Below are 57,671 nucleotides of genomic sequence, written 5' to 3' on the forward strand. Positions count from 1 at the left end.
CGCACCCTGCTCTTCGTGCCGTTCGTGGTCTCGGCCGCCGCCCAGGGCGTTCTGTTCTCCTTCATCCTCGACCCGGAGTTCGGCGCGGCCAACGCGCTGCTGCACCGGCTCGGGCTCTCCCCACAGGGGTTTCTGTCCGATCCGGCCCAGGCCCTGCTGGTCCTGGTGGCCATCTCCCTGTGGAGCGGCACCGGCTTCTGCGTCGTGATCTACCTCGCCGCCCTCCAGGACGTACCCCGGGAACTGACCGAGGCCGCCACCCTGGACGGCGCGGAACGCCGCCATGTGCTGCGGCACGTCACCCTGCCCACCATCGCACCGGTCAGCGTGTTCCTGCTGGTGTGGCAGACGATCAGCGCCCTGCAGGTCTTCGACCTGGTGTACGTGACGACGAAGGGCGGTCCGCTCGGATCCACCACCGTGATCGTCTACTTCGTCTGGGAGCAGGCGTTCCGGAACTTCACCGCCGGATACGGGGCCGCGGCGGCCTACGTCCTCGGCGTCGCCCTGCTGGTGGTCGCCGCCGGGCTGCGGCTGGTCCGGCGCCGCGACGACCACCGCCTCAAGGGAGCCACGTCATGACGGACCTGTCCCACCTTCCCGGGAGAGCCACCGACCGGCTCCGGCCGGTCGGCCGGACCACCGGGGAGCCCGTGGCCCGCCCACGGCGCCGGTTCCGGCTGCCGTTCAGCCCGTGGCATCTGCTGCTCGCGCCACTGGCGCTGCTCTTCGCCGTACCGCTGATCTGGCTGGGGCTCAGCTCCGTGATGAGCGACGCGGAGATCAACCGGTTCCCGCCGGCGCTCTGGCCCTCCGGGATCCACCTGGGCGGCTACCGGTTCGTCCTCGGCAACGCGATGTTCCCGCGCTGGTTCGCCAACTCCCTGATCGTCTCGGCCGTCGCGGTCTTCTCGAACCTGCTGCTGGGGACGCTGGGCGGATACGCCTTCGCCCGGATGCGGTTCGGCGGGTCCCGGGTGCTGCTGGTCCTGATGCTGGCGACCATGGCCATCCCGTTCCAGCTGACGATGATCCCGACCTTCCTGGTCATGCGGAAGCTGGGGCTCGTCGACACCCTCGGGGCGCTGATCGTGCCGTCGCTGGTGACGCCGTTCGCGGTCTTCCTGCTGCGGCAGTTCTTCCTCTCCCTGCCCAGGGAACTGGAGGAGGCCGCCTGGATCGACGGGTGTTCGCGGCTGCGGGTGCTGTTCCAGATCGTGGTCCCGCTGTCCCGCCCCGCGCTGAGCACCGTCGCCGTCCTCACCTTCCTCACCACCTGGAACGACCTGTCGTGGCCGCTCATCGCCCTGAACCACGACGCCAACTACACCCTCCAACTGGGCCTGACCACCTTCCGGGGACAGCACCACACCCAGTGGTCGGCCGTGATGGCGGGAAACGTCATCACCGTCCTGCCGGTGCTGCTCGCCTTCCTCGCGGCCCAGAAGACCTTCGTCCGGTCCATCACCTCCACCGGTCTCAAGGGCTGACCACGGCCCCGCACCGCCCCTCCCTCACCACTCGTCAGGAAGCCGTATGCCGCCCACCTTCGACCTGCTCGTCATCGGGGACGCCAACCCGGATGTCATCGTCGGACCGCTCGCCACCCCACTCGCCTTCGGCCAGCGCGAACAACTCATCGACAGCGGCGCGCTCACCCTCGGCGGCTCCGCCGCGATCACCGCGTGCGGCGCCGCCCGGCTGGGGCTGCGCGTGGCCTTCGCCGGACGTGTCGGGGACGACGGCGCCGGACACTACCAGCGCGACCAACTCGCGGCACAGGGCGTCGACGTCAGCGGGCTGCACCTGGACCCGAGCCTGCCGACACCGCTCACGGTCATCGTGACCCGCGGCGACGACCGGGCCATCCTCACCGCGCCGGCCACCCTCGCCGCGACCTCGGGGCGCGATGTGCCCGAGCACCTGCTGACCTCGGCCCGGCACGTCCACGCCGCGTCCTACTTCCTGATGCCGGGGCTCGCCGCCGATCTGCCGGGCCTTTTCGACACCGCCCGCGCGGCGGGCGCCACCACCTCGCTCGACACCAACGACGACCCCTCGGGCCGATGGGACCGCGCGGCGCTGGCGCCCGTCCTCGCCCGGACCGACATCCTGCTGCCCAACGCCGCCGAGGCGCACCGGCTGGCCGGCACCGACGGCACATCCGTCGCGGCCGCCGCCGAACTCCTCGCGCACCAGGTGCCGCTGGTGGCCGTCAAGAACGGGGCGGACGGCGCCCTGTGCCACGACGGCCGGGCCCTGCTCACCACCGTCGGCATCCGCGTGACACCCCAGGACGCCGTCGGCGCGGGCGACAGTTTCAACGCGGGCTTCCTCGCCGGACGGCTCGCGGGCCGGCCCATCGCCGAGGCGCTCGACCTCGCCGCCGCCTGCGGTGCGCTGTCGACCCGCGCCGCGGGCGGCACCACCGCCCAGCCCACCTGGGAAGAAGCCCTCACCCACCTCACCGTCAACGGAGACAGCCCGTCATGACCAACCCCAAGATCGTGCTGATCGGCGCCGGAAGCGTCGTCTTCACCCAGGGCCTGCTGGCGGACCTCTTCGCCTTCCCGGAGCTGAAGACCGCGCGGATCGCCCTGCACGACATCGATACGGAACGCCTGGCCACCGCCGAGGCCGCCGCCCGGTACATCGCCGAGCGGCGCGGCGCCGACGCGCACATCACCGCACACGCCGACCGGCGCGAGGCACTCGACGGCGCCGACTTCGTCATCAACCTCGTCCAGATCGGCATGGGCGAGGCCACCCGCACCGACTTCGAGATCCCCGCGCGCCACGGTGTGCGGCAGACCATCGGCGACACCCTCGGCGTCGGCGGCATCTTCCGCGCCCTGCGTACCTTCCCGTTCCTCAAGGCACTGGGCGAGGACATCGCCGCCGTAAGCCCGGGGGCATGGCTGCTGAACTACACCAACCCGATGGCGATGAACGTGCAGTACCTCACCGCCGCGACCGGCCTGACCCGCGTGGTCGGTCTGTGCCACTCGGTGTACTGGACCATGCACGACCTGTGCGCCCTGCTCAAGGTCCCCTTCGACGAGATCACCTACCGCGCCGCCGGGGTCAACCACCAGGCGTGGGTGCTGCGTTTCGAGCACGACGGCACCGACCTGTACCCCCGGCTGGACGCGCTGATCGCCGAGAACGAGCAGCTGCGGCGCCGGGTCCGCGTCGACATGTACCGGCGGCTCGGCCACTACCCGACCGAGACCAGCGAGCACTCCTCCGAGTACGTGCCCTGGTATCTGCACCACGACAGCGAGATCGAGCGGCTGCGGCTGCCCATCGGCGCCTACCTCGGCATCGTGGACGAGAACGTCGCCGCCTATGAGCGGACCCGCGACGACCTCGCGGCCGGTGCCTGCATCGACGTCGAGGGGACCATGGAGTACGCCCCGCAGATCATCCACTCGATGGTGACCGGCACCCCCAGGACCGTCTACGGCAATGTGCCCAACCACGGCCTCATCGAGAACCTTCCGGCCCACGGCGTGGTCGAAGTGCCGTGTCTGGTCGACCGGTCCGGTGTCCAGCCGACCCGCGCCGGTGCGCTGCCCCCGCAGCTCGCCGCGCTCAACCGCACCTACCTCAGCATGAACGACCTCGTGGTGCGCGCCGCCCTGGAGGACGAGCCGCGCCACATCCGGCACGCGGCCATGACCGATCCGGCGACCGCCGCCGCCCTGCGCGTCGAGCAGATCTGGGAGCTGTGCGACGACATGGTGCGCGCACACGCCGAACGGCTGCAGCCCGGGCTGCGCGCCACTCTCGGCAGCTGAAGGCCCCTGGCCGCCACCGGCGGAAAGGACGGTGCGCACGCACCGGGTGCCCGGACCGACCGGCGGCTGACGGCCCGCGATCAGGCGGCGACCGCGTCGGCGGGTTCCGGGCCGCTCAGGGTCGCTGAGAACTGGTCGACGAGCCGTTCGAGCGCTTCCCGCGTGGCGGGGTCCACCACGACCCGCCCGTCCTCCCGTACCTCGATGTGCTTGTCCAGCACGAACCACCCCGGGGTGATGTGCGAGGGGCCCATGGAGGCGAGCACGGGCCGCAGCCCGTAGTCGATGGCCGGCACATGCGCGGTGCTGCCGCCGGTCGCCGGCGGCAGCACGGTCTTGCCCTCCAGCGCGTACTGCGGCAGCAGATCGAGCAACGACTTCAGCAGCCCCGAGTACGCCGCCTTGTAGACCGGGGTGCCGATGACGATGCCGTCGGCGCGGGCGACGAGTTCCGTGGCGCGGACGATCTCCGGATGCCCCAAGTCCGCGTGCAGCAGGGCCTCGGACGGAAGCGTGCGGACGTCCAGCGGGACCACCTGGTGCCCCTGCGCGGTGAGCCGGGAGTCCAGGCCGCGCAGGAGCCGAGTGGTGCGGGAGGTGGGGGAGGGGCTGCCCGAGATGGAGAGGATGGTGGACATGGCGGGGGTTCACCTCGTGATCGTCGTGCGGAAGGAGTGGGCACACGGGTTCGTACGGCCGGCCGCCGCGGCGGCCCCGGCTCCGGTCCCGGCGGACTTCACGGCGCCTTGCCCGGGTTGAGGATGCCGTGTGGATCGAAGGCCGTCTTGAGCCGGCGCTGGAGTGCGTGCTGGTCCGGGCCGAGCTCGTCGCCGAGCCAGCGCCGCTTGAGGGTGCCCACGCCGTGTTCGCCGGTGAGCGTGCCGCCACCACATATCCGCCACCGTGGTTGCCGAGGCCGGATACCTCGCCGGAGTCCTGGACGCGGCCCGCGCCGGACTCGGCGCCACCCTGCTGGCCATCCCCGGCAGCCCGTACCCCGACGGACTCACTCCCCGTCACGACCTCCCCGCCGTCCCCCCGGTGCGCATCAGCGGCCTGGCCCGCAGTGGCTGCGACCCCTCCCTGGCCGGAGCCACCATCGAGGCGGTGCGCGCTCTGCTCACCTATGGCGAGGCGGGCATCGCGGTGTGAGCCGGCGCGGAGCGCCTGGGCGCGGCTAGGCGGATTCGCGTGGGCCACCGGGCCCGGTCGCGGGGCGGCCCTCCGCGGTGCCGCCGGTCGCCTCGCGGAGCACGTCCCGCACCTGGTCGCGCAGCCACGCGTGCGCGGGATCGGTGTCGTGCCGGTGATGCCAGGTGACGACCACCCGGGTCGGTGGCAGCTCCAGCGGGAGCCGCCGGGTGACCAGGCCGAGTCGCGCCGAGGCGGGGCGGCACATCCGCTCGGCGACGACGGCCACGGCGTCCGAACGGGAGACCACGTCCAGCGCCGCGGCGCTCGTCGGCAGGGACGCGATCACCCGCCTCCGCAGGCCGCGTTCGGCGAGGGCGTCGTCGACGGCGTCGTGCAGACGGCCCCGGCGCGAGACGGTCACGAAGGCCATGCGGAGGAGCTTGTCGACACCGACCCTTCCCTTGGCGAGGGGATGTTCCCGTCGCAGGGCCAGGACCATCCGGTCGCGGCCCACCACCTCGGAGGAGATCTCCGGGCGCCCCGGCTCGTTCGCGCCGATCTCCAGGTCGACCTGGCCCCGGGTGAGGTCGGGCTGGTCGGCGGACGACTCGGCCAGCAGGCTCAGGTGGATGTTCGGGGCCGTGGCGCCGATCCTGGCGATCAGCGGGGCGGCGAGGGCCGCCAGCAGCGCGTCATGACCTCGCACCGTGAAGTGCCGGTTCAGGCGGGCCAGGTCGAGTCGGTGTACGGGAGTGAGCACGGCGGTGGCCCGCCGGACCAGTTCGCGGGTCTCCTCGCGCAGTTCGAGGGCGCGCGGGGTCGGGACCATGGTGCGGCCGGCGCGCACCAGGATGTCGTCGCCGGTCGCGCGGCGGATCCGGGACAGCGTCCGGCTCATCGCCGGTGGCGTGAGGTGCAGCCGGTCCGCCGCGGCGGTCACGCTGTTCTCCTCCAGCAGCGCGTCGAGCGCCACGAGCAAGTTGAGATCCACATGCGCCACGGTAAGGGATGCCCCGGATGGATTGCGCCGGGCGTCAAGTCTGTCCGGCTCCGGTGGCTACCCCTGGCGACCGCCCACGGGGTCGGGCCACGGGTTCAGGCCAGCGGGGAGATGGGGGTGGGCAGGGCGATCGTGGAGGTGGCGTGGGCGATGTTCTCCGGGCCGTTCTCGGGGGGCCAGATGCCGCGTTCGTAGGACTCGCGGCGGATGTCCAGCCGGGCGTTGAGGTCGGGGAAGGGCCAGATGTGGGTGATCCGGGGGACGCCGTCCAGGCCGTACATGGCGGTCGTCAGCGGGTGGAGCCGGGTGCGCTCCGGCACCGCGGCCTCCCAGCCGGCCATCGTGGGCACCAGGCCGCCGACCTTGAGCTGGTATGTGCGGAACTCGTACACGGAGCCGTAGTGGCCCGGCTCGAGCGGTGGCAGGAAGGGGAACGGGGCGTAGCTCTCCACCTGGAAGCCGGTCAGCTGCTCCCCGATGCCGAACGGGTCGGAGCTGGTGAGCACACGCATGCGCTCCTCGGTGAGTTCCTCGGCGTTGTCGAAGCCGCGCAACAGAAGCAACTCCCCGACGATGACGCCGTGTTCGGGCTCCCAGCAGCCGAGCAGCCGGCCGCCGGTGGCGTCGCTCGTGGTGTAGGCCTCCAGCGCGGACAGTGCCTTCGGGACCATGCGCAGCTTGAGGGAAAGGGTGGCGAGTTCATAGAGCATGGTCGGTGTCCTGACCGTTCGTCTGCGGCGGTTCGCGCGGGATGCCGGTGGTCGGGATTGCGCCACCGGTCACTACAAACTAAAGTGAAGCATCACTTCACTTCAAAGGGCAAGTGAGCCAGCGCAGAGGAAGGCCACCCGTGGACACCCCCGCCGACGTACCCGGTGCGCCCCGCACGCAGGACCGTCCCCGGCGCCCGCGCAGCATCCGGGCGCATGACGCGGTGCTGACCGCCACCAGCGCGCTCATGCGCGAGGTGGGCACGGCCGGGGTCACCATCGACCGCATCGCCGGCCGGTCGGGTGTGAGCACGGCGACCATCTACAAGCACTGGCCCTGCAAGGCGGCGATCATGGCGGAGGCGTTCGGCCGTGATGCGGCGGAGGCGGTGGTGTTCCCGGACACCGGCCGCCCCGTCGAGGACCTGGTCACCTTCGCGACCGACCTGCTGACCTACTACACCAGTCCGGAAGGTGGCGTCTTCGGGCAGTTGCTGGCCGCCTGCGCGACCGATCCGCAGGCGGCGCCGTACTTCCATGAGTTCTTCCTGGCGCCCCGCAGGGCGGCACTGGAGCCGTACTGGGACCGGGCCGCCGAGGCGGGGCTGACCAGGCGAGGGGTGGACGCCGCGACGGCCACGGACGTGCTGCTGGGCGCGCTGGCGTTCCGCCTGATGGCCGGGCATGAATCGCTGGCCCCCGAGGAGGTGCGCAAGCTGGTGGAGTACGCCCTGCACGGTCTGCTCGTCCCGGCGGCCGACGCGGCAAAGACGCCCTAGCCGGGGCTAGCGGGTGTACACCTCCGCACGGTCCACGCTCACGAACGAGGCCCCCGACTGGGCGTTGTGCTCGCCGGTCACGCGGATGCGCAGGGTGTGCCGGCCGTAGGGGAGCCGGGGGCTGAGGTATTGGAGGGCCTCGCCGGTGCGGATCGCGCCGTAGAAGTCCCGGCGTTGCTCGGGGCCGCCGTCGACGCTGAGGGCGGCGATGCCGTTGCCGGTGTCGCGGACCGAGAGCAGGGCGATCCGGGTGCCGGTGAAGGAGAAGGTGGCGGTGTTGCCCGCCTGGTCGCTCCAGTGGTCGTCGCCCCAGAAGCACTGGGCGGCGCAGCCGGTCCCCGAGTTCCAGCTGCCGGTGAACGTGGCGCTTCCGTCGCCGCTGGACCGGCCGTCGTCATTGATCCAGTACGTGCCCGCTCCCGGGTCGCCGGACGGCAGGTCCTGGGTGGCGCCCGCGGCGAGCGGGCGGCCCAGGTTGGGGCTGCCGTCGGCGTTCCAGGTGATCTTCTGGGCGCGTGTGGTGCGGTCGGTGTAGGTGTTCACCGACGTGGACTTGGCGTGGTAGACGATCCAGTCCTCCGTGCCGTCGGGGGAGCGGAAGAAGCCGTGGTGGCCGGGGCCGTAGACGCCGTGGTCGTCGGCGCGGGAGAACCGCGCACCGGTGTGCTGGGTCCAGTTGCCGGGCACCAGCGGGTCGGCACCGGACGGCAGGGACATCATCCACACCTGGTAGTCCGGTTTGCCGGTGTCGCAGGTGGAGTACGTCATCCAGGTGCGGCCGTTGCGGTAGAGGAACTCGGCGCCCTCGCGCACCTCGGGGCAGCCACCGGCCGCGTTCAGGGCGACGGCGTTGCCGGAGACGGTGTAGGGGTTGGACATGGGGGCGATGTTGATGCCGTTGTGCTGGTACTGGTTGATGCCGGAGTAGGCGAGGTAGAGGCGTCCGTTGTGCTGGAGGATGCCGGGGTCGATGGCGAAGTCGGACGCGTGGTTGGGCGGCGTCAGACGGGACTTGAAGTGGTAGGGGCCGGCCGGGTCGTCGCGGTCCGACTCCAGCACATAGAGCCTGTGGTGGTCGTCGACCCCGTCGTCGGCGGTGTAGTAGAGGTACCAGCGGTCGCCGAAGCGGTAGAACTCCGGTGCCCAGATGTGCTGGTTGCGGGAGGGATCGGTGTCCGTCCACACGGTGATGGGGTCGGCGTCGAGCAGGGTACCCAGGGAGGAGGAGCGCCACATCCGGATGCTGTCGCCCTGCGTGGTGGTCAGGTAGTAGTTCCCGTTCCAGACGGTCAGATACGGGTCGGGGCCCGTGTTGAGGGGGTTGCGGAAGGTGCCCGCGGCGGCGGTGTGGGGCGCCGCGGTGGTGGTGTGCGGGGCCGCGGTGGTGGTGTGCGGGGCCGCCGTGGCGGTGCGGGGTGCCGCGGTGGCGGCGGGTGGGGCGGCGATCAGGCCCCACAGGATGGCCAGCAGGGCGGTGAGCAGTGCCGCGTGGCGACGGGTCGTGCGCGGGTGCATGGGCGCCTCCTTGCGTCGATGTGCGTACCACTGGCGGGGCCCGGACCGAGTGGCCGTCCCCGTGTCGGCGCGGCGGGTCACAGGCCGTCCGCGGCCGTCAGCGCGCCCAGTGCGCTGGCCTGGGTGCGCCAGTCCACCTGGTTCGGGGTGGTGCCCGCCCAGCGCTGGCCGAGCCGGTTGAGGGGGTCGCGGTCGGTGGTCCAGATCGAGTCGGCCTGCTTGGTGATGTACGCCCGGTAGGTGGCGGATCCGGTGGCGTCCGCCAGGTCGGCGAGGTGGCGCATGAAGATGCCCTTGAACTGCTTCTGGTTGTCATCGCACGAGCCCGTGCCGGTGTCGCAGGACTCGGTGAGCACGCCGTCGCGGGTCAGCGCCGTCGAGGTGATCGCTGCATCGGCCAGGCGGCGGGCGGTGTCCAGGTAGCGGCCGTTGCCGGTGGACCGCCACAGCTGGGTGAAGGCGCCGATGGCCAGGCCCTGGTTGTAACTCCACACGGTCTGGTTGTTGTTGCGGCAGTCGCCGGTCAGCCCGTCGTTGACCAGGCCCGCGCCGTTGATCATCCCGCTGTTCTGGTACCAGGTCGCTGCCGTGGCCGCCCGGTCGCCCCATACGGTGTCGCCGGAGACCCGCTGGTGCAGTGATGTGGTGAGCCACAGGTACAGCCCGTTGGTCACCGCGTTCTTGTAGGTGCGCTCCCGGTCCCACCACACACCGCCGCCGCAGCTGCCGGTGTCCCAGTACTGGTGGACGTAAGTGGCGATGGTGATCGCCTCGTCCAGGTAGCGCCGCTCATGGGTGTGGTCGTACGCGGCCAGCCAGGCCACTCCCCACCAGGCCGCGTCGTCGATGGCGCGGCTGATGAAGTGGCCCTCCACCGCGTCGGAGCTGCGCACCCCGGCCGGGAAGGTGCCGCGGTTCTGCTCGAAGGTGCGGGCGATGACCCAGTCGTAGTCGTGCCGCCCGGTGCGCTGGGCGAAGTCGATGAGCGAGGTGACCGCGACGGCCGAGTTCCACCAACTGCTGCGCCACCAGCCCTCGTACGTCTGGTACGACGCCATCAGCGCGTCCGCCGCGGCGCGCGCCCGGCTCGGCGCGGGCCGCACCCAGGCCGTGCAACCGCCCTCCTGGTGGGCGGCCTCCCGGCCGCACGCCCGGACCGCGCCGCCGAACATCAGCCCGCGCGGATCCCGGGTGGCGAACATGGCCGTGCGCGTCGAGGTCTTGCCCGAGGCCACGCTCGTACGGCCGAGGGAGGAGCCCTCGGGCCAGGTGGCGCCGTTGTCCCAGGAGCGGTCGAGCCAGATCTCGTCGCCCGCGCCGCCGCTTTCGATGACGCCCCACGCCATCCCGTTTCGCTGGTCGACATGGAGGCTGATGGTGCGCCCGAAGAGAGTGGTGGACGGCACCGGGCGGTCGTCGCCCGCCGCGGTGGCGGGGTCGGCACCGTCGCAGGACGTACCGTCGCACACCGTCGGGTAGGCCCAGTCGGTGCAGGTGACACCGGCGGCGTCAGCGCAGGCGCGGATCCAGCCGCGCCGGTGTCCCACCGGGTCGGTGAGGTTGTACATCAGGGTGCGGGTGCCGGTCCAGGTGCCGGGGATGCTCGCCTTGCCGAGCAGGCCCTCCCAGGAGGCGCCCCGGTCCCAGGAGCGGTCGAGCCAGACCGAGTCGCCGCTCACGCCGTTGTCGATGCCGGCCCAGGCCATGCTGTCGGGGTCGGACATATGCAGCTTCAGGATCCGGCCGTTCAGGTTCACCTGTGGTACGGGGAAGGTGTCGCGCTGCGCCTTCGAGGGGTCGAGGGTGTCGCACGCCAGTGCGCAGACCGGGGTCGCGGCACGGGACGGCGTGGGGAGGAGGACCAGGCCGGCCAGGGCGATGGCCAGGGTCAGGAGTCCGCGAAGGACACGGTGGAGCCGCGCTGACATGACGTACCCGCCTTTCCGTAGGGGGCCGTGCGCATGAGCGTGGGGGAGGAGAGAAACGGCGGCCGCCCGTGCGAAGCGGCGGCCGCCGGAGGGTGCGGGCCCGTCGGCGCGGGCCCGCGCGGTCGATCAGGGAGCCCAGGGTGGCTCGATCGCCCAGGTGGTGTCCTCGGTGAAGCCGGCCGGGTTGTCCCAGGTGTGTGTGCCGCCCGACTGGGCCAGCCACAGCTCGGCGTTGATATGCCGCAGATACTGCCCGGGGAAGCCCGCGGCCGACATCCGGACGCCCCCGCTGCCCTGGACCGGGCACCAGGTCGCGTCCTCCTTGGACACGGTGGAGCCGTCGCTCGCCTCGCGCCGGACGCGGAATTCGCGGTGGCGCAGGTATTCGCCCGGGTAGTTGCGGGACTCGAAGGAGTAGCAGAGCTTGTTCGCAAGACCCTGCCTGACCGTCCAGGTGGCATCCTGTTTCAGCAGGTCGCCGCTGGCGGCGTTCACCACTTCTGTGAAGCCCAGCCCGTCGTAGTGGCGGATGTAGCGGTCGGTGTAGCCGGGTGTGGTGACCCGGATCGACACGTTCTGCCCGACCGGCAGTTTCACCGTCGCGCCGAGTGACCGGGACGCCGCGATGAGGGCCTGGTTGGCCGCCCGGACCCGGGCCTGGTCGACCTTGACCACTTGGCGGTCGTAGGACATGAGCCCGTTGGCTTCGTTCTCGACGTCGGTGATCTGGGTGTAGACGGAGGCCGACAGGCCGCCCGCGGGCATGCTGTTCTCCCGCATCCCGTCGAGCAGGCCGACGAGCCGGTTGTTGAGCGCGGACGTGGTGGGCTGGTCCTCGTAGCTGAACCCGCCGCCCGGATACCACTCATGGCCGGGCACCCGGTAGCCGAGGCCGCCGTACTCCCCGAGCACCGAGGCGCGCACCGGCTCCGTCGGAGTGTTGCCGGGCCCGACGTAGTTGTGGTTGTCGATGACGTCGCCGTTGCCGCCGTCCTTGGCGGCGCAGCAGTTGACGCCGCTCATGTTGTCGACCAGGCGGGAGGGGTCGTACGCCTTGACCATGTCCGCGATGCGGGCCTGGTCGTACTGGCCCCAGCCCTCGTTCTGGTCCACCCACTGGATGAGCGAGGGTGAGCTGCGGTGCTGGTCGATGATGGCGCGGTATTCGCTCTCCCACTGGGTGCGGGCGGCTGTGTCCGGGGTCTTGCCGCTGTCCATCGAGGGCATGTCCTGCCACACCAGCAGCCCGAGCCGGTCCGCCCAGTAGAACCACCGCTGCGGCTCGACCTTGATGTGCTTGCGGACCATGTTGAAGCCCAGGTCCTTGTGTTTCTGCAGGTCGTACTTGAGGGCCTCGTCAGTGGGCGCGGTGTAGATGCCGTCCGGCCAGTAGCCCTGGTCCAGGGTGCCGGTCTGGAAGACGAACCGGCCGTTGAGCACCGGCCGCCGGACCCCGCCCACGTCCTTCACCGCGATCGACCGCATGCCGGTGTAGGAGCCGACCTTGTCGGCCGCGGTGCCGGTCAGCTCGGCCGTGACGTCGTACAGGAACGGATCCTCCGGCGTCCACAGGTGGGTGTTCGGCACCGGCACGGAGAGCTCGGTGCCCACCGTGCCGGTGGCGCTGCCGACGGTCGTGCCGCCGCTGGAGACGGTGACCTTGACGGTCGTACCGTCGGCTCCTCCGGCGCCGCGCACCGTGACCCGCAGGGTGTTGTCCTCCAGGCGCGGGACCATGTCGAGACGGGTGATGTGCGCGGTGGCGGTGGGCTCCAGCCAGACGGTCTGCCAGATCCCGGACGAGGCGGTGTAGACGATGCTCTTGCCGGGGTGCGGGGTGACGTCCTGGATGCGCTGCTTGCCGATGGCCTGGCCGCCGGTCTCCGTAGGGTCGTACACGGAGATGACGATGGTGTTGGTGCCGCCGTTCAGCAGGGGCGTGATGTCGTACGAGAAGGCGTCGTAGCCGCCGCGGTGGGCCCCGCCGGCCTGCCGGCCGTTGACCCAGACCGTGGTTTCCCAGTCGGACGCGCCGAAGTTGAGCTGGATGTGGCGGCCGCTCCAGCCGGAGGGCACCGTGAAGGTGCGCTTGTACCAGAGCTTGTCATTCTGGGTGATCTTGCGCTGGACGCCGGAGAGCGCGGACTCGGGCACGAACGGCACCCGGATCTGCTCGCCGAATGTCGTCGGCTGTCCGGCGTCGCGGGAGGTGACCGCGAAGTCCCAGATGCCATTGAGATCCGCCCAGTCGGGCCGGGTGAGCTGCGGGCGCGGATATTCCGGCAGGGGGTGGTCGACCGGGACCTGGTTCGTCCACGGGGTCGTCATCGGGGAGGGCTTGGGGTCCCAGGCCGGGGCGGCGTGGGAGGGGCCGGCACCGGAGACGAGCAGGGCGGTGGCGGCCAGCGCGGGGACCACGGCGGCGGCCACGCGCCGCCGCCAGGTCCGTCTTGGACGGAGAAGAGAGGGGAAGCGGAGGAACAGGTGTTTCAGCACGCTGCTGCTCCATGGTCCGGTTGGCGCCGCCGCCCGGTGGGCGGCGGAACTCTTCCACAGGGAACACTTGCTGCACGAATACCAGAGCATTCACAACCGGTGTTTGTCCATAGCTGGGACAACGTTGTCGGCCTTGCTGGGCCTCGTGCGGAACGTCAGCGTGCGGGAGGCGGTACGGTCCGGCTCACACCGCTTGGGAGGGCCCGATGGCGTCCCCCGGTGACCAGTGGGGCCGGATGCCGGCGATATGGCAGGTCATGAAGTACAGCGGAATCGGCGGTGTGTACGGCGAGTCGTCCTGGGGGTGATGGATCAGGCGCGGGAGGCGGGAGCGGGCGCTCAGGTCGGTCATATGGGCCCCGACCGCATAGCTGGTGAACGACGGCCAGGCGACGTCGATATGCGATCCGGACGGCACGATCCACCACCACCGCTGATCGTCGGCGAAGACACAGCCGATGCGGGGCAGGCACTTCATGACCCGCCGGCCGATGTCCGCGGGCATCCCCACCGCGTCGTATCCCAGCCTGGCGGGCAGTCCGTCCGGTAGGCGCAGCCGGCCGCTGTGGCCTCGCCAGCGGTTCGGCGCGCCGAGTGACGGCGCCTCGGGGGCGACAAACTGTCGGTCCATCGGTCAGTGACACTCTTCCGTGCGCGCCGGCAGCTCGGCCCAGATGATCCGCCCCGGTCCGTGCGGGGCGTCCCTGACACCCCAGGCGCTGCTCACCGCGCCGACCAGCAGCAGCCCTCGTCCCCCGTGCTCATCGGGGTTGGGGGTGCGCGGCGCGGGGAGGGTGTGGGCCCGGATCTCTTCCTCGACCTCGAGGTGCAGATGTCCCGCGCCGATGCTCAGCCTGCACTCCAGATGATCGCTGAGCGTATGTGTGATCACGTTGGTGACCAGCTCGGAGACCACGAGAAGCGCGTCGTCGCGCACGTGGGCGCTCATGCCCCAGGCGAGCAGCCGCTCGCGCACGGTCGTGCGTACCGTGCACACCGAGGAGGCGATGGCCGGCAGCCGTAAGGCGACTGCAGGATGCGTGTCCCGCTCCCGGGACGTCCGAAGGGGAGTCAGGGGAAGGGCGAGGGGAGCCACGAGCGGCCGCCTTTCGTCTGCCTGCGCGTCATGGACCGTGCCGTTCCCGCACTGCGCAGTGCCTACGGACGTACCCACGCAAGCGTTCCCACCGTGATCGGACGGTGTGACCACTGTGACAGCTGCAACGAGCGAGTTGCAAGCGGTAAATTGAAAATTGCAAGTTGCCATCGGAGGTTCCGCTTGCCCGGTCCGGCGACCGTGACAGACTGCAGCCGTAAAGCCCGGTGTGGGGAGGTAGAGCGTTGGCCGCGGAAACCGCATGGGGCGGTGCACCCTCTGTCCTCCGCATGATCCTCGGCAGGCAGCTGGAGGAGCTGCGGACACGCGCCGGCCTGACATACGACGAGGCGGGCGCGGCGATCGGGGTCAGCCACTCGACGATCCGCCGGATGGAAGCGGCCAAGGTGGCCCGGCTCAGGCTCGCGGACGTGGAGAAGCTGCTCCAGACGTACGGCGTCAGCGACCGGCATGAGATCGACACCTTCTTGAAGTCGGTCCGCGAGGCCAACAAGCGCGGCTGGTGGCACACCTACCGCGATGTGATGCCGGACTGGTTCGCCGCGTATCTGAACCTGGAGCAGGCGGCGCTTCAGATCCGTGCCTACGAGGCGCAGTTCGTCCACGGGCTGCTGCAGACCGAGGACTACGCCCGTGCGCTGCTCAGCGCCGGTAACCCGCATGCTCCGGCGGAGGCCACCGAGCGCCGGGTCGCCCTGCGCATGCAGCGCCAGGAACTGCTGTCCCGGGAGTCCCCTCCCCGGCTGTGGGTCGTGATGGACGAGACCGTGCTGAGGTGGCCGGTCGGCGGCGCGGCCGTGATGCGCGCCCAGATCGACCACCTGATCGAGATCAGCGCCCTGCCTCATGTGACCGTGCAGATCATGCCGTTCGGAAGCGGTCCGCATCCGGCCATGCGGGCCGGTGCGTTCCATGTCTTCCGGTTCAGGGCCGCGGAGTTGCCCGACATCGTCTACCTCAGCGGCCTGGTCGGCGCGGTGTATCTGGACAAAGAGGAAGACGTGGTGGTGTATCGCGAGGTCCTGGACCGGATGGGCGCCCAGTCGGTGCCCGCCAGGAAAACCGAGGCCGTCCTCGGCGCCATTCGCAAGGAGCTCTGAAGTGCACCACCGCATACGCAGCGACATGCCCTCCCATGATCTCGGCACCAGGGGCTGGTCCAAGCCGTGGAGCGATGACGCCGGGGGCGCCTGCGTCGAAGCCAAGAAGCTGCACGACGGGCGGGTGGCGCTGCGTCAGTCGACCGACCCCGACGGCCCCGCGCTGGTTTTCACCACGAACGAGATGACCCGGTTTCTGGCAGGTGTGAAGGCGGGCGACGCCGACTTCCTCTGCTAGCGCCACGGCACCGCAACCTTCCCTGTCCGTGCGAGGCCGGCCCGGCCCCGCACGGACAGGGGGCCACACCGACAGCGAACTGACGATCCACTGGGAGGGGACGCCTTGAGCGACAACGGATGGTCGGCCGACCGCATCGACACCGAGAGCGCGCATTCGGCACGTATCTACGACTACATCCTCGGCGGTAAGGACTACTACCCGGCCGACAAGGAAGCGGGCATCGCCATGTCCCGGGAGTGGCCCGCCCTCCCGATCCATATGCGGGCCAACCGCGACTTCATGAACCGGGCCGTGCGCTATCTGGCCGAAGAGGCGGGGATCCGGCAGTTCCTCGACATCGGGACCGGCATCCCGACCTCGCCCAACCTCCATGAGATCGCCCAGGCGGTCGCCCCGGACTCCCGGGTCGTCTACGTGGACAACGACCCCATCGTCCTCACCCTCTCCCAGGGGCTGCTCGCCAGCACGCCCGAGGGCAGGACCGCCTACGTCGAGGCGGACATGTGCGAGCCCGCCTCCATCCTGGACGCCCCCGAGCTTCGCGAGACCCTCGACCTCGGCCGCCCGGTCGCCCTGACGGTCATCGCCATCGTGCACTTCGTCCTGGACAAGGACGACGCGTATGGAATCGTCAACCGCCTGCTGGAGCCGCTGCCCCCCGGAAGCTATCTGGCGATGTCCATCGGCACCGCCGACTTCGCGCCGGACGAGGTGGCCCGGGTCGCCCGCGAGTACGCGGCCCGCGACATGCCCATGCGGCTGCGCACCGAGGCCGAGGCCGAGCGGTTTTTCGACGGCCTCGAGTTGGTCGAGCCCGGCCTCACCCAGGTCCACAAGTGGCGCCCGGACGGCACCTCCACCGAAGCCATCAAGGACGAGGACATCGCCATGTACGGAGCGGTGGCCCGTAAGCCCTGAGGTCGTTCTTTCGGTTTCTTCCACTTCTTCCACGGGCCCGTCGGTGCGGGCGGCCGCGTCAGCGCGGCCCGGCACCGACGGGCCCGGCGCCGTGTCCGGGCCCGGGTGGACGTATCCCGGCTCCGATGTGGCCTGAACCGTACCCCAATCACATTGCCATCCCTTTGCTCTGCCTTTACCCGCCTGTTAGTCTCGGCGACCGGACAAGATCGGAGAACCGCCGACCGACCACCGTTCCCGAACCATCCGACGACCGACGCGATCGCCCTGTGAAGCCACTGCTACGTTGAGGTCGTCGCACGGCGACCGGGCGGGAAACACGATGGCCCTGGACGAAACCGGCACCGAACTCCCCGTTTCCGAGGCCCAGTCGGGCGTATGGCTGGCCGAGCGGTCCCGGCCCGACCTGTCCTCGCCCTATCTCTGGGGTGAGTACACCGACATCACCGGAGCGCTGGACACCGACGTCCTCGTGGCCGCCGTACGGCAGGCCGTGCGCGAGACCGAAGCGCTGCACGTCCGCTTCGTCGAGGCGCCGGACGGCCGGCCGGTCCAGCGCGTGACGAGCCCGCGCTCCATGTCCTTACCCGTGCGCGACCTGCGGCAGGAGGCCGATCCGCACGCGACGGCCCTCGGCTGGATGCGCAAGGAGCTGTCCCGGCCCATCGACCTGGCCGAAGGCGAGCTGTTCGACGGCGCCGTCCTGCGGATCGGCGACCAGCGGCATCTGCTGTTCCACCGGGTGCACCACATCGCCCTCGACGGCTTCGGCATGACCCTCTTCTCGCGGCGCGTCGCCGAGCTCTACGACAGCCTCCTGCGCGGCGGCCCGATACCCGGAAACGGCTGGAGCCCGCTGCGCGCCGCTCTCGAGGAGGACCGCGCCTACCACGCCTCGCCGCGGTGGGAAGCCGACCGGCGGTGGTGGCTCGGCCGTATGGAAGGGCGTCCGGAGTTCCTGAGCCTGGCCGAGCGCCCGGCCCCGGTGCCCGCGGGCTCGCTGCGGCGGACCAGCACCCTGCCCGAAGCGGAGTTCGCCCAACTGCGTTCGGCAGCACGGGAGATGGGGCAGCGCTGGTCGCGGCTGGTCGTCGCCGCGACCGCCGTCTTCGCCCACGCGATGACCGGCAGCCGTGATGTCGTGCTCAGCCTGCCGGTCACCGGACGGGTCAGCGAGCAGAGCCGTCGCGTGCCCGGCATGGCGGCGAATGTGCTGCCCCTGCGCCTGCGGGTCGACCCCGCGGCCCCCTTCGCGGACCTGGCGGCCCGGGCCGACGAGGAGATCGCCCTCGTCCAGCGGCACCAGCGCTACCGGGGTGAGCGACTGCGCCGCGATCTGGGCTACCCCGAGGACGGCCGCCGCTTCTTCGGGCCGGTGCTGAACATCCAGCGCTTCGCCTACGGCCTGCGATTCGGATCCGCCACCGCCACCGTGCACAACGTCCAGGCGCCGCCCTCGGAGGACCTGTCCCTGGTGGCGTACGACCGCGGCGACGGACCGCTCACCATCGACGCCGACGCCAACCCGGCCAACCACTCCCCGGAGCTGCTGCGCGAGGCAGGTGAAAGGTTCCTGCGGGTGCTGCGCCAGGCCGCCGCCCGCCCGGGCCGGACCCGCGTGGCGCGCTATGCCGTCACCTCGGCCGCCGAACGCGACCGGCTCCGCACCGCGGGCACCGGGCCGCGGCAGCGGACCACCGGCCCGGCGCGGACGGCCCTCGCGTGCTTCCAGGCCCATGTGGCCCGCGCCCCTGGGGCGTTCGCCGTGCGTTCCGCCGCGACCGGCGAGCGGCTCACCTACCGGGAGTTGGACGCCCGGGCGAACGCCGTCGCGGCCCTGCTGACCGCGGCGGGCGTCACCGCCGAGACACCGGTGGGCCTTCTCGTCGAGCGTTCGCCGGATCTCGTGGCCGCGGTGCTGGGCGTCGTCAAGGCGGGGGCCGCGTATCTGCCGCTGCACCGCGAGGACGGACGGGGCCGCCTGACCGCGATCGCCGCCGGTGCGGGGGCGCGGTTCCTGATCACCGACGCCACGACCCGGGACGACGACATCGCCGTATGGTTCCGCGCCAGGGGGCATCGCATCTTCGTCCTCGGCGATGAGCGACCCGCCCCGGAGCATGGCGCGGGGGGCGTGGCCCCGTGTCACAACCCGGGGACTGTGGCCCCGGATCACGGTGCGGGGGCTGTGCCCTGGGATCACCACCCGGCGGCCGTGCACCCGGAGCACCTCGCATGCGTGATGTTCACCTCGGGCTCGACCGGCGCCCCGAAGGGCGTCGCGATCACCCATGACAACCTCGTACGGCTCGCCGCCGACCGCTGGTGGACCGAGGGCGGCGCGGAGCGGGTGCTGCTGCACTCCCCGCACGCCTTCGACGCGCTCACCCTGGAACTGTGGGTGCCGTTGCTCACCGGTGGCGAGATCGTCATCGCGCCACCGGGCCGCTGGGACATCGGTGTCCTGCGTGACGTCATCGCCGCGCACCGCGTCACCGGCCTGTGGCTGACGGCGGGCCTGTTCGCGGCGGTCGCCGAGGAGGACCCCGGTTGCCTCGCCGGCGTCCGCCAGGTGTGGACCGGCGGCGACGTGGTCGCCCCCGAGGCCGTACGGCGCGTCCGCACCGCGCGTCCCGCCCCCGCCGTCATCAACGGCTACGGACCCACCGAGACCACCGTCTTCGCCACCCGGCATCCGGCGGACCACCTCCCGGCCGAGGCCACGTCGGTGCCGGTGGGAACCGCGCTCGACGGCACCCGGGTGCACCTCCTCGACGACGCGCTGCGCCCCGTCCCGCCCGGCGTCACCGGCGAGGTCCACCTCTCCGGGGCCGGGCTGGCGCGCGGTTACCTCGGCGCGCCGGCCCGCACCGCGGAGCGCTTCGTGGCCTGCCCGTCCGGCCCTCCCGGCACGCGTATGTACCGCACGGGAGACCTCGCCCGCTGGAACCCGGACGGAACCCTGGACTTCGTCGGCCGTGCCGACAGCCAGGTCAAACTGCGCGGCTATCGCGTCGAACCCGGCGAGATCGACGACGCGTTGTGCCGCCACCCTGCCGTGACGCGCGCCGCCACCGTGCTCCGCGAGGACCGGCCGGGCGAGCGCAGGCTGGTGTCGTACGTCGTCACCGGCCAGCGGGAAACCGTGCGGTCGGGAACCACGCGGTCGGGAACCGCGCACCCGCAAACCGTGCCCCCGGGCGTGGGTGTGGACGTTGATGCGGGCGTGGATGTGGAGGCAGATGCGGACGCGGACGCCGATGTGGACGTCGACGCCGACGTCGAAGCGCTGAAGCGCCACGCCGCCGACCACCTGCCCGCGTTCATGGTGCCCTCGGTGATCGTCCCGGTTGAACGGCTACCGCTCACCCGCAACGGCAAGCTGGACCGCGCCGCCCTGCCTGCCCCGCCCGCCCCACCGGCGGACCACGCGGCCACGGGCGGGCCCCGGACGCCCGCCGAGGAGATGCTCGCCGCGCTGTTCCGCGAGGTGCTGGGCGAGCCGGACATTCCGCCGGACAAGGGCTTCTTCGCACTGGGCGGCGACAGCATCCAGGCGATCCACCTGGTCAGCCGGGCCAGGCGGGCCGGTCTCCCGCTTACCTCCCAGGACGTCTTCCGCCACTCCACGGTCGCCGAACTGGCCGCGGCACTGACCGACCGGGCCCTGCCGCCCATCGTCCCGAGCGAGGGCGGCGCGGACCCGACGGTGGAGCCGACGCCGGTGATGCACTGGCTGCGTGAACGTGGCGGCCGTGTCACCGGGTTCGCGCAGTCGATGGCGCTGCGCACCCCCGCCGGGCTCGATGCGGCCAGGCTGCTCACCCTCCTCGAAGCGCTGCTCGACCGGCACGACATGCTGCGCCTCCGGCTGGTGGCGCGGGACTCCTCCTGGGAGCTGCGGACCGAGCCCCGTGGCCGGATCGCGCTGGTCCGGCACGACGTGGCCGGTGTGGACCGGCAGGCGCTGGAGGGCGCCGTACGGGAGCACGCCGCGCGGGCCGGAGAGCGGCTGGACCCCGTGGAGGGGCGCGTCGTGCACGCGGAGTGGTTCGATGCCGGAGCCGATCGGCCCGGCACTCTCGTTCTCACCGTGCACCACCTCGCTGTCGACGGGGTGTCGTGGCGGATCATGCTCGACGACCTGCGCGACGGCTGGCGCGCGCTGGCCGCCGGCCGGACCCCGGCACCGCAGGCGGTCGGCACGGCGTTCGGGAGGTGGAGCACGGCGCTGGCGGCGCATGCCCGGGACGGGTCGGTCCTGGCTGAACTCCCGTACTGGACCCAGGTCGCCAACGCGGTGAGCCACCTCCGGGCCGAGCCGCTGCCGGACCCGGCGCGGGACACCGAAGCCACGCGACGCCACCACATCCGCACCCTTCCGGCCGCGCTGACCGCGGCCCTGGCGGAGCGCGCCACCGCCGCGTTCGGCGCCTCGCTGAACGACCTGCTGCTGACCGCGTTCGTCCGGGCCGTCGCCGACTGGCGGGGCGCGGGGCAGACGGCCGTCGGCCTGGACCTGGAAGGCCACGGTCGGGAGGAGTTCGCCGCCGGTCTCGAGCTGTCGCGTACGGTCGGCTGGTTCACCACCATTCACCCGTTGCTGCTCGACGCGGGGGACGGGGACACGCCCTGGGACGTTGCCGTGGCCCGGGTCCGCGCGGCACTGCGCGACGTACCGGCCCATGGCCTCGGCTACGGCCTGCTGCGCCACCTCAATCCGGAAACCGCCACCCGGCTGGCCGCACCGGCGCCGCCCCCGATCGCCTTCAACTACCTCGGCCGCTTCGAGGCGGACGGCGAGCGGGACTGGAGCCCGGACGGGAGCGTCCTCGCGTCCAGCGCGTCGCCGGATCTGCCGCTGGCGCACGCCGTCGAACTCGACTCCGTCATCGTTGACCACCCCGAAGGCCCCCGGCTCACCGCCATGTGGTCCTGGGCCGGTCGCCTGCTGGACGACGCGCACATGGCGGACCTGGCGGGGCGCTGGTTCGACCACCTCGCGGCTCTGGCCACCGATGCGGACGAGCGAACCGCTGCGCCTGCGGTGGCCGAGCGAACCACGGTGGGCGAGCGAACCACGGTGGGCGAGCGCCTCGTGGCGTCCGCGGTAGACCGTGAGGGCGAGGCGTTGCCGCTGGCGCCCCTCGCCGAAGGGCTGCTGTTCCACTCCCTCTACGATCGCGACGAGGGGGACGAAAGCGTCGCCGACGGCGGCGCCGACCCCTATCTCGTCCAGTTCGTCTTCGAGCTGACCGGCGAACTCGACGCCACAGCGCTGCGCGAGGCCCTGCGTGCGCTGCTGCACCGGCATCCGAACCTGGCCGCCGGGTTCCGGCCGGACGCCGTCGGCAGGCCCGTGCAGGTGGTGCCGGAGCGGATCGACGTTCCGTGGCGGGAGGAGCGGGTGACATCTCCCGCGGAGGAGGCCGCCTTCCTCGACCGGGACCGGCGTCTGCGGTTCGACCTCGCCGACCCGCCCGCGCTGCGCGCCACTTACCTGCGGACCGCCGGGCGGCGGCACGTCTTCGTACTGACGGCCCATCACATCCTGCTGGACGGCTGGTCCTGGCCGATAGCGGTCCGGGAGCTCTTCACCCTCTACGCGGGCGGAACACCCCCGGCCGCCACGCCGTACCGCGCCTATCTGGACTGGCTCGCCACGCGCGATGCCGAGGCCGACGAGGGCGCGTGGCGCGGCGTCCTGTCCGGGCTGGACGGCCCCACCCTGGTCGGTGGGGAACGGGGCCGGGGCAGCGCCGACCACGGCCAGGCCGACGCCGAGCTGGATGCCGGAGTGACGGACGAGCTGCGGCGGGCGGCCCGTGCGCAGGGGCTGACCGTCAACACACTCGTACGGCTCGGCTGGGCGATGCTGCTGGGCGCCCACACCGGCCGTGACGACGTCGTCTTCGGCGCCACGGTCTCCGGCCGCCCGCCCGAGCTGCCCGGTGTGGAGAACATCGTCGGCCTGCTGATCAACACCATCCCGGTCCGGGTCCGCCTCGATCCTTCCCGAACCGTCGAGGAGACGCTGCGTGCGCTGCGGGATCAGCAGCTCGCCGTCGTCGAGCACCAGCACGCCGATCTCACCCGGCTCCAGCGCCTGGCCGGACACGGCGAACTCTTCGACAGCCTGGTTGTGTTCGAGAACTACCCCCTCGACGCCGATGTCCTGCGGGACGTGGCGCCCGGCATCGAGATCACCGGGCTGCGGGTGATGGACGGTACGCACTACCCGCTGTCGCTCATCGTCCTGCCCGGCGACGGAACGCGACTGGGCCTGCGGCTCGACCACCACACCGGGGTCCTCGACGCGGACGCCGCCCGGCGCCTGCTCGACCGGCTCGGCGCGCTGCTTCACCGTATCGCCGCCGCGCCCGGCGCCCGGCTCGCCGACATCGACCTCCTGCTGCCGCACGAGCGGCCGCCCCGGGCCCCGGCCGCCGAGCGGGCACCGGGCCCGACCCTGCCCGGGCTGTTCGAGGCGCGGGCCTCGCTACGTCCCGACGCTCCCGCACTGAGCGACGGCGACCGCACCCTCACCTACCGGCAGGTGAACGAACGGGCCAACCGCCTCGCGCGGGTGCTCGTGGCCCGCGGCGCGGGCCCGGACCGGCTCGTCGCCCTCGCCGTGCCACGCGGCGCCGACCTGGTGACCGCCGTCCTCGCCGTGCTCAAGTCCGGAGCGGGCTATCTGCCGCTGGACCCGGCCACCCCGCCCGAGCGCGTGCGACACGTACTGGGCGAGGCCCGCCCGCTCCTGGCCGTGACGACGGCCGAATCCGCCGCCGTACTGCCGCCCGGCCAGGACCGATTGCTGCTGGACGACCCGGAGACGGCCGCCGCCCTGACCACGGGCCCGGCCGGTGACCCCGGCCGGTGCACCGACCCGCACACCACCGCCTACGTCATCCACACCTCCGGCTCGACCGGCACGCCCAAGGGCGTCGTGGTCACGCACGACAACGTCGTACGGCTGCTGGAGACCACCGATGAGCGGTTCGGCTTCGGGCCGGACGATGTGCACGCCCTGTTCCACTCGTACGCCTTCGACGTGTCCGTGTGGGAGCTGTGGGCGGCCCTCGGCCGTGGCGGGCGGCTCGTCATCGTGCCGTACACGGTCAGCCGGTCGCCGCGCGAGATGTGGCGGCTGCTCGTCCGCGAACGGGTCACCGCTCTGTGTCAGACGCCGTCGGCCTTCTACCAACTCGCCCAGGCGGCAGCCGACATGGCGCGGGAGGCCGACGGCCCGCCCCGGCACGCGCTGCGCGTCGTGGTCTTCGCCGGAGAGGCGCTGGACCCACGCCGGATCCGCGACTGGTATCCCGGTGGCCCCCGCCCGCACGGCCGCCCCCGGCTGGTGAACATGTACGGCATCACCGAGACCACCGTGCACTCCACGTACGCCGAGCTGACCGACCCGGCCGACACCCGCAGCGCCATCGGCGAACCGCTCGCCGACCTGCGTCTGCACCTGCTCGACCATGCGCTACGGCCCGTGCCGCCCGGCTGCCCTGGCGAGATCTACCTCTCCGGCCCCGGTGTGACCCGAGGCTACCTGGGACGGCCGGCCCTGACCGCGACCCGTTTCGTGGCCGACCCCTTCGGCCCGCCCGGCGCCCGGATGTACCGCTCGGGAGACCTGGCGCGCCGGTGGCAGGACGGCACCCTGGAGTACCTTGGCCGCACCGACCAGCAGGTGAAGGTGCGCGGTTTCCGGATCGAACCGGGCGAGATCGAGGCCGTCCTGGAGCGCCACCCCGATGTCGTGCGGGCCGCGGTCATCGCCCAGGACGCCCAGGACGACGGTGGGGGCAACGGCGCGGGTGGCGTACGGCTCGTGGCGTACGCCGTCCCCGCGACGACGGACACCCGCCTCGACCCCGCCGCCCTGCGCCGCCACGCCGCCGACCACCTGCCCGGACACATGGTGCCCGGCTTCGTGGTGCCCATCGCCCGGCTGCCGCTGACCCGCAACGGCAAGCTCGACCGGCGCGCCCTGCCCGCACCCACCGAGGGGCTGCGGACCGGGGCCGGACGGGCGCCCGCCACCGAGCTGGAGCGGTTCCTGTGCCGCGCCTTCGCCGAAACGCTCGGCGTGCCCGAAGCCTGCGTGGACGACGACTTCTTCGACCTCGGCGGCCACTCGCTGCTCGCCACCCAGCTGATCAACAAGATCCGTGCGGGCCTCGGCATCGACCTCGCCATCCGCACGCTGTTCGACGCGCCCACCGTGGCCGCGCTCGCCCCGCGCGTCATCGCGCGGCGCGAGCCCCGCCGGGCGTCGGCCGGACGTCCGGCGGGGCGCCCGCCGTTGCGCCCCGGGCTGCGGCCGGACCGTGTCCCGCTGTCGTTCGCCCAGCGCCGCCTGTGGTTCCTCCACCACTTCGAGGAGGCCGGTCCGACGTACCACATGCCCTTCGCCTTCACGCTCGACGGCCCGCTGGACACCGAGGCGCTGCGCGCCGCGCTCATGGACGTCCTGACGCGCCACGAGATCCTGCGCACCGTGGTGGAGGTCCACGACGGCGAGCCCTGGCAGCGCCTCACCACCCCCGTCGAGCCACCCTTCGTGACGGTGTCGCTGGACGAGGCGGGCGGGTACGGCGCCGATGAAGCGCGCCTCGTCGAGCGGCTTGCCGCCGACGCCGCCCGCCCCTTCGACCTGGCCACGGAACTGCCCCTGCGGGCAACGCTGTACGTGCTGGGCCCCGACCGGCACGCCCTGCTTCTGCTGCCCCACCACATCGCCGCCGACGGCTGGTCGCTGACCCCGCTCACCCGCGACCTGTCGGCCGCCTACCGGGCCAGGGCCACCGGCACCGCGCCCCGGTGGGAGCCGCTGCCCGCGCAGTACACGGACTTCGCCCTCTGGCAGCGGGAGTTGCCCACCGACGCCGCCGCCGCGTACTGGACGCGCGCCCTGAGCGGCATTCCGCAGGTGCTGCCGCTGCCCGCCGACCACCCGCGCCCGCCGACCATCTCGCACCGCGGCGGCACCGTCGAGTTGACTCTGGACGCCGAACTGCACCGTGGGCTCACCGCCCTCGCCCGCGAACACGAGGCGAGCATGTTCATGGTGCTGCACGCCGCGCTCGCCGCCCTGCTGTCCGGGCTCGGCGCGGGCGAGGACATCCCGATCGGCACGGCGGTCGGGGGCCGCCACGACGCGGCACTGCACGACACCATCGGCTGCTTCGTCAACACGCTGGTCCTGCGCACCGACCTGTCGGGGACCCCCTCCTTCGCCGCGTTGCTGCGCCGGGTGCGCGCGGCCGATCTGGACGCTTTCGATCACCAGGAGCTGCCGTTCGAGCGGCTGGTGAAGCTCCTCAATCCGCCGCGGTCCACCGCGCACCACCCCGTCTTCCAGGTGATGCTGGCCTTCCAGGACACCGGGAGCGCCGACATCGACCTGCCGGGGATCACCACGCGACAGGTACCGGTGCACGGCGACCGGGCCCGCCTGGACCTGCTGTGGAGCCTGCGGCAGGAGTACGACGGGACCGGCGCGCCCGCGGGCGTGACCGGGGTGCTGGAGTACAACGCCGACCTGTTCACCCGGGGAACGGCGGACGCGCTGAACGAGCGGCTGGCCCGGCTGCTCCGCGCCGCCGTGGCCGACCCCGGCCGGGCCGTCGCGGACCTGCCCCTGCTCACGGAGGACGAGGAACGACGGACCCTCACCACTTGGAACGACACCACCTGGAGCGACACCACTTGGAACGACACCGCGCACGAGGCGGCCGGGGCGGCGGGCGTGGTCGAGCTGTTCGCGGCCCAGGCCCGCCGCACCCCGAACGCGCCCGCCGTGATCGGGGCCACGGAGACCTTGGACTTCCGGCAGCTCTCCGAACGGGTCGCGGACCTCGCCCGGACGCTTGAGGACCGGGGCGCGGGCCCCGGCCGGTTGGTCGCCGTCGGGCTGCCGCGCGGCACCGGCCTGATCACCGCGTGCCTGGCCGTGCTGGCCTCCGGTGCCGCCTATCTGCCCTTCGACCCCGACCTGCCGCCCGAACGGATCGACGCCCTGCTCGCCGACGCCCGCCCCGCACTCGTTCTGTGCGCGGCGGACAGGGGAGCCGTGGGCACTGGCGTGGCGGCCACCGACACTCCGGACACCGAGGCCCCGGCCACCGGCGGTGCGGGCGTGGGCGCCGTGGACATCGACCCCCCGGGCACCGATGCCGCGGGCGCTGCCCCTGCGGCCAACGGCGTTGCGGCCGCCACCCGCGGCCCGGCCACCACCCGCGCCCCGAAACCCACCGGCGAGCCCTGGGCCCTCACCGCCGGGCCGGTCACGCCATCCGGCCCCGCCCGGCTGCCCGCCGACGCCGCCTACGCGATCCACACCTCCGGCTCCACCGGCCGCCCCAAAGCCGTCGTCGTCCCGCGCCCGGCGCTGACCAACCTGCTGGCCACGATGCGCGAACGACTCGGTGTCCGCGCCGGCGACCGCGTCCTGGCGGCCGCCCCGGCCGGCTTCGACATGTCGGTGCCCGAGCTGTTCCTCGGCCCCGTCACCGGCGCCGCCACGGTGGTCGCCGACGCCGCGACGCTCCGCGACCCGGACGCCCTGCTCGCCTTCCTGGCCCGGCACCGCGTCACGGTCATGCAGGCCACCCCCTCGCGCTGGCAGACCCTGGCGGCCCGGCGGCCCGCCGCGCTGCACGGCATGCGCGCGGTGATCGGCGGCGAGTCCGTCCCCGGCCCGCTCGCCGAGACGCTCACCGGCCTCGGCTGCCGTCTGCTCGCCTGCTACGGTCCCACCGAGACCACCGTCTGGTCCGCCTGCCACCCCGTCACCGGCCCCCAGGAGCCCGGTGTCCCCTTGGGCCGCCCCGTCGCCAACACCCTCGCGTACGTTCTCAACCACCGGCTGCGGCCCGTGCCGCCCGGTGCCATCGGTGAGCTGTACCTGGCCGGGGCGGGCGTCGCCCACGGCTATCTGCACCGTCCGTCGCTCACCGCGTGGCGCTTCGTCGCCGACCCCTTCGGCCCGCCCGGCACCCGTATGTACCGCACCGGCGACCTGGCCTCCTGGCGGGCCGACGGCACCCTGCGCTTCCACGGCCGCGACGACGACCAGATCAAACTGCGCGGCCACCGCATCGAACTCGGTGAGATCGAGGCCGCGTTGACCGCGCACCCCCACGTGCGGGCCGCCACCGCGGCGGTGCGGGACCTGGGACCCGACGACCGCCGACTGGTCGGCTACATCGTGCCCCAATCCGCCGACGCCGGCCTCGCCGGGGCCGATCCCGCCGGGGCCGACCTCGACCTCGACTCCGTACGCGACCACCTGGCCGCGCGGCTGCCCGGCTACATGCTGCCCGCCCGGCTCCACCCCCTCGACCGCCTTCCGCTCACCCGGAACGGCAAGGTGGACCGGCGCGCGCTGCCCGAGCCCGAATGGGGCCGCGGCACCTGCGGCCGGGCGCCGGGCACGCTGCGGGAGGAGGCGCTGTGCCGACTGTTCGCCGAGGTGCTCGGCCTGCCCCGGATCGGGGCCACGGACAGCTTCTTCGAACTGGGCGGGCACTCGCTGAGCGCCACCCGGCTCGCCTCCCGGATCCACGAGGTGCTCGGCCTGCGGCCCACCATCCGTGACCTGTTCGAAGCGACCACCCCGGCCGCTCTTGCCGCACGTCTCGACGACGGCACGCCCACGGCCCGGGGCCACCTCATGGCGTACCGCGCCGGCGGCGAAGCGGCGCCGGTGTTCTGTGTGCACCCCCTGAGCGGCCTCGGCTGGCTGTACGCCGGGCTGCTGCACCACGTCGACCGCGCGCATCCGCTCTACGCCCTCCGGGGCGAGGGCCCCGGCGGCATCCGCCAACTGCCCTCCAGCGTCGCGGAGATGGCCGAGGTCTACGTCAACGAACTGCGGTCGGTGCGCCCGCACGGCCCGTACCACCTGATCGGCTGGTCCTTCGGCGGTCTCGTCGCCCACGCCATGGCAGTACGGCTGCGGGAGCTGGGCGTCGAGCCAGGGCTGGTCTGCGTCGTCGACACCCTGCCGCCGCGCCCCGGCGACGGACCCGGCGAAGCACCCGGCGACGGGCCCGGGGAACGCATCGACGAGGAGCGGATCCACCGCATCCTGCTGACCGCGGCCGGATACGACGACCGGCGATTCCCGCCCGGGGAAACGGACTTCGCCACGGTCAGCGCCGCGCTCCGGGCCGAGGGCAGTGTGCTCGCCACTCTCACCGAGGAGGACATCGGCCGCGTCGTCGCGGTCTCCAAGAACAACGCCCGGCTCCTGCGGGGCTACCGGCCACCCGTCCTGGACGGCGATGCCGTCCACGTGGCGGGCGCCGGAAACCGCCCGTCGCTGCGAAAGGCGTGGCGTCCGCTGGTCACCGGCGCGCTCACCGTCCACGAAGTCGACTGCGACCACGAACGGATCATGCAGCCCCAGCACATCGGCGATTTCGGCCGGATCCTCGCCGACGAACTGCGCCGAGTGGAAGCGCAGCGCCGAGCCGAGGGGCCGCGACCCGTCCAAGAGCCGCGCCGAGCCGAGAGGGCGCGACGATACGGGCCCACCGCCCCAGGGACGGAGAATCCATGACATCTGTGGCGCACCGAGACCCGCTGGACACCACGGAGCTGGCACGGCGTTTCCGAGCACCGCTGCACGGCCTGGAGGAGTTGCCGGCCGGCGCCCGCGTCGTCATCCGGCTCCCGCACGGCGAACCACTGGCCGGGGCCCTCCTCACCTGCTTCGACCTGGGGCTGGTGGCTGTACCGCGCCACCCGCGCAGCTCGGATGCGGAACTGGCCGACACCGTACGGCGCGTGGACGCCTCGGCCGTCATCGACGCACCCCGCGACCGCGCACAGGCGGTCCGCTCGCGGATCCTCCCCGGGGCCCCGGCCGACCCCGGGGGAGCGGGCCTGGCGTTCATCATGTTCACCTCCGGATCCACCGGCACCCCCAAGGGCGTGATGCTCAGCCGCCGCGCCGTCCTCGGCAACGCCACCAAGACGGCGTGGCTGCACCACTTCGCACCCGGCCGTCCGCACGGCACCTGCCTGCCGCTGTACCACTGCAACGCGCTCGTCATGTCGCTCATCGGCGCCCACATCACGCACACCCCGCTGGTCCTGCACACCGCCTTCGATCCGGAAGGCTATCTGCGCGATCTGGCGGCGGGCGGCGCCCGCACCGCCTCGATCGTTCCCGCCCTGCTGACCGAGCTGGTGGAGGCAGGCCCCGCCTGGCCGGAATGCCTGGACTACCTGATCACCGCGGCCGCCCCGCTCACCGGCGACCTCGCCCGGCGCTTCCACCGGCGCTACGGGCCACGGCTCCGCCAGGGATACGGGCTCACCGAAGCGGTCAACTTCAGTTTCACCATGCCCGTGTTGAGCGGGGAGGCCTTCATGGCGCAGTACCTCGACCGCTTCCCGCCGGTCGGACTCCCGCTGCCCGGCACGGAGGTACGGCTCGCCTCCGGCGAGGTGTGGATCAGAACACCGGACATGATGGACGGCTACTGGCGCGACCCGGGCGGCACCGCCGAGACGCTCACCCCCGACGGCTGGTTGCGCACCGGCGACCTCGGAGAGTTCCGCGACGGACTGCTCGTGCTCAGGGGTCGCGCCAAGGAGCGCATCGACCGTGGTGGCGAGAAGCACTATCCGCTGGACGTGGAGCGGATGTGGCACGACGCGGGCCTGCGCGGCCGGTTCGCCGCTGTCCCGGTGGCCGAGACCACGCTCGGTCATGAGGTCGGCCTCGTCACCGACGAGCCTCCCGCCACCACCCTCGACGCGGTGCGGACCGTGTGCGAGCAGGCCGCCGTACGCCCCGCCGCGGTCCGGTGGGGCGGCTTCCTGGCCACCGCCACCGGCAAGCCTCAGCGCACCGCGATGGGCCGCACCCTGGCCGTACGGCGGATCTCCGCCGTCCGCTACGAACGACTGCTGCGCTACGCCGCCGCCACCGCCCGGACCCTGCTCGCCACCAGTCCGACGGAGGACGCGTCCTCGCGGGACCTGGACCGTGACCCGCACCGTGACCCGCACCGCGCACTGCGCGCGATCGCGCCGTACGTCGCCGATGAACCGGCCCCCACCGGAGACGAGCCGGCCTTCGCGGCGTTCGACTTCCTGCGCGCACACGTGCGCGAGAACGGGATCCGGACGCCCCTGCCGGCGGCGGAGAAGGCGCGGTGGCGTGCGTATCTGCGGTCCCAGTGGCCCCTCTCGGAATACACCGAACTCGCCCTCCAGGTCGCGGGGTTCGCGGACCACCCCGTCACCGAGGGCGGCGTACCCGCCGCGCCCGGGCCGGTGGCGTTCGGCGCATGGTGGGAGTCCGAGGACGGCACACTGCGACTGCTGGCCCATGCCCCCGCCACCCCCACCCATGCCCCCGCCACTGCCGACGGCACGCCGTGGGCGCTCGACTACCTGTGGCGCCGTCTCGCGGACGACCACGGGACGGTCCGTACCGACCGCTGGACGTGGGTGCGGCGGCCGCGCCCCGGCCGCCAGGCCACGGTGGGCTTTTCCGTTCTGCGCGCCGGCCGCCATGACCTGGGCGGCGTCGTTTGGGATTCACAACCGAGGGAGTGACATGCCGGAACAGGACACCGGGCCCGCGCTGAAGATCGCGACCTGGGCCACGAGGACGGTACGCCACCAGCACACCGGACTGCATGTGGAGCATGCTCCGCTGCCCGTGCCGGTCCACGGCACGGCGTCGGCCAGCGGGCGCGAACTGGTGACCAACGGGGACATCGGCGCCGATCTGATCCGACTGCCCGCGGGCGCCGGGTTCGTCCCGCACACCCATCCCGGCCACCACGTCCTGACCGTGGTGGCCGGCATCGGGACCATCACCTACGACGGCCGCATCCACGAAACCCATGCCGGGCAGACCTTCCTGATCGAAGGTGACATCCCGCACGCGGTCGGCGCGATCACCGACCATCTGATCCTCGCTGTCGGCTCGCCGCACAAGCGGATCGGCGCGGACGACCGGATGACCCCGGTGGCGTACGAGGAAGTGGTCGCCGACGACGGCGAACTGACCTGCCTGATCTGCCACCGTACGGCCGGTCCGCCGCGTTACCTGCACACCACCGGCTGCCCGCACTGTCCCTGCCGGAGGTGTGCGGGCATGCCGGGTCAGGGCCTGGAGCGCTGTCCGTGAGGGCCGCCGCTCAGTGGGAGGGATGCCGCTCCCGGTCGGCCACGCGGCGCGGCGGATCGGCCGGGAGGGCCGTGCGCTGCCCGGGACCCCAGGTCTCGCGGGTGGACAGCACTCCGACGAGTCCCACCAGCGCGATGCACACATAGAGCCCGGCCGGACCCACCCAGTCGAAGGACTCCGCGAGCAGAACGGCGAGGAACGGCGCGAAACCGGCCACCGACGCCGCCGTCTGATAGCCCAGTGAGGCCCCGGACGTGCGGGTGGCGGTATTGAACAGCTCGGCGAACCACGCCGCTTGAGTGCCCGTCAGTGCGGCGTGGATCACTCCGATGCCGATCAGGAAGATCAGCACGATGAGTACGGGTGTCCCGGAGTTGGCCATCAGGAACATCGGGAAGCCGAAGACGGCGGCCAGCACACAGGCCACGAGGTAGACCGTGCGGCGGCCCACGCGGTCCGTGAGCGCACCGGAGAGCACGGTGGTGGCGGTGGCGAGCAGACTGGCGGTGACCACACCGGCCAGTGCCACGCCACGGTCGCCGGAGTCGCGGTCGGTGATGTAGGACAGGAGATAGGTGGCGGTCAGGTAGTAGGCGCAGGACTCCACGACGCGCAGGGCGATGATGCGCAGGATGTTGCGCCAGTCCTCGCGCACCACACTGAGCAGCGGGTTGCGGACGGTGGTGCCCTTCGCCCTGGCGGCCTCGAACTCCGGGGACTCGGTGAGCTTCATCCGGATGACCACTCCGGCCACGATCAGCAGGGCGCTGGCCAGGAAGGGCAGCCGCCAGGCCCAGTCGGAGTCGAGGGTGGAGGAGAGCAGGAAGGCGATGTTGGCGAGCGCGATGCCCAGCGGGTTGCCGGCCTGCGGTATCGCCGAGTACAGGCCGCGGCGGGTGCGGGGCGCGTGTTCGTACGTCATCATCACGGCGCTGCCCCATTCGGCGCCGAACGCCAGCCCCTGAATACAGCGGATGACCACCAGCAGCACGGGCGCGAACACCCCGACCTGCTGATAGGTGGGCAGCATACCGATCAGGACGGTGGCGATGCCCATCGTCAGCAGGGCCGCGACCAGGACCGGTTTGCGCCCGTGGCGGTCGCCGAGGTAGCCGCCGATGGCCCCGCCGATCGGGCGCATCAGAAAGCCGACGCCGAGGGTGACGAAGGCCAGCAGGGTGCCGACCACCGGGTCCGAGTTGGGGAAGAAGGCGTCGCCGAAGTACAGGGCGGACGCGGTGCCGTAGGCGACGAAGTCGTAGTTCTCCACGCAGGTGCCGACGGCGGACGCGAGGGCCGTGCGGACGCGTCCACGCGTGAGTGGCGGGGTCGGGGGTGAGGCAGGAGCGCTCATACCGGTCTCCTTCGTTCGGAGGTGTGCCAGAGAAGTCAGATGTGGTCGGCGAGTTCGCGGGCCGAGCGCAGTTCCAGGTCGCGGAGCTTCGCCACGCGGCGCACCGTGTCGGCGTCGTCGTCGAACGTCGCGGCCAAGAACGCCTCCAGGACCTCCGTGGCCATGGCCGGTCCGATCAGCCACGCACCCATGGCGAGCGCGTTGGCGTCGTCGTGCTCGACGGCCTGGTGGGCGGAGTACACGTCATGTCCGAGACCGCATCGAATGCCCGCGATCTTGTTGGCGGCCATCAGGGCGCCGGCGCCCGTCCCGCACACCAGCACGGCGCGGTCGGCTTCGCCGCGGCGTACGGCGTCGCAGGTGGCGAAGGTGATGTCGGGGAAGTCGACGGGGGTTTCGGTGTCGGGGCCGAAGTCGGCCACCTCGTGTCCCAGACGTCGCAGCACCTGGCGGACGTGTTCCTTGAGCGCCAGGCCCGCGTGGTCGTTGCCGAGTGCGATGCGCATGGTCAGCCTTTCGTCGTGCCTCGGGCAGGTGAGGGTGGTCCGCGAAGCCGCGCCGAGGCGGCGGGGCCGCACGGTGGGCGGCTCCGCGGAGTGGGTGTTCGGGATGTGGGCGTGGGTGGGTTGGGGCCGTCAGACGGACGGGTGGACGGCGGCGGTGCGCGTCGTCCGCGCCGACGATGACCGGCGCGGGATCAGCCGCATCGGCAGGACGACCGACTCGGCCGTGCCGCCGTCGATGACATCGAGCAGGAGCCGCATCGCGGTCGCCCCTAAGGCGCGGGCGTCGTGGGCCACCACGGTGAGCGGGGGATCGAGTTCGGCGAACCACTCGATGTCGTCGAAGGCGACCAGCGCCAGATCCTCGCCGATCCGCAGACCGCGTCGGCGCACCTCGGCCACCGCGCCGACCGCCATCAGACTGTCGGCGGCGAGCAACGCGGTCGGCGGCCGGTGGTGCGCGAGGAGTTTCGCGGCCGCCGTGCCACCGCTCGCCCGGCGGAAGTCGCCCGCCGTGATCAGCGCGGGGTCGTCGTCCAGATGGTGGCGGGCGATCGACTCCAGAAACGCGCTCAGACGCGCCCGCCCGGTGGACACGGACGGCGGTCCGCCGATGTATCCGATGCGGGTGTGGCCCTGTTCGGCGAGATGTGCGACGGCGAGCTCGACACCCTGTGCGTTGTCGGCGGTCACGCTGGGCACATCGAACCCGTCGACGGTGCGGTCCACGAAGACCAGCGGCACCCGCGCCTGTTCCAGAGCGCGCAGGTCACCGCGGCCCTCTCCTTGAGGGGCGATGATGATGCCGTCCACCCGCTGGGTGAGGAACACATCCAGGTAGGTGTCCTGCTGTGCGGTGTCCTCATTGGCGTTGGCCAGCAGCGTGACGTACGACGAGGCGAGCGCGGTCTGTTCGGCGCCGTGGGCGATGTCCGCGAAGAACGGGTTGCGTACGTCGGAGACAAGGAGCCCCACCGCATGGCTGCGCGCCGAACGCAGCGCCTGCGCCCGGGCGTTCATCCGATAGCCGAGCTCGGTGGCCGCCGCCCGCACACGTTCGCGGGCCGCGGGTGAGGTGGCCGAGTGGCCGGAGAGCACCCGCGACGCGGTCCCCACGGAGACACCGGCGCGCGCTGCGACGTCCTTGAGGGTAACGGTGGCGTCCACATGCGGCCTTTCACTGTGTCGGGCTCGTGTGGGTGCGGCGAAGCGGCCGCCCTGGTGGTGAGGTTGGGGGAGGGTCAGGGACGGCGAGCCTCGGAACGAATCCCACTGGAACCGATTCCATGGAATCGATTCCAGTGGGATCTTGGTGGACGCGCCGACCCGCGTCAAGGGGCATGACAAGGCTCGTTCGGCTGTCTCGCCACGGACCGCCCACCGGGCTTGGTGCGAACCGGCGCGCACCGGCCCGGGGTTGCTACGCCCGCCAGGTGTAGCGGCGCTCCGGGCGGCCGGCGGTGCCGTAGCGCAGGGCGACGTCGGCGTTGCCGGTGGTGTGGAAGTACTCCAGATAGCGGCGGGCGCTGACCCGGGAGATGCCGATCGTGGTGGCCGCCTCGGCGGCGGAGACGGTGCCGTCCGCCTCGCGGAGGGCACGCTCGACGAGCTGGGCGGTCTCCACGCTCAGGCCCTTGGGAAGAGTGCCGCCCGCCGGGGGCGCGAACGCCCCGGCCAGGACCCGGTCCACATCCGCCTGGCCACGGACGACGGTGGTGAGCAGCCGTCCGCGCTGGGTCGCATAGCGTTCGAGGCGGGGCTGCAGATCCTCGTAGTCGAAGGGCTTGAGGAGGTAGTCGACCACGCCCTGGCGGACGGCGCCGCGCACCGCGTCGGCCTCCCGGGCCGCCGTGATCACCATGACGTCGCAGTCGTGCCCGGCAGTGCGCAGCCGGGGGATGACGTCCAGGCCGAAGAGGTCCGGCAGATAGAGGTCGAGCAGGACCAGGTCGGGACGGAGCGTGTCGACCGCCTCGATCGCCTGCTCGCCGGTGTGGGCGGTGCCGACGACACGGAACGGCGCCACCCGCTCCACGAACGTGCGGTGGACACGGGCCACCATGAAGTCGTCGTCCACGACGAGCACATCGATCGGGCCGGCCGACTCGGTCATCGGGTCACTCCTTCCGCCACCGCGTCGGCGGGGTGGCTGACGGACATGCGGGCGCTGAACATCGCGCCCTGGGGGGTGTTGGTCACCGCGATCTCGCCACCGCGGCGCTCGCAGATGAGCCGGGTGAGGGCGAGCCCGATGCCGCGCTCGCCCTCCCGGGCGGCCTTGGTGGTGAAGCCATGGGCGAAGACCTCCTGGGCGAGTCCGGGGGCGACACCGGGGCCGGAGTCGCGCACCACGATCTCCACACTGGCGTTGTCCTGGCGCAGCTCGACCTCCACCCACGGCTCGTCGCCGTCCCGGTCCCCGAGCCTGGTCATGTCCCCGGCCCCGGCCATCTTCCTGTCACCGTCACCGCCGCCCCCATTCCCGTCGCCGCGCTCGGAGGTGACGGCGTCGATGGCGTTGTCGACCAGGTTGCCCACCACGGTCGCCACATCGGCGGCGTCCTCGGGCGTCAGCCGGTCCAGCGCGGTGCGGTCCGAGAGGCGCAGGGCCACCTTCCGCTCGGCGGCCTGGGACGCCTTCGCCATCAGCAGCGCGGCCACGGCGGTGTCCCGGACCCGGCGGCCGATGGACATGTCCAGCGACTGGCGGCGCTGGTTCAGCGCCCGGATGTAGCGCACCACTTCCTCCTGCTCGCCGATCTGGATCAGCCCGGAGATGGTGTGGAGCTGGTTGGCGAACTCGTGGGTCTGCGCGCGCAGCAGTTCGGAGGTGCCGCGGAAGGAGCCGATCTCGCGCTCCAGTCTCGCCAGCTCGGTGCGGTCCCGCAGGGTGGTGACGGAGCCGAGCGGGCGTCCGTCCTTGACGACGGTCATCCGGTTCATGACCAGAACGCGGCCGTGCCGGACGACGACCTCGTCCTTCGGGTCCGTCGATTCCTTCCGCGCACCGGCCAGCACGTCCAGCAGCCGTCCCTCGATGCCGAGCTCGGCCAGGTTCCGGCCCACGCAGTCCTCGGGCAGGTCCAGCAGCCGTCTGCCCACGTCGTTGACGAGCGTCACCCGGTGCTGCGGATCGAGCGCGACGACGCCCTCGGCGATGCCGTACAGCATCGCCTCACGGTGCTCGGCCAGCCCGGTGATCTCACGCGGCTCAAGCCCGAGCGTCTGCCGTTTGACGCGCCGGGCCAGCAGCCAGGAGCCGACGACGCCGAGCGCGCTGGCGACGCCGAGGTAGACGGGCAGGTACGAGGACGCGCCGCTCAGCCGCTGCCACACCGTGGGAGACGCCTCGCCGATCATGACGGTGCCCAGATGCCGTCCCAGGTCGTCGCCCGTCGCACCGAGGACCGGCACCTGAGCCACCAGCTCCCTGCTGCCGTCCCAGTCCAGCGTGCCCGACCAGCCGCGCCCCGCGCCGACCCCCTTGCCCAGCGGCAGCCGGTCGCCGAGCACCGTGGGATTCGTCGAGCTGACGACGCGCCCGTCACCATCGGCCACCGTGACGGACGTGACCCGCGACTGCACCCGGGCCGAGTACACCAGCGGGGCCAGCGCCTCCGCCGGAGAGGGGCCCACCAGCCGGCTGCGCACCAGCGGCTGGGCCGCCAGCTGCTCGGCGAGCGCACCGACCCGGCGGCCCTCCACCCGGTTGAAGGTGGCCTCGGACTGCGCGAGCGAGACCGCGGCGACCGCCATCAGCACCACCACGACGATGGCGAGCTGCAGCACCAGCATCTCGCCCGCGAGTGTTTGACGACGGAACGCGGCGACCACAATGAACTCAATCTCTCCTGCTGACACAACCTGGGCGCATTTCTCACCAGGCTGCACAATCATGGCGTCCGCCGTTTGGGAAGCGAAAGGGAGGTGCCATGAGAGGCCGCAGCCGCGCCCTGTCCGGCCTCCTGGCCGCTGTGCTGTCCCTGCTCGTCGGAGCCTGTGGCACCTGGCCGGGCCCGGGGGACACCGCGGACGACGGTCTGCGGATCCTGGTGCCGAACACACCCGGAGGCGGGTACGACACCACGGCACGGACCGTGGCCCGGGTGCTGGAGGAGACCGGGAGCGCCTCGGACATGGAGGTGTTCAACCTGTCCGGAGCCGGCGGCACCGTCGGCCTGCAGCGCATCGTGGACGAACGGGGCAATGGACGGCTCGCCCTGCAGATGGGCCTCGGTGTCCTCGGCGCGGCCCATGTGCAGGGTGCGAAGGTGACCGTCGCGCGGACCACCCCGATCGCCCGCCTGATCGAGGAGCCCGAAGCGGTGGTGGTCCGCGAGGACTCGCCGTACCGCACCCTCGCCGACCTGGTCACCGAATGGCGCAAGAGCCCCGGAGGCGTCACGGTCGGTGGCGGCTCGTCGCTGGGCGGCCCGGACCACCTGCTGCCCATGGCGCTGGCCGGCGCGGTCGGCATCCAGCCGAAGAAGGTGCGGTACGCCGCCTACGACGGCGGTGGCGGCGATCTGCTCCCCGCCCTGCTGGACGGCCGGGTCGACTTCGCCACCAGCGGCATCGGCGAGTTCCTCGACCAGATCGCCGCCGGGCAGCTCAGGGTGCTCGCGGTCACCAGCGACCGGCCCGTGGCGGCGCTGCCCGGGGTGCCGACGCTGAAGGCCGCCGGGATCGATCTCGTCTTCGACAACTGGCGGGGGGTCGTCGCCCCGCCGGGCATCAGCTCCGCGGACCGCAAGCGCTGGATCGAGGTGCTGACCGCGTTGCACACCTCCCGGCAGTGGAAGGCCGAGCTCACCCGCCACGGCTGGACCGACGCCTTCACCACCGGTGGCGCCTTCGCCACCTACCTGGTCCGGCAGGACAAGGCCGTGGCCGAACTGGTCGGACACCTGGGACTGGACTGACCGACACCCTCCGGGGCGGCCGCCACCGGTGACCGCAATGGCGGCTGCCACCCGCTACCGCCTCACGCCCGCATGCCCTCGACCCGGACCGCCCTCACCCCCTGACCCACCCATGCCCTCGACCCGGACCGTCCTCACCCCCTGACCCACCCATGCCCTCGACCCGGACCGCCCTCACCCCCTGACCCACCCATGCCCCGGTGGCCGTACGAACCCGCCCGCATGTCCCGTCATGACACGCATGTCCTGGAAGGCACCGCATGACCGCACACACCTGGTGGCTGCTGATCATCCTCACGGTGGCGATAGCAGCACTGATCTACCTCATCAACTCCCGGCTGCGTGTCCACCCGTTCGTCGCGCTGATCCTGGTCAGCGTGGGCACGGGGATCGCGGCCGGGGAACCCGCCGCGAAACTCGCCGGCTCCATCGAGGAGGGCGCCGGCGGCACCCTGGGCGACGTGGGCGTCACCCTCGCCCTGGGCGCCATGCTCGGCCGTCTGCTGTCGGACTCGGGCGCGACCGACACCATCGCCCGCGCCCTCGTCGCCCGCGCCGAGCCCCGCAGGCTGCCCTGGCTGGTCGGTGCCGCGGCGTTCGTCATCGGCGTGCCCATGTTCTTCGAGGTGGGCCTGATCGTGCTGCTGCCCTTGATCTTCAGCGTCGCCCGCAGGATGGAGAGCCACGGCGGCACGAAGGGCAGCCCGTACGTCCTCCTCGGCGTGCCCGCCATCGCCTCGCTGTCGACCCTGCACGGCATGCTGCCGCCCCACCCCGGACCGCTGACCGCGATGACCGGTCTCCACGCCGACCTCGGTCTCACCCTCGGCGTCGGCATCGTCTGCGCCGTGCCCACCGTCATCCTGGCGGGCCCGGTCTACGCCCGCTGGATCGCGCCCCGGCTTCCCGATGTCGCCCCGGACGCGGAACTGGTGGCCCAGTTCGCCGGGGCCGAGCGGCAGCCCGCTGCGGCCACCTCGGGCCCCGGTGCGCAGGCGGGCATGGACGCGCCCCGCCGGGCCGGTGTGCCCACCGGCCTGGCCGTGGCGGCGGTGCTGGTCCCCGTCGTCCTGATGCTGTTGCGTACGCTCGCCGAGACGGTGCTGGACGAGTCGAGCAAGCTGGGCGTGGCGCTCGTGTTCGCCGGAGAGCCGCTGGTGGCGATGCTCGCCGGTTTCGTCTTCGCCTTCGGGGTGACGATCTTCGGCTCCGGCCGATCCGGTGACGAGACTCGTGCCTCCCTGACCGACAGCCTGAAGTCCATCGCCGCGATCCTGCTCATCATCGGTGGGGGAGGGGCGTTCAAGCAGGTCCTCCAGGACTCGGGCATCGGCGATGCCATCGCCTCGGCCGCCGAGGGCGCCCATATCAATGTGATCCTGCTGGGCTGGCTGATCGCCCTGCTGCTGTCGCTGACCACGGGCTCCGCCACCGTCGGCATCGTCTCCGCCACCGGCATCGTGGCCCCGCTGATCGGTGACGGCGGGGGCCTGGAGGCATCCCTGCTCGTGGTCGCGATCGGGGCCGGTTCCCTCGGCCTCAACTATGTCAACCACGCGGGGTTCTGGCTGGTGAAGGAGTCGTTCGGAATGGACCTCAGCCAGGCCACCAAGACCCAGACCGTCGTACAGACCCTGGTCAGCGTGCTCGGCCTGGCGATGGCCCTGCTGCTGTCGGTGTTCGCCTGAGCCGAGGCGGCGGCCGGACGGCCCCGGCGGGCCCGGTCGCGGCGGCGCCGACCGCGGCGGGCCCGGCCGCCCGGAGGCTGTCGCACCCGCCTGCCAGACTCCGGCCATGGATCTTGACGAGCTGTTGCGGTGTCTCGCGGAGGCCGAGTCGGGTGAGCTGCGGGAGGAGCTGACCGGTGGGCGCTATGTGGTCGTGCAGTACGACCCCGAGGAGACGGTGTTCGACGACGCGGCCCTCAAGGAACTCTTCGGTGTTCCAACGCCCGGCACCGGCGCGGCGGCCCCGGACGCCGTCGAGGACCTGGACGCCACCGAGGACACCGACGAGGAGTCTGAGGACGAGGAGTTCGAGGACGAGGACGGCGCCTGGTTCTCCCTCATCGGTGTCGCGACCTCGCTCTACGAGGCACTGGATCTCCTCGGCGACGAACTCCCCGATGAGGAGGGCCTGACGGAACTGGACGAGGAGGAGTGGGCGGAGGAGGCGGCCGAGTTCGGTGCGCACGTTTTCAGCGCGGACGTGTTCGGCGCGGCCGCGGACGCCGAAGACGGAGAAGAAGGCGGAGAATCAGACGGCGAAGAGGGGAACGAATGGCTCGCTCTCCTGAGCGGCATACGGGATCCGCGGCGGCGCTCCGTCGTCCAGCTGCTGTGCGGTGTCCTCGGCCCGATGGACTTCCTGACGGAGGACTTCGAGGAGGACTGCTACCTGGGCCATGTGGCAACACGGCTCCCCGGAGCACGGTTCGTCATGCTGGCCAGCGCCGCCCCGCCGAACCAGGAAGTGGCCTTCGCCATCCTGGAACTCCCGCCCCGCGATACCCCGGACCCGGTCGGCCGCGCCCTGCTGCTGGCCGCTGCCGCCGGGGACCCGGCCGCGCTGCGCGCCGCGCTGGAGGAGGGCGCTGACGTCGGCACGCTCGACGAGTACGCCGCGACACCGCTGCACCACGCCGTGGCGGCGCGTTCGGCCGCGGCCGTCGACGCACTGCTCGCGGCGGGTGCCGATCCGGGCGCCCAGGCGGCCTTCGGCAACGCACCCCAGTTCGCGGCCGCCGGTCCGGGCCGTCCATACCCCACCGCCCGCCGGGTCGAAGACGAGGAGCACTGGAGCCTCTTGTGGTCCCTGCTGGACGCGGGCGCCGATATCAACGCCGTCAACACCGCCGGTCAGACCCTGCTCGACCTGGCCGTCCGGTCGGATCCGTACCCGGAGCGGCAGGTGCGCCTGCTGCTGGAACGGGGAGCGGTCAGCCGCGAACTCGCGACCACGCGCGTGGACGCGCTCGTCCGCAGGCTGCCGTACGGCTACGAGGAGGAACTGTGCGTACTGCGCAATCAGGTGCGCTTCCTGCTGGACACCGGCGCGCCGTACGACCATCCGCTGGACGCTCTGCTCGCCGTCACGGGCTACTACGAGCGTGAACTTTCCGCCGACTATCTCGTTGAACTCGTCGACATCATGGTGAGGCGCGGCGTGGGTGACCGGCCGGGCACCTATGGCAGGACGGCTCGCGAGAGCGCCATGCAGTGGGTCGACCACGGCCTGACCCACTACCAGGCCGTGGTGGACCGGCTCGCCGCGACGGCGGCCCCGGGCGAACGCCGAGGTGAAACGTCGAGGTGAGCGCTGAGGTGAGCATTGAGGTGAGCATTGAGGTGAGGGATTGCCGACCGCCTGGAACCGGACGCTCCCTCCGCGCCTCCCACTAGGCGACGGCAAGTGAGTTGGGGATCTTGATGACGGGACCGAACGGCGAGACCACGCTTCCGCAGGTCTTGTTGGACGCCGCCGACGCGGCCCCTGACCAGGTACTGGTGCATGTCCGGGGAGACGGTGGTGAGCGGACCGTCACCGTCGCGCGGCTGCGGGACGAGGCGCTGTGCGTCGCCGGTGGCTACCTCGCGGCCGGGGTGACACCCGGCACCTGTGTCCCGTTGCTCGCCGACCGCGGTGACGACTTCCAGGCGATGTTCTGGGGCGCCCTGCTGGCCGGTGTCATCCCGGTGCCGCTCGCGTCCGATGTCCGGCGGGTGGTGCCGGTATGGGAATCGCTCGGCCGCCCGCCGGTGGCCGTCGACGAGGCCACGGAGACGCTGCTGGCCGAACTGCCGGACGAGGTCGAGCCCTTGCGACTGGGCGAGCTGCGGCAGGGCCGCCCGCCCGCCCGGCTGCCGGATGCCGCGCCCGGCGACGTGGCCTTTCTGCAGTTCTCCTCGGGCAGCACCGGAGACCCGAAGGGCGTCGAGCTGACGCACGCCTGCGTCCTCGCCAACCTGGAGCAGATCCGCCTCGCCGCGGCCCTCACACCCGACGATGTGGTGGCGAGCTGGATGCCGTACTTCCACGACATGGGCCTCATCGGCACCCACCTGGCCCCGCTCGCCGCGCGCGCGGGGCAGGTGCGGCTCGAGCCGTTGTCGTTCGCCAAGCGGCCGGCGCTGTGGCTGGAGATGGCGGCCCGGCACCGGGCGACACTCCTGTCCGCCGCCAACTTCGCCCTGGCCCTGGCCGTACGGCGGATCCCCGACGAGGTGTTCGCCCGGCTCGACCTGACCGCCGTGCGCCTGGTCCTGGTCGGCGCCGAGCCGATCGCCCCGGCGGTGTGGCGGCGGTTCGCCGCAAAGGCGCGGGCGTCCGGGCTCGACGAGAGGGCACCGCTGCCGGTCTACGGCCTGGCCGAGGCCACCTTGGCAGTCACCTTCCCGCCCCTGGACGAGGTGGCGGCGCCACATGTCCTGGACCGGGCGGCCCTCAGCCGCGGCCGCGCGGTGGACACCGTCCTGGGCCCGGACGCCGTGGAGTTGATGGACGTCGGCCTGCCGGTGCCCGGGTGCGAGGTACGCATCGTGGACGACGCGGGCCGCCCGCGGGACGAACGGCGGGTGGGCCACATCCAGATACGCGGACCGCAGGTGGCGCGCGGCTACCGAAAGGCGCCGGAGGCGACCGCCGTCACGTTCACCGATGGCTGGCTGCGCACCGGTGACCTGGGATTCCTGGCCGACGGCCGGTTGTGCGTGACCGGCCGCCACAAGGACGTGGTGTACGTGGGCGGCCGCACCTTCCACGCCCCGGACCTGGAGGAGGTGGCAATGGCCACCCCCGGCCTGCCCACGCCGCCCCTGGCCGCGGTGGTGGGCTCCACCGACCCGGCCGACGGCGCGGAACGGGTGGTGGTCTTCGTACGGTGGCCCAGGCCACCGCGCGCGGCGGCGGCCACGCTGGCCGAGGCGGCGGCGCGAGTGCGACAGGCCCTGGCCCACGACGACGTACGCGTACTCCCCCTGCCACCGGGCGCGTTCCCCCGGACAACGAGCGGCAAGCTGCGCCGCCGTGCGATGCGGGAGCGGTTCGAGGCGGGTGCCTATGCGGGGGTCGAGGAGCGGTGGGGGCGCGAGGGTGGGGAGCCCGCGGCGCTGGCTTCTGCGGCGTTGGCTTCGGCGGCCTCGGGCTCTGGGCCCCCGGCTTCGGCGGCCTCGGCGCTTGCGGTTCCGGCTTCTGGGGCCTGGGCAGCGTCGGCTTTCGGGGCTTCGGGTTCTGTGCCTCCGGCCTCGGCGGCCTCGGTTTCTGCGGCTCCGGCCCCGGCGCCTGCGGTTCCGGCTTCGGCAGTTCCGGCCTGGGCGCCCCCGGCCACCGCGCCCCCGGCCTCGGCGGCTCCGTCGTCTGCGGTTCCGGCCGCTGCGGCCCGGGGCGCCTCCATCCCGGCGCAGGGCAGCTCAGCCTCTGCCATTCCTGCGGAGGATGTCTCGGTCTCTGCCGAGGCGGCGCCTGCCGTTCCGGCGGAGGGCCTTCCGGCAGCGAGGGCCTCGGGGTCAGGTGTGCCAGTCGCGGACTCCCCGCCAGTGGGAGCCTCGGGGCCTGGCACCCCGGTCGCGGACTCTCTGCCGGTGGGTGCCTCGGGGCCTGGCACCCCGGTCGCGGACTCTCTGCCGGTAGGTACCTCGGGGGCACGCACCCTGGACTCGGACGTCCTGCCGGTGGGCGCCCCGGGCTCTGCCGTTCCGGCCCCCGCCCCGGCGGAAAGTGTCCCGGGCGCGGGTGTTTTGGTTCCTGCCATCCCTCCTACGTGGGACGTGTCCGGGGGGCCGTGCTCGTGGCGGGAGGTGGCGCGGGTCGTCACCGGCATGTGGGCGCGGGTGTTGGGCCGGCCCGAGCACACCATCGGCCCGCACGATCGGTTCCTGGCCATCGGCGGTTCGTCGCTGAAGGCGATGGAGGTGCTCGCCGAGGTAGAGGACACCTTCGGCGTCACCGTGCCACCGGCCGTGCTGCGCGACCGTGACACGGTCGCCGCGCTCACCGAACACGTGATGGCGTCGCGGCACGGTGGGCTGCCGGAGGCCGCTCCGCCCCGCGCCACCCCCATCCCGAGCCGGAGCCCGAGCCCGAGCGGGACCGTGAACGACAGCGACCCGGGAGCCATCGCGGTCGTCGCCATGGCCTGCCGCTTCCCCGGTGCGGACACCCCGGACTCCTTCTGGGACCGCCTCGTGGCCGGCCACGACGCCGTCGGGCCCGTGCCGCCCGCCCGATGGACGACCCGGCCGGAGGACACCGCCCGGTGGGGCGCCTTCCTGGACGACCCGTCCCGCTTCGACGCCACCTACTTCGGCATGGACGACGAAGAAGCGGCCGCGACCGACCCCCAGGCCCGGATCTTCCTGGAACTGGCCCATGAAGCCCTGGAACGCGCCGGTTACGCGGGGCCCCGGCGGACGGGCCGCCGCATCGGTGTGTTCGCCGCGACCGGGGAAAGCGGCTACCGCGAACTGCTCACCCGGGCTTCCGGCCCGGACGGCGGGCTGCCTTCCGCCGCGTTGGTCGGCAACCTCCCCAACCTCGTCGCCGCCCGCGTGGCGCAGAGCCTGGACCTGACCGGTCCGGCCCTCGCCGTCGACACCGCCTGTTCCTCGGCGCTGGTGGCGCTGCACCTGGCGCGCCGCAGCCTGCAGTCGGGGGAGTGCGACCTCGCCGTGGTCGGCGGGGTCAACCTCGCGCTGGCCCCGACCGGCCACCGGCTGCTGGAGCAGGCGGGTGTGCTCTCGCCGACCGGGCGCTGTCACGCCTTCAGCGCCGCGGCCGACGGATTCGTCCCCGGGGAGGGCGGCGCGGCGATCGTTCTCGCCCGGCTGGACGACGCGCATCGCGCGGACGACCCGGTTCTGGCCCTGCTGCGCGGCACCTCGGTGAACAACGACGGGCGTTCGCTGAGCCTGCTGGCCCCCAACGCGCTCACCCAGCGGGAGATCATCGTCCAGGCGTACCGTGACGCGGGCGTCGACCCCGACAGCGTGTCCTACATCGAGGCTCACGGCACCGGCACCGCCCTCGGCGACCCCGTCGAACTGCGCTCCCTGGCACAGGCGTTCGCGCCCCGTGCCGACGGGCGGCCCCGACTGCTGGGCTCGGTGAAGACCAACCTCGGCCATCTGCTGAACGCCGCCGCCATGCCGAGCCTGGTGAAGGTCGTCCTGGCCCTCGGCCACCGGCAGTTGCCCGCCTCGTTGCACCACGATCCGCCCGCCTCCCTACCCGACGATGGCGGGGCCGGTTTCGCGGTGGTCACCGAGCACCGCGCATGGACGGCCCCTGGTCCGCTGGTGGCCGGAATCAACGCCTTCGGGTTCGGCGGCACCAACGCGCACGCCATCCTCGAGCAGCCACCCCCGCCACCGCGCCCAGGTCCGTCGCACCGCGTCCGACCGGCCACCGCCCCGCACGAGACGGATGCCGTATGCGACGGCTCGGGTTTCGAGAACGGCGCGAGTCACGGCCGAGGTGTTGAGCATGGTGTGAGTGACGACTCGGGTCTTCAGCGTGGTCCGATCGACAGCTCAGGGGGTGAGGACGGCTCAGGGGGTGAGGACAACTCAGGGGTCGAGGTCGGCCCGCATCTGCTGACCCTCTCGGCCCGCGGCGCCGACTCCCTGGCGGCCGCAGCCCGTGACCTCGTGGCCCATCTGCGGGCTCACCCGGAGCTCGACGAGGGCGACGTATGCGCCACCGTCAACACCGCCCGCGACCACGGTCGCCACCGCCTGGCAGTGGTATCCCGTGGCGATCTCGCCGAACGCCTCGAAGTCCACCCCACCCCCGCGGTGGCCCGCTCCCGGCCCCGGCTGGTGTTCCTGCTGCCCGGCCAGGGCAGCGCGCGGCCGGGGCTTGGCCGCGCCCTGTACCGCACCGCACGGGAGTTCCGCCGTGTGATGGAGGAGGCGTCCGCACTCGTCGGCCCGGTGCGGGGCCGCACCCTGGCCCAGTGGTGCCTGGATCCCGATGCCGCGCCCGACGATCTGGCCCGTACGGAGGTCTCCCAGCCGCTGCTCGTCGCGTTCGGTATCGCGCTGGCCCGGCAATTGCGCGCCTGGGGCGTGAGCCCGGACGCGGTCGCCGGGCACAGCGTCGGCGAGATCACCGCCGCCTGCGTCGCCGGGTCGCTCACCCTGGCCGAGGCGGTGCGGTTCGCCGCCGAGCGAGGGCGCCTGATGCGCGAGCTGGCCGCACCGGGCGCCATGGCCGCCGTACGCGGCGGCGAGGACGCCGTCGCCGCGGTGGTGGCCGAGTCGGCCGGTGCGCTGTGCGTGGCCGCGGTCAACGCCCCCGGACACGTGGTGATCGCCGGAGCCCCGGACGCCGTCCACCGAGCCGTCGGGCGGCTGGTCGCCGATGGGATAACGGCCCGTGAACTCCCCGTCTCCCACGGCTTCCACTCCCCGGCGATGCGCCCGGTGGCCGACCCGCTCACCGCCGTGGCCGCCCAGCTGAGCCCCCACCCGCCATCGGTACCCCTGCTCAGCACGCTGACCGCCCAGTGGCAGCCGTCCCTGGACCCGACCCACTGGCGCGAACACGCCCTGCGCCCCGTGCGCTTCGGCGCCGCCGTCGAGCGTCTGCTGGACGACGGATATGACACCTTCGTCGAACTCGGGCCCGGCACCACCCTGCCGGGCCCGGTCCGCGCCGTGGCGGCCGAACGCGCGCCGTCGCCGGAGGTTTTGGCGCTGGCGGCAGCCCCGGGTACCGGCGCGGGTGTCGACTACGACGCGGGGCAGGCTTTGCTGACGGTCCTGGGGCGGCTGTGGACGCGCGGGGTGGAGCTGGACCACGTGGCACTGGGTGACGGGCGGGCGCGCGTGGCCGTCCCGACGTACCCGTTCCAGCGCCGTCGCCACTGGCCGCTGCACTGGCCCGAGCACCGACGCGAGACTCGGCCCGAGCCCCAACCCGAGCGTGGGCCCGAGGAGCAGCCCGAGTATCGGCCTGGGGACCGGGCCGAGCACCGGCCTGAGCATGGGCCCGAGTATCGGCCCGAGGGCCGGTCCGGGTATCGGTCGGAGGACCGGCCTGACCCTGGGCCCGAGCATCGGCCCGAGGACCGGTCCGGGTATCGGTCGGAGGACCGGCCCGGGCACCGGCCCGAGCATGGGGCCGGACACCGGCCCGAGCCCGCGGCGCCGCTGCACCGTCTCACCTGGCGTGCGACACCTCCTTTGGCCGACGGGGACACACCGCACACCGTCCGGCTGGCCGGGCCGGATTCGGAGCTGGCCCGTGCGCTGACCCACCGGCTGGAGCGGCGCGGTATCACGGTCCGTGGGGACGGTGACGCCTCCCTCGCCGAGCCGCCCGCGCAGATCACCGTCTGGCTCGCCGGACCGGCCGCCGAGTGCGCGACCGTGGCGGACCTCGACACCGCGACGCACACCATCCTGTCCACGCTGCGGGCCCTGCTCCCCTTGATGAGCCAGGACGCTGGCCGACTGGTGGCGGTCACCGAGGACGTACACGCCACCCGCGTCGCCGCCGAACGGCTGCGCCCCGCCCAGGCGCTGCTCACCGGCCTTGTACTCGCCCTCCCCGAGGAGTTTCCGGGCCTCACCGCGTACGGCATCGACTTGTCCTCGTACGACTCCCTGGACGTCCGGCTCGACGCCCTGGAGCGGGAGGTGCTCGGGCGGAACGCACCGGGTGGCGGCGCGGTGGCGTACCGGGCGGGCCGCCGCCTGGCCCGTACCCCCGTGGCGGTGGCGGAGGAGACCGACCCGCTCCCGTTGTCCTCGCCGCTGCCACCCGACGGCACCTACCTGATCGCCGGCGGTACGGGCGGGATAGGCACCGAGGTCGCGCGCGACCTGGCCGAGCGCGGTCGGCCGAACCTGGTCCTCGTCGGCCGGTCGGCCCGTCCTCCGGCGGGCCATCTGATGGCCGAACTCAAGGCGCTCGGCGCCACGGCGGAGTACCGCGTGGCGGATGTGTCCGTCGAAGCCGATGTCGAGGCCCTGGTCGCGGATCTGCCGCCGCTGGACGCGGTGTTCCACGCCGCCGGAGTGGTGCGCCCCGGCACCATGCGGGCCAAGACACCCGAGGAGATGGCCGAGGTCATGGCCGCCAAGGTGCGCGGCAGCCACCTGCTGTCCCAGGCCCTGTGGCGGCACGGCCACCGTCCGGCGGTGTGCGTGGCCTTCTCCTCGGTCGCCTCGGTATTGCCCGGGCTGGCCGGTGCACTCGGTGACTACGCGGCGGCCAACGCCTACCTCGACGCCTTCGCCGCCTCCGAACGGGCGGCCGGGCGGCCGTGGCAGTCGCTCAACTTCGCCGCGTTCGCCGAGACCGGGCTGGCCGCCGCAGAGCCGTCGTCGCGAACCGCCGCCACGGCACGGGGCGTGGTGCCCTTGACCACGGGCGCGGGCCTGGCCGCGCTGCATGCGGCATGCGGTATCGACGCCGCGCAGTTGGTGGTGGCCGAGCTGACGGCGGAATCGGCCACCGCGGGGTCAGGGGCCGCGATGTCGGCTGTCGCTGGGTCGGGGTCGGGGTCGAGGTCCGCAGTGTCGGCCGCTACCGGGCCTGAGTTCAGCGTGTCGGTTGCCGATGAGCCGAGGGCCGTCGTGTCGTGCGCTGCCGGGTCTGGGACCGCCATCGGGCTCCCCGCACCCGCAACGGGACCCCTCACACCCGCAACGGGACCCCTCGTAACCACACCGGGCGCCGCCGACGAGGCCCCGTCACGCATCACCGGCGTGCTGCGCCGCCTCCTGGCCGAGGCGCTGCACCGCGCACCCGCCGAAGTCGCCGACGACGAGCAGTTCCTGACCATGGGGCTGGACTCGCTCTCCGCCGTGGACCTCGTCAGAAGGCTGGAGTCGGAGCTGGACCGACCCCTGCCACCCACCCTGTTCTTCGAGTACCGAACGATCGGCGAGCTGGCCGCCCATCTCTCAACCGCTCAGGTGGGGGCGACGCAACAGCCCGCGCCCCCGTCACACTCCACCGCCGACCGTACGGACGCGTTCGACAACGGGGCCCCGCTACCCCTCACACCCGTGCAACTGGCCTTCCACACGGGCAGCAAACTCCACCCGGAGGTCACCGCGTACGCGTATGTGCGCCAGACCGTCAACGGCCCCCTGGACACCGGTCTGCTCGGCCGCGCGCTCGCGCTCCTCGCCGAACGCCACCCGATGCTGCGCGTCAGGATCGAGACCGACGCCACGGCTCCCGTGCAAACCGTGGCGCCGCCCGAACCGCACACCATGCCCTCCTGGTACGAGGTCCGCCACGCCGACGGCCCCCTGGCCGACCTGGAGGAGGCGCTGTGCAATCGCCCCTTCGACCTGGCCAATGAGGCGCCGGTGCGCGCGGTGCTGGTACGCGAACGCGCCGGCCTGGCCCACCTGCTGCTGGTACTGCACCACGCCGCCGCGGACGGGTTCAGCCTCAACGTCCTCGGCGAGGAGCTGTGGTCCGTCTACACCGCCCTCGTGCACGGCCGTCCGCCCGAGCTGCCGCCGCTGGAAGCCGGTTTCGCCGACTATGCCGCCGCCGTCGAGGCGGAGCGGTCCGCGCCGGAGTTCGCCGAGGACCAGCGGTACTGGCATGACGGGCTCGCCGCCCACCCCACGATGCTGGACCTGCCCTGGGACGGCGACCCGGAGGCGCCGCCCGCCGCGCCACTCACCGCCCACCAGGTGGTCACCGACCCCCACCTCACCGCCGCACTGCGCAAGTGCGCCGCCGCCCACGGCGTTTCCCTCTTCCACCTGTTGCTGGCCGTGTACGCCCGCTGTCTGGCCCGGTGGAGCGGGCAGCGCGGCATCGCGGTCAACGTGGCCCGCGCCCGTCGCGAACTCCGGCTGGCCGGTCTCGACCGGCTGGTCGGCCCGCTCGCCGACACCTTGCCGCTGTCGGCCGCCGTCGACCCCGACGAGCCGGTCCCCGCCCTGGCACAGCGGTTGCGCGCGATCTGGCTGGACGCAGAGCGGCACGCCGGGCTCACCAGCCTGGACATCGCCCGGCTGCTTCCCGCGGCCGGGTCCCGGCCGCGTACGGCCTCCCCGGCGGCGTTCAGCTTCGCCCGCTTCCCCGTCACCACCGACCCCGACTGCCCGGTCACGGTGCGCCCGGCCGCGGCGCGCACCGCCTCGGCCGCCACGCGCCTGGGGCTGCTGTGCTGGGAGAGCGACCAAGCCCTGCACTTCTCCTGGAACTTCCCGGCGCGGCTGTTCGCCCGGACCACGGTGGAGTGCCTGGCACGCGAACACCTCGCCGAACTCGGCCATCTCGCGCAACTCGCCGAACACGCGGAACACATGGAAGTGGCCGCGCCCGCGGGGAGCGATGTTCCGGCATCGACCCCGACGCCGACCCCGGCCCCCGCCCCCGGGCGCGGCATCGTCGAACGCCTGTCGGCACGTTTCCGATTGGCCGCCGACCAGGTCGCGATCGAAACCGGCGACACCACCATGACCTACGGTGCACTCGACCGGGCCTCCGCGGCACTCGCCGACCGGCTGCGCGCCCGGGGCGTCGTCCCCGGGGACCTGGTCGGCCTGCTGACCGAGCCGGGTGCCGACACCGTCGTGGGTGTCGTCGGCATCCTCCGTGCTGGAGCCGGGTGGGTGCCTCTGGACGCCGCCCATCCCACCGCCCGCCTGGCCGACCAGCTCAACGGCTCGACGGCCCGGACCGTGGTGTGCCACGACGCCACCCGAGCGACGGCCGGGACACTCGACGCCGTAACGACGGTGGCCATCGACGATCCGACACCGACACCGACACCGACACCGACACCGACACCACTTCCCGTGGTGGCCCCTGTCCCTGTCCCCGCCAACCCCGACGCCATCGCCTACGTCATCTTCACCTCGGGATCCACCGGCCGCCCCAAGGCCGTGCCCATCACCCACCGGGCGATGGTGAACTACCTGGACTGGGCCGTGGACACCTTCGGCTACCGCGCGGGCGACCGGCTCGTCCAGACCGCCTCCGTGTGCTTCGACGCCTCCGTACGCCAGATGCTGGCACCGCTGTTGGTCGGAGCCACCGTTCACACCCTGCCGCGAAACCTGGTCCGCGACCCCGACGCGCTGCTGGACCGGGTCGTACAGGACCGGATCACCGTGTGGAGTTCGGTGCCGACGCTGTGGGAACGGCTGCTGACGGCCGCCGAGACCCGGGTGCGGCGCGGGGCGCCCCGCCCCGATCTGTCGGCTCTGCGCTGGATCCACGTCGGCGGGGAGGCGCTGCCCGCAGCGCACGTCCGCCGCTGGTACGACCTGTTCGGACCCGGCCACCGCGTCGCCAACCTGTACGGGCCGACGGAAACCACCATCAACGCCACCTGCCACCTCATCGGGGCCCGCCCCGGCGACGAGGTGCGCCGACTGCCGATCGGCCGTCCCATCTCCGGCACGGAGGTCGCGGTGGTAGCCGAGGACGGGCGTCGCTGCACCGTCGGCGAGCCCGGTGAACTGCTCATCGGCGGAACGGGGCTGACGCCGGGATACCTCGGCGACCCCGCGCTCACGGCGGCGGCGTTCGCCGAGCGCGACGGCGAGCGCTGGTACCGCAGCGGCGACCGGGTCCGCCAACGGCCCGACGGTGTATTGGAGTTCCTCGGTCGCCTCGATGACCAGGTGAAGATCCGAGGCCATCGGGTCGAACCGGGGGAGATCGAAGCGGTGCTGCAGACCCACCCCCGGGTCGCACAGGCCGCCGTACTGCACCGTGACGGCAGGCTGATCGCCTACGTGGAACCCCTGCCGGGCGGCTCCGAACCCGATCCGGCACAGCTACGCGCCCATCTGCGCGGCACCCTGCCGGACTACATGCTCCCGGCCCGGTTCCGGTTCCTGGACGCGCTGCCACTCACCGGCCCGGGCAAGGTCGACCGCCGCCGACTCGACGCGTCGGCCCCCGACGCGGACACGGGACCGGCGGCGGACGAACACCCGCCCACGCGTGCGGAGGCCCGGGGGACCGCACCGGCCACGCCAACCGAGCGCACCCTGGCCCGTATCTGGTCCGAGGTGCTGAGTGTCGCGGAGGTCAGGCGCGAGGACGACTTCTTCGCGCTCGGCGGCGACTCCATCCTCATCCTGGAGGTGTTCGCGCGGCTGGAGAAGGCGTACGAACGGGAACGGCGAGACGCCACCCTGCCGAGGCCGACGGTCATCTACGAGCACACCACGCTCACCGCCCTCGCCACCGCCGTGGACGAGGCCACTGCCATGGACGAGACTGCCCGCGTGGACGTGGCCACCGTCGCGGACGAGGCCGTTACCGTGGACACGGCCGTCGACGCGGCAACCCCGCCCGCTGTGCCCGACCAGCCCGTCCTGGGAAACCCGCCCGTTCCGGCAAGCCCGCCCGCGCCGGGTTACCCGCCCGCGCCGGGTAACCCGTCCGATGCGGCAGCCCCGTCCGCCCTGCCGTACCAGGCCGTGCCGTCTGGCCCGGGGAACCCGTCTGGCCCGGGAATGTTGTCCGCTCCGAACACCCCTCCCACCACCGGAGGCGGCGACACCTCCGCCCTCGCCGGCGCGGACCTCACGCCGTATCCCCTCACCCCAACCCAGCGCGGCTTCCTGGTCGCCGAGGCCATCGCGCCCGGAGCCGGCTCCGCGTGGCTGGCCCGGCTGCGACTGCGCGGCCCGCTGCGGACCGATGTCTTTCAGCGCGCGGTCGACGCCCTCGTCGTCCGCCACCCCATGCTGCGCACCGTCTTCCCCGCGGGCGCCCGTCCGCCGGTCCAGCAGGAACTGCCGCCCGCGCTGCGGCTCCCGGTCGATTTCGAGACGCTGGCATCCCCGGGCCTGATCGAGGAGCGGGTCGCCGACGAACGCCGTCGCCGGTTCGAACCGTGGGCCTGGCCACTGCTGCGCCTGCGCGTGCTGACCACCGGACCCGACGAGCACACGCTCGTCGTCCACGCCCACCACCTCATCGGTGACGGCTACAGCGCGGCCCTGTTCGGCCGGGAACTGATCGCCGTCTACGACCGGCTCGGCCGCGGCGAGCCGACCGGGCTACCACCGCTGCGCAGCACCTTCCGCGATTACGTCACCCTGCTCCAGCAGCCGGACTTGGACCCCGGCCGGGACGCGGCGACCACCGCCTGGCGGGCCCGCCACGCCACCCCGTACCAGCGGCCCGACCTGCGACGCCCGGGCGCGGGGAGCGACGCGACGGCGGGCGCCGGAGCCACGGGGGTCGGTTCTGCGGAGTTCAGGTCGGCGGGGTTCACCCTCGACGCCGAGCTGACGGCCGGGCTGCGCCAACTCGCCACCACTGTCCGCGCCACGCCGTACGCCCCCGTCCTGGCCGCCTACTACCGGGCCCTGGCGGACCTCACCGGGCAATGGGACCTCGTCCTCGGGCTGGCGGTCACCGGACGCGACCACGCGCTGCCCGACATCAGCCGGCTGTTCGGTCCCTTGGCGGCCGCCGTGCCGCTGCGCCCTGCCGTGGCGGAGGCGGGCGCCGGGGCCACGCCACTCGACGGATCGTTCCGCTCCTTCCGCGAGGACCTGCTCCGGATCACCGAGGAAGCCGTGGCCGCCCGGACGTACGACACCGTCGGCGACACCGGTGGTGGTACGAGCGGCGGCGCCGATGGTGGCACCGGCGGCAGCATGAGCAGAGGCACCGACGGCGAGCCGTCCGAAGGCCGACCCAGTCCGCCGAACCTGCCCGCCGCCCCACCCGGCCTGCCGATCGCCACTCAGTTCCTCTTCAGCTACCTGGACTTCTCGGCTCTCGGCCCACCCACCGGCGCAACCCTGACCCTCGATGGGGATCACCACGACACGGAACTCGCCCCGCCCCCGGTGGGAACCGACGTATTCCTGGCCGTCCGGCCGGTCGCGGACGGCCTGCGCGTCACCCTGCGGGCATCGGCCGCCGCCCTCGACGCGCTCGCCTTCACCGCGTTCACCCACGCCCTGCGGGACGAGCTCACCCGGGCGGCCATGCCCCGCCCGCGCCCTACCCCGGCCCCGGCGCCAGCCCGGGCGCCGCGTGCTTTCGGTGGTACGGACGCCGCGCTCATCGGCTACCTACCGGCTCCCGGACACCTGGCGGCGCTCGCCGGGATACCGGAACCCGACCTGCCTCGCGCACACATGCGAGACCTGCTCTTCCCGGACGGAGGTCCCCGCCTGCTGGAGGAGATCAGCACACCGTTGGGCTGCTCCGCGTTCGTCGCGCTGCCGCTGTTCGCGGATGAACTGGCCGCGGGGAGCACGCTGACCCGCCACACCGCCCGTGCCGTCAGCCACGCCGCCTCCCTCGGCGCACGCTGCGTGTCCCTGGCGGGCATGATCCCCGCATTGACCGGCTACGGATTCGAGGTGGTGCGCGCCACCGACCGGACGACGACGGCGATCACCACCGGCCACGCCGCCACCGCCGTGTCCGTGGTCAAGACCGTCCACGCCGCACTCGCCGCGAGCGGACGTGACCTCGGTGACCTGACCGTCGCCATGGTCGGACTCGGCTCGATCGGCACCTCATCCCTCAACCTGCTCCTCACTCGCGCGCCGCGCCCGCCCGCCCACTTGGTGCTGTGCGATGTCGCGGGCAGCGCGCCGCGCCTGCGCGCCCTCGCCACGGAGCTGCGCGGGAGCGGGCTGGCCGGGTCGGTGGCGACGGCCGAGTCCGCCCCGGCCCTTCCCCCCGCCGTGTACGAGGCCGACCTGATCGTCACCGCCGTCAGCGGTGGCACCGCCGTCCTCGACGTCGACCGGTTGCGCCCCGGCACCGCCGTGGTCGACGACTCCTTCCCACACTGCTTCGACACCGCACGCGCCCTCGCCCGGATGCGCGGGCGGCGCGATGTGCTGACCGTCGGGGGCGGCCTGCTCGCGGTCGGCGACACGGAGCGGCACATTGCCGACAACCTGCCACCGGCCGCCGCCTCCGGATACGCGGAACGGTCCTGGCTGCCGGGCACGGTCGCCTCCTGCCGACTCGAATCCCTGCTGCACAGCGCCGTGTCCGGCCTGCCACTGGTCCACGGGCTGGTCAACACCTCCCATGCGCACGCCTACTGGGACGCGGTCGAGACGGCCGGAGTGAGCGCCGCCCCACTGCATCTGCTCGGCCACACCATCGCCACCGGGCCACCGTGGCTTGGGGCGACTTCTCACGGGACGTCTTGACCGACTCCACGAGCTGCCGCTCGCGCTGTTGATATGGCTTTTCTCCCGGATAAAGGCCATGTGTCCGGGCTTCCTTGACGCTGAAATCGCTTTCTGTCAGCGTGCTCGCCATGCCTCGCAACGCAGTCATCGGTGTGGACATCGGCACCTCGAGCAGCAAGGGCGTCCTGGTCGGCCTCGATGGCACACTGATCCGCTCGGCCACTCGGGAGCACACCCCCGCAAGGCCCGGCCCCGGTCAATTCGAGATGGACGCTGCCGTCTGGTGGCGCGAGTTCGTCGAACTCGCCCGGGAGTTGACCGCCGCCGATGACACCGCCGCCGGTGACACCACCGTAGTCGCCGTCGGGGTCAGCGGTATGGGGCCCTGCGTCCTGCTGGCCGATGAGCACGGCACCCCGCTGCGCCCCGCGGTTCTGTACGGCGTGGATACCCGCTCGGTCCACCAGATCGAGCGCATCGAGGCGCGGCTCGGCGCCGAGGAGATCATCCGCCGCTGCGGCTCCGCCCTGACCACACAGGCCGCCGGGCCGAAAATCGCCTGGATCGCCGAGCACGAGCCCGAGGTCTACGCACGGGCCCGGCGGCTGTACATGCCGAGCTCCTGGTTGGTCAGGAAGCTCACCGGAAACTACGTCCTCGACCACCACTCGGCCAGCCAGTGCACCCCGCTGTACGACACGCTCGCAGGCGAGTGGTACGCCCCCTGGGCCGCCGAGGTCGCCCCCGGCATCGACCTGCCGCCACTGCGCTGGCCCGGCGAGGCGGCCGGCGCCCTCACCGCCGAGGCCGCCGAGGAGACCGGCCTGCCCACCGGGATCCCCGTCACCACCGGCACCATCGACGCCTGGGCCGAGGCCCTGAGCGTGGGTGCGCAACACATCGGCGATCTGATGCTGATGTACGGCACCACCATGTTCCTCATTCACACCGTGCCCAAGCCGCTGACCAGCCCGTCCCTGTGGGGCACGGTCGGCGCCCTGCCCGGAACGCGTAATCTGGCCGGTGGCATGGCCACCTCCGGTGCGGTCGCCAACTGGCTGCGGGAGCTGTTCGCCGACGGCGACCACGCCGAACTCACCGCGCTGGCCGCCGAGTCGGGCACCGGCGCCAATGGCCTGCTGATGCTCCCGTACTTCTCCGGGGAGCGCACCCCGATCATGGACCCTGACGCCCGCGGAGTGATCGCCGGGCTGACCCTGTCCCACACTCGCGGCGACCTCTACCGGGCCGCACTCGAAGCCACCGGGTTCGGCGTCCGCCAGAACATCGAGGTCATCGAGGCCGCCGGCGGCGACATCCGCCGCGTGGTCGCCGTCGGCGGCGGCACCCAGGGCTCCCTGTGGACGCAGATCGTCTCCGACATCACCGGCCGCCCGCAGGAGCTGCGCACCATCACCATCGGCGCCGGTTACGGCAATGCTCTGCTGGCCGCGCAGCTCGTCGGGGACGCCTCCCTCGAGGACTGGAACCCGGTGCGTGAGACGGTGACGCCCCGCACCGACCACACCCGGCGCTACGACGAGCTGTACGCCCTCTACCGGCGGCTGTACCCGGACACCGCCGCGACCGTCCACGCCCTGGCCGCGCTGCAGGAGCGCTGAGAGCCCTTCCTTATCCTGAAAGCGATTCACTTTCGACAATGCCGGTGCAGCAGAGCCCAATGCTTGTGTTTTGAATTGGATTCGGTTTTTCTGAGAGGGTCGCCAAGGGCGTGTCGCCGCCCTTGGCGAGCCGTCGAGCTCATCGCCGGAGGGGAGTCACGTGCGCGTGGAGAATGTCGATCTGCTGGTCATCGGTGCGGGAATGGCGGGGTTGACCGCCGGTGCCCGCGCTGTTCGCAACGGTCT

31 protein-coding genes and 1 pseudogene (2 of these 32 cut by a window edge) are annotated in these 57,671 nt (G+C 72.6%); 18 read left to right on the plus strand and 14 right to left on the minus strand.

Annotated features, from left to right (window positions below; translation table 11 throughout):
* The 4 genes in view from ACFYOY_RS09015 to ACFYOY_RS09030 are tightly spaced (at most 46 nt apart) and all read left to right on the plus strand, a layout consistent with a single transcriptional unit that may run on beyond the window.
* On the plus strand, nt 1–582 hold the 3' portion of the coding sequence (locus ACFYOY_RS09015) for a sugar ABC transporter permease (RefSeq protein WP_351897462.1). The gene continues 369 nt to the left of window position 1, outside the view; 582 of the gene's 951 nt are visible here — the last part of the coding sequence; the start codon falls outside the window, past its left edge; the stop codon is at nt 580–582.
* Nucleotides 579–1,490, plus strand: a complete 912-nt coding sequence (locus tag ACFYOY_RS09020; RefSeq protein WP_351897469.1) for a carbohydrate ABC transporter permease — start codon at nt 579–581, stop codon at nt 1,488–1,490. Before ACFYOY_RS09015 ends, ACFYOY_RS09020 begins: the two co-directional genes overlap by 4 nt.
* 46 nt (nt 1,491–1,536) lie before the next feature.
* On the plus strand, nt 1,537–2,493 hold the full coding sequence (locus ACFYOY_RS09025) for a carbohydrate kinase family protein (RefSeq protein ID WP_388585733.1): 957 nt from the start codon (nt 1,537–1,539) through the stop codon (nt 2,491–2,493).
* The gene (locus ACFYOY_RS09030) at nt 2,490–3,800 is read left to right on the plus strand and encodes an alpha-glucosidase/alpha-galactosidase (protein WP_351897484.1); all 1,311 of its coding nucleotides are present in this window, start codon (nt 2,490–2,492) and stop codon (nt 3,798–3,800) included. The genes ACFYOY_RS09025 and ACFYOY_RS09030 overlap by 4 nt, the downstream gene beginning before the upstream one ends.
* Before the next feature lie 80 nt (nt 3,801–3,880).
* Here ACFYOY_RS09030 and ssuE read toward each other — a convergent pair whose 3' ends face one another.
* Both ssuE and ACFYOY_RS09040 read right to left on the minus strand, forming a co-directional pair.
* Nucleotides 3,881–4,438, minus strand: a complete 558-nt coding sequence (gene ssuE / locus ACFYOY_RS09035) for an NADPH-dependent FMN reductase (protein ID WP_351897487.1) — start codon at nt 4,436–4,438, stop codon at nt 3,881–3,883.
* A gap of 98 nt (nt 4,439–4,536) precedes the next feature.
* A pseudogene (locus ACFYOY_RS09040) lies at nt 4,537–4,686 on the minus strand (FAD-linked oxidase C-terminal domain-containing protein); the annotation flags it as partial.
* Nucleotides 4,687–4,703: 17 nt separating this feature from the next.
* Here ACFYOY_RS09040 and ACFYOY_RS09045 point away from each other — a divergent pair.
* A complete protein-coding gene (locus tag ACFYOY_RS09045; RefSeq protein ID WP_351897492.1) occupies nt 4,704–4,952 on the plus strand; it encodes a hypothetical protein in 249 nt (82 codons plus the stop codon).
* 25 nt (nt 4,953–4,977) lie between these two features.
* On the opposite strand, the gene ACFYOY_RS09050 is transcribed toward ACFYOY_RS09045, so the two are convergent.
* Together ACFYOY_RS09050 and ACFYOY_RS09055 are read right to left on the minus strand one after the other, a co-directional pair.
* Nucleotides 4,978–5,925, minus strand: coding sequence for a LysR family transcriptional regulator (locus tag ACFYOY_RS09050; protein ID WP_351897498.1), 948 nt, complete (start codon nt 5,923–5,925; stop codon nt 4,978–4,980).
* A gap of 104 nt (nt 5,926–6,029) precedes the next feature.
* Nucleotides 6,030–6,644: an NIPSNAP family protein gene (locus tag ACFYOY_RS09055; RefSeq protein WP_388585738.1), complete on the minus strand. Its 615-nt coding sequence runs from the start codon at nt 6,642–6,644 to the stop codon at nt 6,030–6,032.
* 140 nt (nt 6,645–6,784) lie between these two features.
* Between ACFYOY_RS09055 and ACFYOY_RS09060 the strand changes: the two genes are divergently transcribed.
* On the plus strand, nt 6,785–7,423 hold the full coding sequence (locus tag ACFYOY_RS09060) for a TetR/AcrR family transcriptional regulator (RefSeq protein ID WP_351897510.1): 639 nt from the start codon (nt 6,785–6,787) through the stop codon (nt 7,421–7,423).
* A gap of 6 nt (nt 7,424–7,429) precedes the next feature.
* On the opposite strand, the gene ACFYOY_RS09065 is transcribed toward ACFYOY_RS09060, so the two are convergent.
* The 5 genes from ACFYOY_RS09065 to ACFYOY_RS09085 all read right to left on the minus strand — a co-directional run bounded on the left by ACFYOY_RS09065 (nt 7,430) and on the right by ACFYOY_RS09085 (nt 14,437).
* Nucleotides 7,430–8,938: a glycoside hydrolase family 43 protein gene (locus ACFYOY_RS09065; RefSeq protein ID WP_388585743.1), complete on the minus strand. Its 1,509-nt coding sequence runs from the start codon at nt 8,936–8,938 to the stop codon at nt 7,430–7,432.
* A gap of 77 nt (nt 8,939–9,015) precedes the next feature.
* On the minus strand, nt 9,016–10,866 hold the full coding sequence (locus ACFYOY_RS09070) for a glycoside hydrolase family 76 protein (protein ID WP_351897521.1): 1,851 nt from the start codon (nt 10,864–10,866) through the stop codon (nt 9,016–9,018).
* Between the two features lie 126 nt (nt 10,867–10,992).
* Nucleotides 10,993–13,284, minus strand: a complete 2,292-nt coding sequence (locus ACFYOY_RS09075; protein ID WP_351897591.1) for an AbfB domain-containing protein — start codon at nt 13,282–13,284, stop codon at nt 10,993–10,995.
* Nucleotides 13,285–13,546: 262 nt separating this feature from the next.
* Complete coding sequence (locus ACFYOY_RS09080; RefSeq protein ID WP_351897526.1) at nt 13,547–13,993, minus strand: hypothetical protein; 447 nt, start codon at nt 13,991–13,993, stop codon at nt 13,547–13,549.
* A 3-nt stretch (nt 13,994–13,996) separates the two neighbouring features.
* A complete protein-coding gene (locus ACFYOY_RS09085; protein ID WP_388585808.1) occupies nt 13,997–14,437 on the minus strand; it encodes an ATP-binding protein in 441 nt (146 codons plus the stop codon).
* 266 nt (nt 14,438–14,703) lie between these two features.
* On the opposite strand from ACFYOY_RS09085, the gene ACFYOY_RS09090 reads away from it, so the two are divergent.
* From ACFYOY_RS09090 to ACFYOY_RS09115, 6 genes are all read left to right on the plus strand, one after another.
* Nucleotides 14,704–15,579 carry a helix-turn-helix transcriptional regulator gene (locus ACFYOY_RS09090; RefSeq protein WP_351897537.1) on the plus strand — a complete coding sequence of 292 codons (876 nt, stop codon included), beginning with the start codon at nt 14,704–14,706 and terminating at the stop codon, nt 15,577–15,579.
* Between the two features lie 25 nt (nt 15,580–15,604).
* Nucleotides 15,605–15,817: a DUF397 domain-containing protein gene (locus ACFYOY_RS09095; protein WP_059143363.1), complete on the plus strand. Its 213-nt coding sequence runs from the start codon at nt 15,605–15,607 to the stop codon at nt 15,815–15,817.
* A 105-nt stretch (nt 15,818–15,922) separates the two neighbouring features.
* Nucleotides 15,923–16,738 (plus strand): SAM-dependent methyltransferase, encoded by an 816-nt coding sequence (locus ACFYOY_RS09100; protein WP_351897542.1) that lies wholly within the window; start codon nt 15,923–15,925, stop codon nt 16,736–16,738.
* A gap of 322 nt (nt 16,739–17,060) precedes the next feature.
* On the plus strand, nt 17,061–29,318 hold the full coding sequence (locus tag ACFYOY_RS09105) for an amino acid adenylation domain-containing protein (protein WP_388585748.1): 12,258 nt from the start codon (nt 17,061–17,063) through the stop codon (nt 29,316–29,318).
* Nucleotides 29,315–31,330 (plus strand): class I adenylate-forming enzyme family protein, encoded by a 2,016-nt coding sequence (locus ACFYOY_RS09110; protein WP_388585751.1) that lies wholly within the window; start codon nt 29,315–29,317, stop codon nt 31,328–31,330. Before ACFYOY_RS09105 ends, ACFYOY_RS09110 begins: the two co-directional genes overlap by 4 nt.
* A 1-nt stretch (nt 31,331) precedes the next feature.
* Nucleotides 31,332–31,910: a cupin domain-containing protein gene (locus tag ACFYOY_RS09115; protein WP_351903131.1), complete on the plus strand. Its 579-nt coding sequence runs from the start codon at nt 31,332–31,334 to the stop codon at nt 31,908–31,910.
* A gap of 10 nt (nt 31,911–31,920) precedes the next feature.
* Here ACFYOY_RS09115 and ACFYOY_RS09120 read toward each other — a convergent pair whose 3' ends face one another.
* From ACFYOY_RS09120 to ACFYOY_RS09140, 5 genes are all read right to left on the minus strand, one after another.
* The gene (locus tag ACFYOY_RS09120; protein ID WP_351903134.1) at nt 31,921–33,264 is read right to left on the minus strand and encodes an MFS transporter; all 1,344 of its coding nucleotides are present in this window, start codon (nt 33,262–33,264) and stop codon (nt 31,921–31,923) included.
* A 35-nt stretch (nt 33,265–33,299) separates the two neighbouring features.
* Nucleotides 33,300–33,770 (minus strand): RpiB/LacA/LacB family sugar-phosphate isomerase, encoded by a 471-nt coding sequence (locus ACFYOY_RS09125; protein ID WP_093466494.1) that lies wholly within the window; start codon nt 33,768–33,770, stop codon nt 33,300–33,302.
* A gap of 129 nt (nt 33,771–33,899) precedes the next feature.
* Complete coding sequence (locus tag ACFYOY_RS09130; protein WP_351903138.1) at nt 33,900–34,934, minus strand: LacI family DNA-binding transcriptional regulator; 1,035 nt, start codon at nt 34,932–34,934, stop codon at nt 33,900–33,902.
* 253 nt (nt 34,935–35,187) lie between these two features.
* Complete coding sequence (locus ACFYOY_RS09135; protein ID WP_351903141.1) at nt 35,188–35,880, minus strand: response regulator; 693 nt, start codon at nt 35,878–35,880, stop codon at nt 35,188–35,190.
* Nucleotides 35,877–37,601, minus strand: coding sequence for an ATP-binding protein (locus ACFYOY_RS09140; RefSeq protein ID WP_388585811.1), 1,725 nt, complete (start codon nt 37,599–37,601; stop codon nt 35,877–35,879). The genes ACFYOY_RS09135 and ACFYOY_RS09140 overlap by 4 nt, the downstream gene beginning before the upstream one ends.
* A 98-nt stretch (nt 37,602–37,699) precedes the next feature.
* On the opposite strand from ACFYOY_RS09140, the gene ACFYOY_RS09145 reads away from it, so the two are divergent.
* The 6 genes from ACFYOY_RS09145 to ACFYOY_RS09170 form a co-directional block, all read left to right on the plus strand.
* On the plus strand, nt 37,700–38,689 hold the full coding sequence (locus ACFYOY_RS09145; protein WP_351903144.1) for a tripartite tricarboxylate transporter substrate binding protein: 990 nt from the start codon (nt 37,700–37,702) through the stop codon (nt 38,687–38,689).
* Between the two features lie 260 nt (nt 38,690–38,949).
* Nucleotides 38,950–40,377 (plus strand): gluconate:H+ symporter, encoded by a 1,428-nt coding sequence (locus ACFYOY_RS09150; RefSeq protein ID WP_351903147.1) that lies wholly within the window; start codon nt 38,950–38,952, stop codon nt 40,375–40,377.
* Between the two features lie 106 nt (nt 40,378–40,483).
* Nucleotides 40,484–42,004, plus strand: a complete 1,521-nt coding sequence (locus ACFYOY_RS09155) for an ankyrin repeat domain-containing protein (RefSeq protein ID WP_388585757.1) — start codon at nt 40,484–40,486, stop codon at nt 42,002–42,004.
* A 113-nt stretch (nt 42,005–42,117) separates the two neighbouring features.
* Entirely contained in the window at nt 42,118–55,821 is a 13,704-nt protein-coding gene (locus tag ACFYOY_RS09160) for an amino acid adenylation domain-containing protein (RefSeq protein WP_388585760.1), read from the plus strand.
* Between the two features lie 110 nt (nt 55,822–55,931).
* The gene (locus ACFYOY_RS09165) at nt 55,932–57,425 is read left to right on the plus strand and encodes an FGGY-family carbohydrate kinase (protein WP_351903155.1); all 1,494 of its coding nucleotides are present in this window, start codon (nt 55,932–55,934) and stop codon (nt 57,423–57,425) included.
* Nucleotides 57,426–57,591: 166 nt separating this feature from the next.
* Nucleotides 57,592–57,671, plus strand: the 5' end (the start) of a protein-coding gene (locus ACFYOY_RS09170; RefSeq protein ID WP_388585763.1) for an FAD-binding protein. Its footprint extends 1,312 nt past the window's final position; the window shows 80 of its 1,392 coding nt (coding positions 1–80); it begins with the start codon at nt 57,592–57,594; its stop codon lies beyond the right edge, outside the window.

The sequence above is a fragment of the Streptomyces sp. NPDC007875 genome, assembly GCF_042868035.1.
In the GTDB taxonomy this organism is placed as follows: domain Bacteria; phylum Actinomycetota; class Actinomycetes; order Streptomycetales; family Streptomycetaceae; genus Streptomyces; species Streptomyces antimycoticus.

What these genes read in the sequence shown, in the direction of transcription:
- ACFYOY_RS09020 (WP_351897469.1), top strand. Translation starts at nt 579, where the DNA reads ATGACGGACCTGTCCCACCTTCCCGGGAGAGCCACCGACCGGCTCCGG.
- ACFYOY_RS09025 (WP_388585733.1), top strand. Translation starts at nt 1,537, where the DNA reads ATGCCGCCCACCTTCGACCTGCTCGTCATCGGGGACGCCAACCCGGAT.
- ACFYOY_RS09030 (WP_351897484.1), top strand. Translation starts at nt 2,490, where the DNA reads ATGACCAACCCCAAGATCGTGCTGATCGGCGCCGGAAGCGTCGTCTTC.
- ssuE (WP_351897487.1), bottom strand. Translation starts at nt 4,438, where the DNA reads ATGTCCACCATCCTCTCCATCTCGGGCAGCCCCTCCCCCACCTCCCGC.
- ACFYOY_RS09055 (WP_388585738.1), bottom strand. Translation starts at nt 6,644, where the DNA reads ATGCTCTATGAACTCGCCACCCTTTCCCTCAAGCTGCGCATGGTCCCG.
- ACFYOY_RS09065 (WP_388585743.1), bottom strand. Translation starts at nt 8,938, where the DNA reads ATGCACCCGCGCACGACCCGTCGCCACGCGGCACTGCTCACCGCCCTG.
- ACFYOY_RS09070 (WP_351897521.1), bottom strand. Translation starts at nt 10,866, where the DNA reads ATGTCAGCGCGGCTCCACCGTGTCCTTCGCGGACTCCTGACCCTGGCC.
- ACFYOY_RS09080 (WP_351897526.1), bottom strand. Translation starts at nt 13,993, where the DNA reads ATGGACCGACAGTTTGTCGCCCCCGAGGCGCCGTCACTCGGCGCGCCG.
- ACFYOY_RS09095 (WP_059143363.1), top strand. Translation starts at nt 15,605, where the DNA reads ATGCCCTCCCATGATCTCGGCACCAGGGGCTGGTCCAAGCCGTGGAGC.
- ACFYOY_RS09105 (WP_388585748.1), top strand. Translation starts at nt 17,061, where the DNA reads ATGGCCCTGGACGAAACCGGCACCGAACTCCCCGTTTCCGAGGCCCAG.
- ACFYOY_RS09110 (WP_388585751.1), top strand. Translation starts at nt 29,315, where the DNA reads ATGACATCTGTGGCGCACCGAGACCCGCTGGACACCACGGAGCTGGCA.
- ACFYOY_RS09115 (WP_351903131.1), top strand. Translation starts at nt 31,332, where the DNA reads ATGCCGGAACAGGACACCGGGCCCGCGCTGAAGATCGCGACCTGGGCC.
- ACFYOY_RS09120 (WP_351903134.1), bottom strand. Translation starts at nt 33,264, where the DNA reads ATGAGCGCTCCTGCCTCACCCCCGACCCCGCCACTCACGCGTGGACGC.
- ACFYOY_RS09125 (WP_093466494.1), bottom strand. Translation starts at nt 33,770, where the DNA reads ATGCGCATCGCACTCGGCAACGACCACGCGGGCCTGGCGCTCAAGGAA.
- ACFYOY_RS09135 (WP_351903141.1), bottom strand. Translation starts at nt 35,880, where the DNA reads ATGACCGAGTCGGCCGGCCCGATCGATGTGCTCGTCGTGGACGACGAC.
- ACFYOY_RS09145 (WP_351903144.1), top strand. Translation starts at nt 37,700, where the DNA reads ATGAGAGGCCGCAGCCGCGCCCTGTCCGGCCTCCTGGCCGCTGTGCTG.
- ACFYOY_RS09150 (WP_351903147.1), top strand. Translation starts at nt 38,950, where the DNA reads ATGACCGCACACACCTGGTGGCTGCTGATCATCCTCACGGTGGCGATA.
- ACFYOY_RS09155 (WP_388585757.1), top strand. Translation starts at nt 40,484, where the DNA reads ATGGATCTTGACGAGCTGTTGCGGTGTCTCGCGGAGGCCGAGTCGGGT.
- ACFYOY_RS09160 (WP_388585760.1), top strand. Translation starts at nt 42,118, where the DNA reads ATGACGGGACCGAACGGCGAGACCACGCTTCCGCAGGTCTTGTTGGAC.
- ACFYOY_RS09165 (WP_351903155.1), top strand. Translation starts at nt 55,932, where the DNA reads ATGCCTCGCAACGCAGTCATCGGTGTGGACATCGGCACCTCGAGCAGC.